The 57,671-nt window shown below is 61.3% G+C and carries 51 protein-coding genes (2 of these 51 cut by a window edge); 34 read left to right on the forward strand and 17 right to left on the reverse strand.

All coding sequences use genetic code 11. The annotated features are described in order from the left end of the window. Both JP75_RS19290 and JP75_RS19295 read right to left on the reverse strand, forming a co-directional pair. Positions 1 to 437, reverse strand: partial view of an ABC transporter permease gene (locus JP75_RS19290; protein WP_035086112.1) — the beginning only. Its footprint begins 556 nt before the window's first position; only the first 437 of its 993 coding nucleotides appear in the window; it begins with the start codon at positions 435 to 437; its stop codon lies off the left edge, out of view. Continuing rightward, positions 434 to 1,423, reverse strand: a complete 990-nt coding sequence (locus JP75_RS19295; protein ID WP_035086113.1) for an ABC transporter permease — start codon at positions 1,421 to 1,423, stop codon at positions 434 to 436. The genes JP75_RS19290 and JP75_RS19295 overlap by 4 nt, the downstream gene beginning before the upstream one ends. Before the next feature lie 299 nt (positions 1,424 to 1,722). Between JP75_RS19295 and JP75_RS19300 the strand changes: the two genes are divergently transcribed. From JP75_RS19300 to JP75_RS19330, 7 genes are read left to right on the forward strand one after another with little or no spacing between them, the layout of a single operon-like run. Continuing rightward, positions 1,723 to 2,763, forward strand: coding sequence for an ABC transporter substrate-binding protein (locus JP75_RS19300; protein ID WP_035086115.1), 1,041 nt, complete (start codon positions 1,723 to 1,725; stop codon positions 2,761 to 2,763). Between the two features lie 15 nt (positions 2,764 to 2,778). Next, complete coding sequence (locus tag JP75_RS19305) at positions 2,779 to 3,999, forward strand: acyl-CoA dehydrogenase family protein (protein ID WP_035086117.1); 1,221 nt, start codon at positions 2,779 to 2,781, stop codon at positions 3,997 to 3,999. A gap of 10 nt (positions 4,000 to 4,009) precedes the next feature. Continuing rightward, complete coding sequence (locus tag JP75_RS19310; RefSeq protein ID WP_035086119.1) at positions 4,010 to 5,044, forward strand: ABC transporter substrate-binding protein; 1,035 nt, start codon at positions 4,010 to 4,012, stop codon at positions 5,042 to 5,044. Then, complete coding sequence (locus tag JP75_RS19315; RefSeq protein ID WP_035086121.1) at positions 5,041 to 6,288, forward strand: FAD-dependent oxidoreductase; 1,248 nt, start codon at positions 5,041 to 5,043, stop codon at positions 6,286 to 6,288. The genes JP75_RS19310 and JP75_RS19315 overlap by 4 nt, the downstream gene beginning before the upstream one ends. Positions 6,289 to 6,309: 21 nt before the next feature. Next, entirely contained in the window at positions 6,310 to 6,960 is a 651-nt protein-coding gene (locus tag JP75_RS19320; RefSeq protein WP_035086123.1) for an NAD(P)-dependent oxidoreductase, read from the forward strand. A gap of 22 nt (positions 6,961 to 6,982) precedes the next feature. Beyond that, positions 6,983 to 8,290: an NtaA/DmoA family FMN-dependent monooxygenase gene (locus tag JP75_RS19325; RefSeq protein WP_035086124.1), complete on the forward strand. Its 1,308-nt coding sequence runs from the start codon at positions 6,983 to 6,985 to the stop codon at positions 8,288 to 8,290. A 23-nt stretch (positions 8,291 to 8,313) separates the two neighbouring features. Further along, positions 8,314 to 8,655, forward strand: a complete 342-nt coding sequence (locus JP75_RS19330; protein WP_035086126.1) for a DUF3088 domain-containing protein — start codon at positions 8,314 to 8,316, stop codon at positions 8,653 to 8,655. A gap of 12 nt (positions 8,656 to 8,667) precedes the next feature. On the opposite strand, the gene JP75_RS19335 is transcribed toward JP75_RS19330, so the two are convergent. From JP75_RS19335 to JP75_RS19385, 11 genes are all read right to left on the reverse strand, one after another. Continuing rightward, positions 8,668 to 9,114: an RrF2 family transcriptional regulator gene (locus JP75_RS19335; protein ID WP_035086128.1), complete on the reverse strand. Its 447-nt coding sequence runs from the start codon at positions 9,112 to 9,114 to the stop codon at positions 8,668 to 8,670. Between the two features lie 164 nt (positions 9,115 to 9,278). After that, positions 9,279 to 9,779, reverse strand: a complete 501-nt coding sequence (locus tag JP75_RS19340; RefSeq protein ID WP_244446361.1) for a flavin reductase family protein — start codon at positions 9,777 to 9,779, stop codon at positions 9,279 to 9,281. Positions 9,780 to 9,868: 89 nt separating this feature from the next. Further along, complete coding sequence (locus JP75_RS19345) at positions 9,869 to 10,774, reverse strand: siderophore-interacting protein (protein ID WP_035086133.1); 906 nt, start codon at positions 10,772 to 10,774, stop codon at positions 9,869 to 9,871. Positions 10,775 to 10,776: 2 nt separating this feature from the next. Next, positions 10,777 to 11,091, reverse strand: coding sequence for a hypothetical protein (locus JP75_RS19350; RefSeq protein WP_051960938.1), 315 nt, complete (start codon positions 11,089 to 11,091; stop codon positions 10,777 to 10,779). Between the two features lie 433 nt (positions 11,092 to 11,524). Beyond that, positions 11,525 to 12,583, reverse strand: coding sequence for an ABC transporter ATP-binding protein (locus JP75_RS19355; RefSeq protein ID WP_035086135.1), 1,059 nt, complete (start codon positions 12,581 to 12,583; stop codon positions 11,525 to 11,527). Positions 12,584 to 12,595: 12 nt separating this feature from the next. After that, complete coding sequence (locus JP75_RS19360) at positions 12,596 to 14,797, reverse strand: glycoside hydrolase family 2 protein (protein WP_035086136.1); 2,202 nt, start codon at positions 14,795 to 14,797, stop codon at positions 12,596 to 12,598. Between the two features lie 7 nt (positions 14,798 to 14,804). Beyond that, entirely contained in the window at positions 14,805 to 15,623 is an 819-nt protein-coding gene (locus JP75_RS19365) for a carbohydrate ABC transporter permease (protein WP_035086138.1), read from the reverse strand. Beyond that, positions 15,620 to 16,456, reverse strand: a complete 837-nt coding sequence (locus JP75_RS19370) for a carbohydrate ABC transporter permease (RefSeq protein WP_084587801.1) — start codon at positions 16,454 to 16,456, stop codon at positions 15,620 to 15,622. Before JP75_RS19370 ends, JP75_RS19365 begins: the two co-directional genes overlap by 4 nt. Before the next feature lie 204 nt (positions 16,457 to 16,660). Further along, a complete protein-coding gene (locus tag JP75_RS19375; protein ID WP_035086140.1) occupies positions 16,661 to 17,935 on the reverse strand; it encodes an ABC transporter substrate-binding protein in 1,275 nt (424 codons plus the stop codon). 98 nt (positions 17,936 to 18,033) lie between these two features. Continuing rightward, positions 18,034 to 19,017, reverse strand: coding sequence for a LacI family DNA-binding transcriptional regulator (locus JP75_RS19380; RefSeq protein ID WP_035086141.1), 984 nt, complete (start codon positions 19,015 to 19,017; stop codon positions 18,034 to 18,036). Positions 19,018 to 19,392: 375 nt separating this feature from the next. Continuing rightward, positions 19,393 to 20,385, reverse strand: a complete 993-nt coding sequence (locus tag JP75_RS19385; protein ID WP_035086142.1) for an MDR family oxidoreductase — start codon at positions 20,383 to 20,385, stop codon at positions 19,393 to 19,395. A gap of 530 nt (positions 20,386 to 20,915) precedes the next feature. Between JP75_RS19385 and JP75_RS19390 the strand changes: the two genes are divergently transcribed. From JP75_RS19390 to JP75_RS19455, 14 genes are all read left to right on the forward strand, one after another. Continuing rightward, complete coding sequence (locus JP75_RS19390; protein WP_051960939.1) at positions 20,916 to 22,586, forward strand: MGH1-like glycoside hydrolase domain-containing protein; 1,671 nt, start codon at positions 20,916 to 20,918, stop codon at positions 22,584 to 22,586. A 109-nt stretch (positions 22,587 to 22,695) separates the two neighbouring features. After that, positions 22,696 to 23,997, forward strand: a complete 1,302-nt coding sequence (locus tag JP75_RS19395; RefSeq protein ID WP_035086144.1) for an ABC transporter substrate-binding protein — start codon at positions 22,696 to 22,698, stop codon at positions 23,995 to 23,997. A 150-nt stretch (positions 23,998 to 24,147) separates the two neighbouring features. Beyond that, a complete protein-coding gene (locus JP75_RS19400) occupies positions 24,148 to 25,041 on the forward strand; it encodes a carbohydrate ABC transporter permease (protein WP_035086145.1) in 894 nt (297 codons plus the stop codon). 30 nt (positions 25,042 to 25,071) lie between these two features. After that, entirely contained in the window at positions 25,072 to 25,950 is an 879-nt protein-coding gene (locus JP75_RS19405) for a carbohydrate ABC transporter permease (protein WP_051960940.1), read from the forward strand. A 10-nt stretch (positions 25,951 to 25,960) separates the two neighbouring features. Further along, positions 25,961 to 27,016, forward strand: coding sequence for an ABC transporter ATP-binding protein (locus JP75_RS19410; RefSeq protein ID WP_035086147.1), 1,056 nt, complete (start codon positions 25,961 to 25,963; stop codon positions 27,014 to 27,016). Positions 27,017 to 27,265: 249 nt separating this feature from the next. After that, positions 27,266 to 28,195: an ArsR/SmtB family transcription factor gene (locus JP75_RS19415; protein ID WP_035086149.1), complete on the forward strand. Its 930-nt coding sequence runs from the start codon at positions 27,266 to 27,268 to the stop codon at positions 28,193 to 28,195. Positions 28,196 to 28,401: 206 nt separating this feature from the next. Then, a complete protein-coding gene (gene arfA / locus JP75_RS19420; RefSeq protein ID WP_035086150.1) occupies positions 28,402 to 29,913 on the forward strand; it encodes an arabinosylfuranosidase ArfA in 1,512 nt (503 codons plus the stop codon). A 396-nt stretch (positions 29,914 to 30,309) separates the two neighbouring features. Beyond that, positions 30,310 to 32,190, forward strand: coding sequence for an ABC transporter substrate-binding protein (locus JP75_RS19425; protein WP_035086178.1), 1,881 nt, complete (start codon positions 30,310 to 30,312; stop codon positions 32,188 to 32,190). 310 nt (positions 32,191 to 32,500) lie between these two features. Then, a complete protein-coding gene (locus tag JP75_RS19430; RefSeq protein WP_035086151.1) occupies positions 32,501 to 33,505 on the forward strand; it encodes an ABC transporter permease in 1,005 nt (334 codons plus the stop codon). Positions 33,506 to 33,509: 4 nt separating this feature from the next. Next, positions 33,510 to 34,367 (forward strand): ABC transporter permease, encoded by an 858-nt coding sequence (locus JP75_RS19435; protein ID WP_035086152.1) that lies wholly within the window; start codon positions 33,510 to 33,512, stop codon positions 34,365 to 34,367. Between the two features lie 4 nt (positions 34,368 to 34,371). Further along, positions 34,372 to 35,400 (forward strand): ABC transporter ATP-binding protein, encoded by a 1,029-nt coding sequence (locus tag JP75_RS19440; RefSeq protein WP_051960941.1) that lies wholly within the window; start codon positions 34,372 to 34,374, stop codon positions 35,398 to 35,400. Then, positions 35,397 to 36,311: an ABC transporter ATP-binding protein gene (locus JP75_RS19445; RefSeq protein ID WP_035086154.1), complete on the forward strand. Its 915-nt coding sequence runs from the start codon at positions 35,397 to 35,399 to the stop codon at positions 36,309 to 36,311. Before JP75_RS19440 ends, JP75_RS19445 begins: the two co-directional genes overlap by 4 nt. A 90-nt stretch (positions 36,312 to 36,401) precedes the next feature. Next, the gene (locus JP75_RS19450; RefSeq protein WP_035086155.1) at positions 36,402 to 37,343 is read left to right on the forward strand and encodes a family 43 glycosylhydrolase; all 942 of its coding nucleotides are present in this window, start codon (positions 36,402 to 36,404) and stop codon (positions 37,341 to 37,343) included. A 68-nt stretch (positions 37,344 to 37,411) separates the two neighbouring features. Beyond that, positions 37,412 to 38,218 carry an alpha/beta fold hydrolase gene (locus JP75_RS19455; protein WP_035086156.1) on the forward strand — a complete coding sequence of 269 codons (807 nt, stop codon included), beginning with the start codon at positions 37,412 to 37,414 and terminating at the stop codon, positions 38,216 to 38,218. A gap of 153 nt (positions 38,219 to 38,371) precedes the next feature. On the opposite strand, the gene JP75_RS19460 is transcribed toward JP75_RS19455, so the two are convergent. The 3 genes from JP75_RS19460 to JP75_RS19470 all read right to left on the reverse strand — a co-directional run bounded on the left by JP75_RS19460 (position 38,372) and on the right by JP75_RS19470 (position 39,896). Next, positions 38,372 to 38,593, reverse strand: coding sequence for a hypothetical protein (locus JP75_RS19460; protein ID WP_035086157.1), 222 nt, complete (start codon positions 38,591 to 38,593; stop codon positions 38,372 to 38,374). Between the two features lie 146 nt (positions 38,594 to 38,739). Continuing rightward, entirely contained in the window at positions 38,740 to 39,231 is a 492-nt protein-coding gene (locus JP75_RS19465; protein ID WP_035086158.1) for a group III truncated hemoglobin, read from the reverse strand. Then, entirely contained in the window at positions 39,228 to 39,896 is a 669-nt protein-coding gene (locus JP75_RS19470) for a helix-turn-helix transcriptional regulator (RefSeq protein ID WP_051960942.1), read from the reverse strand. The genes JP75_RS19465 and JP75_RS19470 overlap by 4 nt, the downstream gene beginning before the upstream one ends. Before the next feature lie 111 nt (positions 39,897 to 40,007). Here JP75_RS19470 and JP75_RS19475 point away from each other — a divergent pair, with 111 nt between their 5' ends. The 13 genes from JP75_RS19475 (at position 40,008) to JP75_RS19535 (ending at position 57,206) form a co-directional block, all read left to right on the forward strand. Beyond that, on the forward strand, positions 40,008 to 40,610 hold the full coding sequence (locus tag JP75_RS19475) for a superoxide dismutase (RefSeq protein ID WP_035086159.1): 603 nt from the start codon (positions 40,008 to 40,010) through the stop codon (positions 40,608 to 40,610). Positions 40,611 to 40,896: 286 nt separating this feature from the next. Then, positions 40,897 to 41,436 (forward strand): flavin reductase family protein, encoded by a 540-nt coding sequence (locus tag JP75_RS19480; protein WP_244446362.1) that lies wholly within the window; start codon positions 40,897 to 40,899, stop codon positions 41,434 to 41,436. Between the two features lie 155 nt (positions 41,437 to 41,591). Continuing rightward, entirely contained in the window at positions 41,592 to 41,870 is a 279-nt protein-coding gene (locus JP75_RS19485; protein WP_035086160.1) for a DUF6894 family protein, read from the forward strand. Positions 41,871 to 42,301: 431 nt separating this feature from the next. Beyond that, a complete protein-coding gene (locus JP75_RS19490) occupies positions 42,302 to 46,981 on the forward strand; it encodes an NAD-glutamate dehydrogenase (RefSeq protein ID WP_051960943.1) in 4,680 nt (1,559 codons plus the stop codon). 38 nt (positions 46,982 to 47,019) lie between these two features. Beyond that, on the forward strand, positions 47,020 to 47,256 hold the full coding sequence (locus JP75_RS19495) for a ribbon-helix-helix domain-containing protein (protein ID WP_035086161.1): 237 nt from the start codon (positions 47,020 to 47,022) through the stop codon (positions 47,254 to 47,256). After that, positions 47,256 to 47,543 carry a type II toxin-antitoxin system RelE/ParE family toxin gene (locus JP75_RS19500; protein WP_035086162.1) on the forward strand — a complete coding sequence of 96 codons (288 nt, stop codon included), beginning with the start codon at positions 47,256 to 47,258 and terminating at the stop codon, positions 47,541 to 47,543. The genes JP75_RS19495 and JP75_RS19500 overlap by 1 nt, the downstream gene beginning before the upstream one ends. A gap of 76 nt (positions 47,544 to 47,619) precedes the next feature. Then, positions 47,620 to 48,567 carry a class 1 fructose-bisphosphatase gene (locus JP75_RS19505; RefSeq protein WP_035086163.1) on the forward strand — a complete coding sequence of 316 codons (948 nt, stop codon included), beginning with the start codon at positions 47,620 to 47,622 and terminating at the stop codon, positions 48,565 to 48,567. Positions 48,568 to 48,762: 195 nt separating this feature from the next. Further along, on the forward strand, positions 48,763 to 50,022 hold the full coding sequence (locus JP75_RS19510; protein ID WP_051960944.1) for an AGE family epimerase/isomerase: 1,260 nt from the start codon (positions 48,763 to 48,765) through the stop codon (positions 50,020 to 50,022). An 84-nt stretch (positions 50,023 to 50,106) separates the two neighbouring features. Next, on the forward strand, positions 50,107 to 50,892 hold the full coding sequence (locus JP75_RS19515) for an SDR family oxidoreductase (protein WP_035086165.1): 786 nt from the start codon (positions 50,107 to 50,109) through the stop codon (positions 50,890 to 50,892). Between the two features lie 145 nt (positions 50,893 to 51,037). Next, the gene (gene cysQ / locus JP75_RS19520; RefSeq protein ID WP_051960945.1) at positions 51,038 to 51,868 is read left to right on the forward strand and encodes a 3'(2'),5'-bisphosphate nucleotidase CysQ; all 831 of its coding nucleotides are present in this window, start codon (positions 51,038 to 51,040) and stop codon (positions 51,866 to 51,868) included. A 175-nt stretch (positions 51,869 to 52,043) separates the two neighbouring features. Further along, the gene (locus tag JP75_RS19525) at positions 52,044 to 52,592 is read left to right on the forward strand and encodes a PadR family transcriptional regulator (RefSeq protein ID WP_035086166.1); all 549 of its coding nucleotides are present in this window, start codon (positions 52,044 to 52,046) and stop codon (positions 52,590 to 52,592) included. Positions 52,593 to 52,608: 16 nt separating this feature from the next. After that, a complete protein-coding gene (locus JP75_RS19530; protein WP_051960947.1) occupies positions 52,609 to 53,874 on the forward strand; it encodes an efflux RND transporter periplasmic adaptor subunit in 1,266 nt (421 codons plus the stop codon). 11 nt (positions 53,875 to 53,885) lie between these two features. Then, positions 53,886 to 57,206, forward strand: coding sequence for an efflux RND transporter permease subunit (locus tag JP75_RS19535; RefSeq protein ID WP_051960948.1), 3,321 nt, complete (start codon positions 53,886 to 53,888; stop codon positions 57,204 to 57,206). A 124-nt stretch (positions 57,207 to 57,330) separates the two neighbouring features. Here the strand turns inward: JP75_RS19535 and JP75_RS19540 are convergent, their stop codons facing one another. Continuing rightward, positions 57,331 to 57,671: the 3' portion of a GNAT family N-acetyltransferase gene (locus tag JP75_RS19540; RefSeq protein ID WP_051960949.1), read on the reverse strand. Its footprint extends 142 nt past the window's final position; 341 of the gene's 483 nt are visible here — the last part of the coding sequence; its start codon lies beyond the right edge, outside the window — the gene reads right to left on this strand; the stop codon is at positions 57,331 to 57,333.

The following is a 57,671-nucleotide window of genomic DNA, read 5'->3' on the forward strand; positions in this document are numbered from 1 at the left end:
GTGATGCCGACACCAAGCCCCAGGGCCGTTGCGGTCAACCCGACAAAAAGCGAGATGCGTGCGCCGTGGAAGAGACCGGCCAGCACATTGCGGCCCATGGAATCCGTACCAAGCGGAAAGGCCGCATCCTGGCCCGGCCAGAGGAAGGGTTTTCCGACCATGCCCAGCGGATCGCCGGGAAAGGCGATGGGCGCAATGAGTGCAACCAAGACCATCAGGGAGAGGAAAACCAGCCCGAAAAGCGCATTGGGATTGCGCAGGAAGGCTGCGAGTTCACGCCGGCCCGCCGGCACGGAGACTGATGCCGTGCGCGTCGTGCGGGCGTCGGGTGCCTTGATATTGTGCCATTGAGGCGTATCCGGCTTTTCGGCCTGAGTAGCGCTGGCGCGCGACTGAATTGGCGTAGCGGCATGCGTGACGGCGGTTTCGGTCGTCATTTCTGCTCTCCGATGCGGGGATCGAGCCAGGCCTGCGCGAGGTCGACCACCGTGTTGGCCAGAATGACCAGGATGGACGAGAGCAGCAGGATGCCCAGAAGAACGGTGTAGTCGCGGCCCATCACGGCCTCGAAAGCGAGGCGCCCGAGGCCGGGCCAGCTATAGACAGTCTCCACCACTACGGCGCCGCCGAGCATGCCGCCGACATGCATGCCAGCCATGGTGGTGATGGGAATGAGCGCATTGCGCAGCACGTGCTTGACTGTCACCACCACGGGCGAGAGGCCCTTGGCGTAAGCGGTGCGCACAAAATCCTGGTTCTTGACCTCAAGCATGGCGGCGCGTGTCAGGCGGGCATAGATCGCGACATAGAAGAGCGCGAGTGAGGTCGCCGGCAGGACCATGTAGCGCGCCTTGTCGACGATGGCAGCAAAGCCGGTATAGGACGAGCCGATGGTCCCTGCCCCGCCGCTCGGCAGCCAACCCAGCGTCACCGAGAACAGCACGATCAGCATCAGGCCAATCCAGAAGCCCGGCACGGAATAGAACAGCAGCGCGAGGATCGAGAGCAGGCGATCCGGCAAGCGACCGGAAAAGGCAGCCATCAGCGACCCCAGCGTCAAGCCGATGAGAATGGCAATGGCCAGAGCCATGGCCATCAGCGTGAGCGTGCCGGGCAGGCGCTGCCCGATGAGTTCGGTCACCGGCATGCCGTAGCGCGGCGAAAAGCCGAGGCTGAACTGGGCCAGATTGCCGAGATAATTGGCGAGCTGCACCAGCACGGGATTGTCGAGACCGAAGCGCTCGCGCAGCGCCTGCATGGTTTCGACGGTCGCCGAACCAGCCTCGCCCGCCATGACGTCCGCTGCGTCGCCGGGGGCAAGCTGCAGCAGGAAGAAATTGAGAATGATGATGCCGAGGATGGTGGGCACCGCTTGCAGAAGCGTGCGTCGCAACGTCCTCAATATGCGCAGCAGTGCTGACATGAGCGCTTTCTCTTTCACTCGATAGGAGCAATGGGGTCCTTGCGGCATCCGGAAAGAGCGACGCTCGGCTCCGGGGTTCAGCCTGCGAAATTTATGTTGACTAGTTTTATAGGCTTTGTCAAATCTGCTTTGGCAAATTCATCCTGACTTTGCGCCATTTCAGGAACTAGCTTCTTACACAACAGCCAATTCTGAACATTTGCGCAAATTCATTGCTCTTCACAGGGCACGACGGAAACAGACAAACGCATTGGGATGCTGGTTTGGAAAAACCTGCTCCCGCCAACAGGAGACGAGGCATGACGATCAAGAACACGATTTCCGAGATCTGGTACACGCGCTGCCCCGTGCCCACTCCGGTTGGTCTGGCGGTGCAACTGGGTTTTCTGGAAGAGGCTTTCGCCAAGGAGGGCGTGAAGCTCAACTCGATCATCGACAGCAAGGATCGGGCGATCAGGTCGAGCCATTTCGACCATCACCTCAACTATTCCTTCCGCCACGGCGGCAATGTTCCGCCGATCCGTGCGCGCTCGGAAGGTAATCCGACTCGTCTCGTTGGCATCACCTGGACCGATGAGTTCCAGGCCATCATCACCCTGCCCGGTAGCGGCATCAAAACCACCAAGGACCTGGTCGGTCGCCGCTTCGGCATCGCTCGCCGCCCGCCTGGTATCGTCGATTTCATGGCCGCAACCGCGCTTAAGGGCCTCGTCTCGGCCCTCTCGCTGGAAGGTCTCTCGCATAAGCAAGTCGAGATCGTCGACATTGCGCTGACCGATTCCGTGCTCGATGGCCGCGAAGGCCCGCAGCTCTACGGCCTCCGCAATCGTCAGGCTTACGGTGCCGAAATCGCTGCCCTGCTGCGCGGCGAGGTGGATGCCATCTACGTCAAGGGAACCGGCGGCATTGCCGTCGCCAATCTGATCGCGGCCCATACCGTGGTCGAGTTCGGCTTCCATCCCGATCCCAGGATTCGCATCAATTCCGGCTCACCGCGCGTGCTGACCGTCGACGAACGCCTTGCCGAAGACCGGCCGGACCTCGTCGCTCGTCTCATCGAGACGCTGCATCGTGCCAGCGACTGGGCAGAGGCCCATCCCGACGATGTCCGCCGTTTCGTCGCCCGCGAGGTCGGCGCCTCCGAAGAAGTCGTGGCATCAGCCAATGGGCCGGACCTGCACAAGCATCTGGGGCTCGGTCTTGAGCCGGAACTGGTCGCCGCCATCGGGCACTACAAGGACTTCCTCTACGAGTGGGGCTTCCTCGAACGCGATTTTGACATCAACGCCTGGGTCGACCGCCGGCCTTGGGACGGCATCGACGTCCGCGCCGTCGCCTGAATTCCGAGGACACTTATGACCACCGATTTCACCCCCTATATCGCCAAGGCCGAACATCTCGGCCGACGCTTCGCCCTCACCGCAGGGCACTATGACGAAACCGGCGAATTTCCCTTCGCCAATTTTGACGCGCTTTACGAGGCCGGCCTGCTTGGGCTCGTAACGTCAACCGAGCATGGCGGCCTTGGCGGCGGCCTCAACGAAGCGCTTGCCGTGGTTTCGGCCGTGGCGCAGGGCGAGCCGTCCACGGCGCTGGTGCTGGCGATGCACTACAGCCAGCACTATGGCATCCGCGCCTCGGGCAAGTGGCCGCAGCATCTGATCGAGCGTGTCACCAAGGCCAATCGCGAAGGCGTGGCCCTGCTCAATGCAGCGCAGGTCGAGCCGCGCGTCGGGTCGCCTTCGCATGGCAGCCTGCCGGAAACGGTGGCGCGCAAGGTCGGCAATCAGTGGCGCATCACCGGCCACAAGACCTATGCGACCGGCATTCCGCTGCTCAAATGGGTTTCAGTACTGGCTGTTACCGACGAACCGGAACCGCGCCTCGGCTCCTTCCTCGTGCCGACCGATGCCGACGGCATTCGCGTCGAAAAGACCTGGAACGCCACCGGCATGCGCGCCACCAACAGCCATGACCTGATCCTCGATGACGTCGCCATCGATATCGACGATGTGCTTGATATCGCGCCGGCCACCGAAGGCCTCAAGCGCGACGAGCGCCTTGGCGCCTGGTATTTTACTCTCGTCCCTTCGATCTATGACGGCGCCGCTCGCGCCGCACGCGACTGGCTGGTGGATTTCACCAGCACCCGCGCCCCGGCCAGCCTCGGCGCACCGCTTTCCACCGTTCCACGGATCCAGGATGGCATCGGCCAGATCGAAGTCTGGCTCGCGACCAATCGGCGTCTGCTGCGCACGATTGCCGAGGATTTTGACGCGGGTCGTCCCTTTGGCTCTGACTCGGCTGCAACCAAGCATGTGGTGATCGAGAACGCCATTCTGGCGACAACCCTAGCGCTCGATCTCGGTGGCAATCCCGGCATCAGCCGCGACCATCCGCTGGAGCGGCACCATCGCGACGCGATCTCGGGCAAGGCCCATGCGCCGCAGAACAACATGATCCGCACTATTTTGGCCAAGGGCGCCTTCGCTCGCTACGCCGCGCGCAAGGACGAGCCTGTCGAACCCGTCGCCGTGCGTACGCCGACGCGTCCGCGCCTTGTCGCCAGCGCCTGAGGAAACACAGATGAGCCAGGAACCCAAATCCGTCTGGTACACGCGCTGCCCTGCCCCAACACCGCTCTCCATCGCGGCCCAGCTTGGCTGGGTGGACGAGGCATTTGGCACCAGGAGCGTTGCAGTTGCCTCGATCCGCGATAGCAAAGACCCGGCGGTTCGCCAGAGCCATTTTACCCATGCACTTGACTGGTCTTTCCGCCAGGGCGGCAATATCCCGCCGATCTGGGCACGTTCTGGCGGTCGGGAAACCCGCATCGTCGGCATCACCACGACCGATGAATTCCAGGCGGTTATTTCCCTGCCTACGACTGGCATCAAGACCGCGAAAGACCTCAAGGGGCGCAAGGTTGGCGTGCCGCGGCAGGCTGGTGGCATCGTCGACTTCCAGCGCGCAACTGCGCTCAAGGGGATCGTCTCGGCGCTCTCGCTTGAGGGGTTGACGGCTGGGGATGTCGAGATTGTCTATCTCGACGCGCGCGAGCCCGCTTTGCTGGAAATAGGCAATGCGACCTTCCTCGGCCTCAAGCGCCGCTATCCCTATGGCGGTGAATTGCTGGCTCTCGCCCGCGGAGAAATCGACGCCTTCTTCGTCAAGGGCGCCGAAGGCCTGGTGCTCGCCAATCAGATCGGCGCGACTATCGTTTCCGAATTTGGCTTCCACCCAGATGCCCGCATCCGCATCAACAATGGTACGCCGCGCCCGCTGACGGTCGATGCAAAGTTTGCCGATGAGCGACCGGACCTCGTGGCTGAACTCGTGGCCACCGTCGACCGCGTCGGCGCGTGGGCCGAGGCGCATCCTGAGGACACGGTGCGTTTCATCGCCCGGGAAATCGGCGTTGCCGAGGAAGCGATCTGGGCCGCCAATGGCACGAATGTCCATCGCCACCTGAAATTGACACTGGAAGACGAGCAGATCGACGCCCTCTCCCATTTCAAGGATTTCCTTCTCGAGTGGGGCTTTATTCCCGCCGATTTCGACGTCGCCGCATGGGTCGATCCGCGCGCACTTGATGCCGCACGGCGCAGCGAGGCCGCATGACTACTCCCTTTGTCGATATCGCCATCATCGGCGGCGGCCCCGGCGGGCTGGCGCTCGCCCAAGGGCTCAAGAAGAACGGCATCGAAGCTGCCGTGTTCGAGCGCGATGCCGTGCGGGCCGATTATGTGCAGGGCTTTCGCCTGCGCCTCAGGCAGCGCGGCCTTGATGCGCTTGAGGCCAATCTGCCGCCGCACCTCTTCGAAGCATTCCTCGCCACGCTGGGCCGGGCGCCAACGGAAAACACGGCGCTCGACGAAAATTTCAACCCGGTGGATAGCAGCGCCTGGGGCCGCGGTGTCGAGGACACGCATGTCGAAAAGTCGGTAAGCCGCATCACCTTGCGACAGATTCTGCTGTCGGGCCTCGAAGATGTTGTACAGACCGGCAAGCAGTTCCTGCGCTACGAGATAGAGCCCGAAGGTACGGTGCTGTCGCACTTTGCCGATGGGTCGCAGGTACGTTCCAATATTCTCGTCGGCGCCGACGGCGCGGGCTCGGCTGTGCGGCGGCAATTGCTACCTGACTTAAAGAGCATCGACACAGGTGTGCGTCGGCTCGCCGGCAAGATGACCCTCGATGCGGCTGCGCTGCATGGCATCGAATCCGTCCTGCTCGACACCAATGCCAATATCCGCCCAAGCGAGGGCCACAACCTGATGATCACCAGTCATCGCGTTGATCCCTCGGCCTTCGACCAGCACGGCGTCATCGGCAGGAATGACGTGACCCATAAGGATATTGCCGGTTTCCACTTCAACAACACGACCAGCTATGTCTGGTGGAACACGGCCTATGAGGTCGGCGAGTTGGCGCCGGACGATGTGCTCGAAACCCTTTCCGGCGCTGAACTTCTAGAAGTGCTGCTGGCAAAGATCGAGCATTGGGACGAGCGCATTCTCAAGCTGATCCGCCATACCGATCCGTCGACCGTGGCTCTCCTGAAAGTGCGCTCGTCGCAGCCCGGTGCAGTCTGGGAAACGGGACCTGTGACCCTTCTGGGCGATTCCATTCACGCCATGACCTATTTCCGTGCGCTGGGCGGCAATACCGCCCTCTACGACACGGGCCTGCTCGTGCCGCAACTTGTGGCCGCCCGCCAACGCGGCAAGCCCATCCTCGCAGCGCTCAACGACTACGAAAACGCCATGCGCGAGCATGGCTACGAGGCCGTGCGCTCCTCGCTCACTGCCATGCAGAACAATGTCGCCGCCGGCCGCGCCCTAAAGGGCGTTGCCGCCGAGTAGAACCATAGAAAGCCCCATTCCATGTCCATCGTCGTCTTCGGCGCCTCCGGCAATATCGGCGGCAATATCCGCAAGGAAGCCCTGTCGCGCGGTCTTCGCGTGACGGCCGTCACCAATTCGAGCCCGCTCGACGCGGCGCCCAACTTGACTACGCTCACGGCAGATCTGGCCGATACGGAAGCCGTTGCACGGATTGTTTCCGGCCATGATGCAGTGATTTCGGCCTATAGCCCCGGTCTCCGAAAGTACTCGGCAGATGAGGCGGCCGAGCTCATTCGCCGCGCACATGAATCGCTCTTCGAGGGCGTAAAGCTTGGTGGCGTGAAGCGGCTGATCCTTGTCGGCGGCGTCGGCAGCCTTGAAGCCAGCCCCGGCGTCGATGTGGTCGATAGCGATTTTTATCCTGCCGATCACAAGGCCCATACGCTGCGCAATCGCGAGATTTTGCGCGCGCTCAAGCGCGGCGAATATGATCTCGACTGGACCTATGTCTCCCCGCCGCTTGAAATCAAGGCCGGCGAGCGCACCGGTAAGTTCCGCCTCGGAGAAGACCAGCTTTTACGAGATGCCGCAGGCAATAGCCGTATTTCCGAGGCCGATTTCGCCGTCGCCATTCTCGATGAGCTGGAACAGGGCCACTACGTCCGTCGTCGCTTCACGGCGGCCTATTGAGCCGATTGCTTGGGACTTTAGCATGACCACGTACAAGCGCCGGCTCAACCTCAATGTCGGCATCAACACGACCGGATATCTCGGCAACGCCTGGAAATATCGCACCGGTACGCGCGAGGAAATCACCGATCCCGCCTACTATTTAAGGCTGACGCAACTGGCTCATCGCGGGCGGTTCGACTCGGTCTTTTTCTCCGATCATCCGGCGCTGATGACGGACCCCAACAGCCGGCCGTTCCACACGATCGATCCGCTGATCCTGGTCACGGCGTTGGCGGCGCAGGTGCCCGATATCGGCTTTGTCGCCACCATGTCGTCGACCTATAATTCGCCCTATAATCTGGCGCGGCGGACGCAGTCGACCGATATTATTTCGGCCGGCCGACTGATCATCAATATCGTCTCTTCGTTCAATCCTGCGGTTGCGGCCAATTTCAGCAATGAGCCGCTGCCCCCGCGTGATGTGCGTTACGCCAAGGCGCGGGAATTTCTCGATGTGGCCAAGAAACTCTGGGCCAGTTGGGATCCGCGGCGGGCCGGCGAGGTGCCGCCCGAGCGGTTTTGGGATGCGAGCCAGGCGCAAGCCATTGAACATGAAGGCGAATATTTCTCGGTCAAAGGGGCGCTCAATGTGCCGCGTGGTCCGCAGGGACATCCGGTGATCGCGCAGGCCGGCGCTTCGGAAGGCGGAATCGATCTTGCGGCGCGGCATGGCGAGATCATTTATTGCAATATTCTCTCGCGTGAAGCGGGGCAGGCTTTCCGCAAGAAAGTCTTCGATCGCGCCAGGGAAGTTGGCCGCGACACCTCGGAAATCCGCATTGTGCCGGGGCTCGTCGCCATTGTCGGGGAGACGCGCGAGGAGGCCCTGCGCAAGCATGAACTCTTCAGTGGTGCGGGCTCGGAAGATGGGCTGCTTGCACGTTTCATCAGAGAAAACGGGCTCGATGCAGACACCTTCAATCCTGATGAAGTGCTTGATGCCCAACGTTTTATTCCCGACCCCAATCGCATCATGGCCGTTGGTATGGGGCTCGGGCTTTCCGACCTCCTGGCGCATGAAAAGCTAACGGCGCGTCAGGTGGTTCGGCGCTCTGAGGGGCACCACCGACTGGTGCTGGGGACGGCCGAAGAAGTGGCCGACCAGATCATCGATCTCTGGGCCGATGGGACGGTGGATGGCTATACCTATCAGCCGCCGCGGGCGCCGGATGATATCGAGGAATTCGTCGAAAAGGTCGTACCGATCCTAAGGGATCGCGGGGTCTATCCCACTGAATATGAAGGCAAAACGATCAGGGATCGTTATGGCCTGCCCTACCCCGCCTAAGCTGCGTTTTCGAAAGTAAGTACATGACGACCAAGGACAAGATCTTTCTCATCGCTCCGGGTTTTGACGATCCCAAGCGCGACAACGGGCCGTTCGTTTGCCCCTATTGCAATCAGGTCGAGGGGTTGCTGGCGAGTTTTCCGGCGCTAGCTGAGAAAGTGGAAGTGACTCGCCTACCTTTTCCGCGGCCCCGGCTGCCGGTGATCGCGCTGATTGGCGAGGAGAATCAAGGGCTTCCGGTGCTGGTGTTCGGCGAGAATCCGCCGGCGGATGCGCGGGAGGCGAATGGGAATTTCTTTATCAGCGACACGCCGCGCATCCTGGCGCTGCTCGCGGAGCGGCACGGATTTCCCAAGCTACATTAAGGGCTTAGCGGGTCAGGCGACGAGGTCGTTATTGATGCTCTCGACGCCGCCGGCCGCCTGCATGTCGGCGAGGCTGGTATTGTCCAGAACCTCGGCGATGGCGTTGCGGACGTTGAACATCAGCTTGCGGACGCGGCAGGTTTCGATGTCGCAATCGGCGCAGGGCTGGTAGCGGGTTTTGCTGGCGCAGGGGATCGGCGCGAGGGGGCCATCGAGCACGCGAACGACGTGGCCGATCATGATTTCTTCAGGCGGGCGAGCAAGATAGTAGCCACCGTACTTGCCTTTGCGCGAGTAGACGAAGCCCGCATTGCGCAGCTCGGAGAGGATGGCGTCGAGGAATTTTTTGGGGATGTTATTCGTCGCGGCGATGTCGCCGACCATGGCCAGATCGCCCGGTTTCACGCCGGAGAGGTGGCCCAAGGCCTTCAGACCATATTTGCCCTTGTTGGTGAGCATAGCGAACCGACCATCCTTCAAGCTGCGCGAAAATTTCGCGCAGTTGGTAGATAAAGTCGATCAATCTTCTTAACAAGGGGCTCTATGCCCGATCGGGCCTTTGGGGCGCCTATCGGCTAGCAGACTGTTAGCAATGAGTGTCGCTTTGGGCTGAATTGGTGACTCTAAAGCGTCTTGCCCTTGTACGAGACGAGTGGAGCGGTGTCCGGGGTCGAGGTGAAGTCCAAAACCCGGCCGATGACGATGGCCGTACCGAAGCGTTCGATGACTTCCTCGATGCGGCAATCGATGACGCCAGCCGCCCCTGCGAGAACCGGCGCGCCGGATGCCAACTTGGTCCAGGAGCCGAGGCTGAAGCGATCGGCGCCCTTGAGGTCGCCCTTGCCGCCGAAGGGACTGGCGAGATCGGCTTGCGCGGTCGAGAGATAATTGATGGCGAAGTGATTGCCGTCGAGCATGGTCTGCAGGGCCGAGGTCTTCTTGTCGACCGAGACCATCATCATGGGTGGTTCGGCGCAGAGATGGGTGGCGGAGAGGGCGAGGAAACCGCGGGGGCCATCCTTGCCTTCGGCGGTAACGATGGCGGTACCGACGGCGCGAAGCCCGACTGCCTGCCAGAAGGTGCGGATATCGATCACCCGCTCGGCATTTGCTGTTTCAGTCACGCGATTCTCCATTGCTGGGGCGCAGGATAGAGCGTCATCCAGATACTCGCGCGAAGAAAATTTAGCGCCAGCAGAAGATTGGCTTTCGCCTATTCGTAGACCTTGCCGAAGCGCCAGTAGCCCATGAGGTTGAGAAGGCTGCGGTCGATGCCGCGCTCCTTGATGAGGGTGCGGCGGATGGACATGATGGCTTCGGACTCGCCGGCGATCCATGCATAGAAAGCGCCTTCGGTGGCCTTGGCCAGTTCCCAGGGCACTGTGGTGTCGATGTCGATGGCTTCGAGCTCGGTGCCGGCCTGTTCGGCATTGGCAGCAGGGAGTTTTGCGCGCTCGACAGCGGCGACGAGGAGGTCGCCGGGGCGCGGGTCACCTTCTTCGTGGCGGATGAGCCAGTGGATATTGAGGCCGGGCCAGTTGGGAAGGGGCAGCGCGTCGGCGCGGTCGGCGACTTCGGCAAAAACTTCGCAGGGTGGCGGGTTTGGCCGGGCAGCGAGTTCTTCGAGGATGCCGGCAAGGGCGGGGATGGCGGTTTCGTCGGCCATGAGAAGGACGTGGCGCGGATCGGCGGGTGGCTTCCATTCAAAGCCGCCGCCGATCTTTTCGGCGCGGCGATTGGGGGCCGAGATTTGCACCTTGTCGCCCGGCTTGGCGTGGGTGGCCCAGCGGGAAGCGGGGCCGTTTTCGCCATGGAGGACGAATTCGACGTCGACTTCGGCCTGGTCGGCGCGGAGATTGCGGATCGTGTAGGTGCGCATGGGGACGCGCTCGGCGACCGGCACGGATTTGTAGATCGAGTACCAGTCTTCCCGGTCCGGCATGTCCGGGATGCGGCCATCATCGGTGGGGAAGAAGATCTTTATGCGCTGGTCGGGCGCCCAGGTGGCCATTTCGGCGATGTCGGGGCCGGAAAAGGTGATGCGGCGCAGATGCGGGGTGACGTCTTCGGAACGAGCATGGGCCGCGTTGAAGATGCGATAGGGACGTGTGTGGGACATATTCAGGCGTGGCCGATGACGGGAGAGAGGGCGAGCGAGGAGCGATCGCCCGACAGCGCGGCGCGGGCCAAGGCAAATTGCAATGAGTGCACGTCGGAATATTCGGCGGGCTCCCAGCCGCAGACGCAATTGCGTGGCGGCAGGTGGGAATCGGCGACTTCGCGATAGACCTTGCCGAGGGCGGTAGCGAGCGTTTCGAGGACGTCCATGGGTTGCGCCTGGTTCACTTCCAGCGCTTCGCAGAAGAGGGTCAGGACGCGCTGATGGAGAATATCCGCATTGTCGCGATCGGCGTCGGGGTCGGCATTTTGGTGCATGGCAACTCCGGGCACTGGCCGAAGCGGCGCCCGCTTTAATATGAATTGTTTGGTCATATTAAAGAGGTGTGGGGTGGGATGCAAGGGGCGTCGGAGGTTGGCGGTTTACCTCCCCCACCAAAGGGGAGTTTTGACTTCAGACTTCGTGGCTCCCCCTACCCCCACCCTTAATCCCTCCCCACAAGGGGGAGGGAGACGAAGGAGACGGAAGACCGAGGCAAGCGCTTTCCTCACCCTTGTGGGGAGGGAATGAGGGTGAGGGCGGCACACTATCAAGGGGAGTGTGGCGTCGGGTGAAGTGCTTCTCGGCCGTTCCGCGATCGTCACCACCGGCTTGTCCCGGCGGTCCCCAGCGGAGGCGAGATGGATTGCCGGGACAAGCCCGGCAATGACGATGGGAGGAGTATGAGCGTTAGTCCGAAGGCGGATTGGACTAGCGCAGCCGCTGGCCGTCTTTCGCAAAAATCAGCAGTGAGGCGGGGTTGAACCTGGCCTGGTAGCGGTCGCCGGTCTTCAATGTGCGGTTGTTGTCGGTGGCGATGGTCAAGAGGTTGGAGCCGGTGCCACGGGCATAGGCGTAGGTTTCCCCGCCCAGGTGCTCGATGATTTCGACTGATGTGTCGAGCGCGGCCGTGCCGGTGGGGTCGAAGTGTTCGGGGCGGATGCCGACGGTGACGGCGGTGCCGGCCGGGATGGCGATGGGGGACGGGATGAGGTCGTTGGGGAAATCGGCGAGGCGGATGCCGCCGGCTTCGACGGTGCCGTCGAGGAGGTTCATTTTCGGCGAGCCGATGAAGCCGGCGACGAAGAGATTGTCCGGGTCGTCATAGAGTTCGAGCGGCGAGCCGGCCTGTTCGATGATGCCATCGCGCAGGACCACGATCTTGTCGGCCAGGGTCATGGCTTCGACCTGGTCATGGGTGACGTAGATGATGGTGGTGTTCAGCTCCTTGTGGAGCCGGGCGATTTCGATGCGCATGTGAACGCGCAGTTCGGCATCGAGGTTGGAGAGCGGTTCGTCGAAGAGGAACACGTCCGGGTGGCGGACGATGGCGCGGCCGATGGCAACGCGCTGGCGCTGGCCGCCAGAGAGCTGGCCGGGGCGGCGATCGAGCAGCTTGCCAAGCTCGAGAATGCGGGCGGCCTCATCGACACGCCTCGCGATTTCGTCCTTGGGGCGGCCGGCGAATTTAAGGGCAAAGCCCATGTTTTCGCGGACCGTCATATGCGGATAGAGCGCATAGGACTGGAACACCATGGCGATGCCGCGCTGGGCGGGATCGACATCGTTCATGCGCTTGTCGCCGATGAAGAGATCTCCGGAGGAAATCTGCTCAAGCCCGGCGATCATGCGCAGGAGGGTGGACTTGCCGCAGCCCGAGGGACCGACAAAGACCACGAACTGCTTGTCTTCGATGTCGAGATCGACACCCTTGATCACATGCACCGCGCCGAAAGATTTCTTCACATTGCGTAGTTTCAAGCCGGACATGCTGACTGTTCCTCAGATGGCGGTGAGCGTTGAGACGGTGCGGCCAAGCCGCTCATTGGTGACGGTGACCGTGATCGGGCCCTTGCCGATGGTGCGCAGCCAGAAGCCGGTGGCGCCAGCGCGCAGCGGCACAAGGCCGGGGCCAAGACGCTCGGCGGCGCCCGATACTTCGATGGAGACAGGTTCCGGGAAGAAGGGGAGCTTCTTGCCCGACTGATCGAGCGCCCGGACCATGACGCGGACCGTATCGCCTTCGGCACCGAGTTCGGTGTGGTCGGGGATGACCTGAAGTTCGGTCGCGATCGGGTCGGAGATGAATTTTACCGTCTTGGCGACGGCGCCCTTCACATAGCCGGTGATGACGGCATCTTCCCAGGAGAGACCCCAGAGGCCGAATTCCTCGTCGGTCAGGTCCTCGCGCTTGATGATGACAGGAGCATGGGGGAGATGGGGATAGGCGGTGCGATCGGGACGGAAACGCTTGGGCGTGTTGCTGCCATAGGTCAGCTCGATCTCGTCGCAATTGGTGAGGATGATCAGCGGCAGGACGCCACCGATATTGCGCTCGCCGCGGGCCCAGAAGGTAACGGGCTTGAGGATGACTTCGTCCTCGGGCTCGCATTGGCTGGCATAGGCGTAGGCCGCAAATTTTGGCTCGCGAATCATATCCATGACGCCGTGGTGGCAGATGCGGTCGCCCGAGCCAAAATCCTTGTGGGTATTGTAGTCGAAGGCGCACCAGCCGATGCAGCCGGCGATCTGCGGATCGCCATAGGCGGCGTTCATCACGTCGAGGTGGCGGCGGACGTGTTCGGCCTGGCGCTGTTCCTGATCGTTAGACTTGGTGGGGTACATGTGCCCACCATATTCGGTGATCATATAGGGCACGACGCGGTCGAGGCCGGTGACTTCCTGCTGCGGGCGCAGGGGTGTGCGGGGGCGATTGCCGCCCAGTTCCTCGTTGCCGAGGATGAAGTCATTCATGGTGTAGACGTCTTCGAGCAGTTCGCTATCGGTGAGGTAGCGAACGCCGCCGGTCTGTCGGGTGGTGTCGAGTTCGTGCGCCAGCTTATTGGTGCGGACGTAGAAATCGTGGTCGTCCTGGCTTTCGTTGATGCGCACGCCCCAGATGACGATAGAAGGGTGGTTCCAATCACGGGTGATCATGCGGCGGACGTTTTCGACCGCTTCGTCCTTCCACTCAGCGGGGCCGATATGCTGCCAACCGGGGATTTCTTCGAACACCAGGAGGCCGAGTTCGTCGCAGCGATCGAGGAAATAGTGGCTCTGCGGATAGTGCGAGGTGCGCACCATATTGAGGTGCAACTGGTGCTTTAGGATTTCGGCATCCTGCACCTGGGCCGACTTGCCCATGGCATAGCCGGAATAGGGGAAGGACTGGTGGCGGTTGAGGCCCCGCAGTTTCAGCAATTTGCCGTTGAGCTTGAAGCCTTCGGTGGTGAATTCGGCGCTGCGGAAACCGAAGCGGAAGGCGGCGGTATCCTGGCCTGAGGCGGTGTCGATGGTGACTTCGAGCGTGTAGAGCGCCGGGGTCTTGAGGTCCCAGAGAGTGATGCCGGTGAGGTCGTCGAAGGCGAGGTTTACCGAGGTGCCCGTGATGGCGGCGTCGGTGGTCGCAATCTCGTTGCCGGAGGCATCCTTGAGAGTTGCGACCAGCGTGCCGGAGAGTGGCAGGTTTTGCGGATTGGCGAGATCGATGCGGGCGCGGACGGATTTTTTGTCGGCCAAGACATCAGGCGTTTCGATCTTGCCGTTGCCGACGAAGATGGGTGCGGTCACGCGCAGCCAGGCTTCGCGGTAGAGGCCGGCATAGGTGAGGTAGTCTATCCAGCCGCCGAAGGGCGGGATGGCGGGGTTTTCGCTGCCGTCGATGACGACTTTTACGACATTCTCGCCCGATTTCACGCGACCGGTGAGGCGGCCTTCGAAGGGAGTGTAGCCGTCCTTGTGGGCAGCGATTTCCTCGCCGTTGAGATAGACGCGGGAATTGGCCATGGCGCCGTCGAAGACGACGGAGACTTCCCGGCCCTGCCAGCTTTCCTCGGCATTGAAGCGCTTTTCGTAGGTGAATTCGCGCTGATAGGCCTTTTCGTCGAAATAGGAGAAAGGCAGATCCACCGCATTGTGCGGCAGACGGACGGTGTCCTTGCCTTCGAAGAGCCAGCCGGAATTGAAATCGATGAGAGGACGCATAGGGGTTCTACTTGACGGCGCCCAGCATGCCTTCGACGAAGCGGCGCTGGAGCAGGAAGAAAATGATGAGGGTGGGAAGGGTGGCGAAGATCGCTCCGACCATGACGACGCCGAAATCGGGCGTATAGGCGGAGGTGAGACCGGCGACAACGAGGGTGAGCGTCTTCATCTCATTGGTCTGGAGGACGATGAGCGGCCAGAGGTAATTGTTCCAGTTGGCCATGAAGACGATGATGGTGGCGGCCGCGTAAGTCGAGCGCATCACCGGCATATAGACATAGAGAAATATCTGCCACTCCTTGAGGCCATCGATGCGGGCGGCATCGCGCAGCTCGGAGGGGAAGGCCTTCGTCGCCTGGCGGAAGTAGAAGATGATGAAGATCGAGGCGACGGTGGGCAGGATGATCGCCTGATAGGTATTAATCATCTTGAAGTTGGCCATCATGATGAAGAGCGGGATCATCAGGGCGGCGAAGGGGATGGAGAGCATCAGCAGCAGCCCGCCGAAGATCTTTTCGCGGACCTTGCTGCGGAACATTTCGAAGCCATAGCCGGCGAGCGAGGAGACCAAGAGGGTCAGCGCCGTGCCGAGGCCGGCGATCAGGAACGAATTGAACAGGATGCGCGGCATATCGACGGAATTGAAGAACACCGAAATGTTCTGCAACAGGGCGCCGCCGGGGGTGACCTTGCCACGAATGATGTCGGCGGAAAGATTGGTCGCGCCGATCATCATCCAGAAGAAGGGAAAGACCGAAACGAAGGCGGCGACGATCAGCAGCAGATAGGTCGCAATGCGGCCGAGAAGGGCGAGAGGGTTGCTCATGTGCGGCGCTCTCTTGCGGCCAGGAACTGGATCAGGGTCAGGATGCCGACCATGACGACGATGACGTAGCTGACGGTCGCCGCATAGCCGAAGCTGGGCATGAACTTGAAGCTGAGGTTGTAGATGTAGAGCGACAGGGTGAGCGTCGAATCCGAGGGGGCGCCGGGGGTCGAGGGGATCAGGTTGGGCTCATCGAAGAGCTGCAGCGTGCCGATGGTGGAGATCACCGTCGTAAAGAGAATGACGGGCTTGAGCATGGGGACGGTGATGTACCAGAAGCGGGCCCAGGCGGGGACGCCATCGATCTTGGCCGCTTCGTAGATCGAGCGGTCGATATTCTGCATGGCGGCGAGATAGAAGATCATGTTGTAGCCGGTCCAGCGCCAGGTGATGGCGCTGATGATCACGACCTTCGACCAGAAGGGATCGGCCATCCAGGGGATGGGATCCGAGATGATGTGCGTGAAGAGCAGGAACTGATTGATCACGCCATCGGCGGCGAACATCGAGCGGAAGACGACGGAATAGGCGACGAGCGAGGTGACGCAGGGCAGGAAGATGGCGGTGCGGAAAAGACCCTTGCCCCAGAGCTTGCTGTCGTTGAGCGCATTGGCGAAGAGCATTGCCAGGACCAGCATGATCGGGACCTGGATGGCAAGGAAGGTCAGCGTATTGGTGAGCGCCCGGATGAAGACCGGATCCTGCGTCAGCCGCACGATATTGGCGAAGCCGCCGAAGCTGAAGGCCATGCCGCGGCCGACCTGAAAACTCATCCAGAGCGACCACAGGATCGGATAGATCATGAAGACGCCGAGCAGCACCAAGGCGGGCATGACAAAAAGCCAACCGCTTACCTGCTCGTTTCGCGCGAGACCCGATTGCGCCACGCTATTCTCCGTTGTTGTCACCACTGCCTGCCAAACCCGACGTCATTCCCGCGAAAGCGGGAACCTCCGTTGTGAAACGGGGTCCCCGCTTTCGCGGGGATGACACCGAGATAGGGTCCGCACCTCAGGCGCGGACCCGACATGACGGTTTTACTGGACCTGCTGGCGGACCTGGGAGTCGATGGCGGCGATGATCTCGTCGATATTGCCACCCGAGGTGATGTTCGGGATCTGGGCGGCGACGGCAGCGTCGGCTTCGTTGGTGAAGACGCCGTAGTTCACAGCCGGGATCTTGCCGAGCCAATCGGAGAAGTTCTGCCAGACGGGGGTGCCGCTGAAGAAATCGTCGCTGGCCTTGTAGGCTTCGCCTTCGCGGGCAGCGAGGAGCGAACCGAGAGCGCCCTGGTTGACGAGAATCTTCTGGTAGAAATCGACGTCCTTGCCCCAAATTTCGGCGAGGAAATCGACGGCTTCGGCCTTTTCGGCCGAGGAGGAGAGCACGTACCAGCTCGAGCCGCCGAGGTTGGAGGCGTTGGTCGCGCCTTCGACGCCATCGAGAGCCGGGATGGGGGCAATGGCCCACTTGCCGGACTGATCGGCGTTCGCCTTGATCGTGCCGACCATCCACACGCCGGTGAAGGTCGAGAGCGTGTCGCCCGAGGTGAACGAACCGGTATATTCGGTCCAGCCCGAGACGGGCTTGGAAATGCCGGCAGCCATCAGGCGCTGATAGGTCTCCATGGAGGCCTTGAGGACCGGGTTGTCAGCGATATGCACGCTGCCATCGGGATTGAAGTACCAGGAGCCTGCGGACTGCATCATGATGCGGAGCCAGCCGGCATCGTTGGGATCGATCGGCAGCAGGATGCCGCCGGTCTTTTCCTTCACGTCGGTGCCGATTTCGATCAGCTTGTCCCAGGTGATGTTTTCGAGATCGGCGGCGGTGTAGCCGGCCTCGCCCAGGAGATCGGAGCGGTAGAAATAGCCGGTGACGCCGGAGTCGAAGGGCAGCGAATAAGTCTGGCCGTTGACGGTGGCGAGTTCGACCTTGTAGGGCGCGAAGCCCGAGTAATCGACGGCGCTGTTGAGCGGCTCGAAGGCGCCCGGGAACGACTGCAGGTACTTCTGGGCGCCGTAGTCTTCGATCAGGACGATATCGGGCAGACCATCGGTGGTGCCCGAAGCGAGCTGGGCCTGGAGCTTGGTTTCAAGATCGGCCTTGGCGAAATCGACGATATTGACGGTCACATCCGGATGCAGCGCGGCATAGCGGTCGGCTGCTTCCTTCATGGTGGCGCCATTGAAGTTGGGGTCCCAGCACCAGACGGTGATTTCGACGGCCGAAGCGGCGGTGACGCTGAACATGCTGACGCTGGCCAGCGCGACGGCGGCCGCGCGCTTCCAGCCCGTGGACAAACGGGTCATTGCAATTCCTCCCTAGCGGGTGTTTCCTCTTCACCCGTAAGCAGAACCTTAACCGCATAAATCGCGGCGCGCAATAATTTCAGTAAATTTTTACTGCGTTATTTTTCAGGGGGTTGGCGGGTACTGCCACGCCAAACGAGTTTGGACGCCAGGGTGATCTGCTTGGCGAGTTCACGGCCGCCGACGCGTTCAAGCAGCAATTCCACCGCCCCTTCGCCGATTTCTTCCGCCGGAAGATGCACGGTGGTGAGGGGTGGATTGAGGAATTGGGCGACGGAAATGTCGTTGAAGCTGGCGACGCCGACATCGCCGGGAATGGTGAGGCCCATTTCGTGAATGGCGCGATAGGCGCCGATCGCCATGGAATCGTTGAAGGTGATGATGGCGTCGGGCGGGCGCTTTTCACTGAAAATTTCTTTGGTCAGGCGATAGCCGCCCTGCTCGGTATTGTCGCCGGAGCGGAACATGCGGTCGTCGAACCAGCCGGCCTTGGTCATCCACTGCACGAAAGCCTGGGCGCGGCGATCGCCCCAGCCGATATAGGCAATGCGCCGATAGCCCAGATTGGCGAGGGATTGCAGCAGCTTTTCCATGGCGAGGCGCAGGTCGGCCTGGACGGAATCGATCTGGTCGTCGGGGGGCGCGTGATCGGCAAAGACGAGCTGTTTGGCGTGGCGCTGGAGCCATTCGATCTCGTCCTCGTCGTGACGACCGATGGCGATGACCCCGGAGGCGCTTTGCAGCATGCCGGCATCGGGCTTGGCGTCGGTGTGGTAAACTTTTACCGTTTCGATCTTGAGCGCGGCGCAGCGACTTTCGATGCCGAGGCGCAGGGCGACGTAATAGGGATCGACCAGCTCCTGTTCGGGGCGCAGGAAATGCACCAGAGCGAGCTTGGTGAGCCCCTGAACATTGGCGCGATTGCGATTGCGCGGCGTCGCATAATTGAGCTTTTCGGCCGTCTCGATGATGGCCTGTCGCTTGCGGTTGGAGATCGACAGCGTCGTGTCGTAGTTGAGCACGCGCGATACCGTGGCGCTTGAAACGCCTACTGCCGCTGCGATTTCCTTGAGAGTGACCATGAGGGCGGAAGCTACAGCCGCAAAAGGCTGGCGGTCAACGGGATGTTCGCGACGACGAATGTGAGCATGGCCGCGTCGTCGGCGGGACTGTTCGCTTCGCCCGTTAGGTTCATCTGTGGAGATTTCATCTACGCGATGCTGCCCTCGGGTCAAGCCCGAGGGCCGGTGCAGGAGCCACGGCGGTTATGCCTGTGAAGCGTGGCCCTCGGGTCAAGCCCGAGGGCAGCACGGTGGTGGGTGGGAGGACATGCTCAACGCAAGCACTACATTTAGCTGGGGATTGCCGGCCCGTCCCGGCAATCCCGTCCGGGGCGGCATGGACCACCGGGACAGGCCCGGTGGTGACGATGGCGGGTGGATTTGGTTCGAGACGGGTTACTCCCGCGGGCGCACCAGCACCCTGCCCCGTACTTCGCCCTTGAGGATGCGGTTTGCCGCCTCTGGGAGGGCTTCGAGGCCGACTTCTTCCACCAGCGCGCCATAGGCGCTGATATCGAAAAGTTCGGCGACGCGCTGCCAGGCGGCGATGCGCTTTTCATAGGGCTGCATGACGCTGTCTATGCCGAGGAGGTTTACGCCGCGCAGCAGGAAAGGCAGCACATTGGTGTTGAGGGCAATGCCGGCGGTATTGCCGAGGGCGGCGACGGAGCCGCCATATTTGACCTGTTTCAGCACTTTGCCGAGCACATTGCCGCCAACGCAATCGATGACGCCGGCCCAGCGGGCCGGCTCGAGCGGTTTATCGGCATCGGCCAGAAATTCGGCGCGATCGAGGATGCGGGCGGCGCCGAGGGCGGTGAGCGCGGCCGAGTTTTCGGGGCGACCAGAGAGGGCCACACCAGAGTAGCCAAGGCGCGCGAGGAGCGCGATGGCGATGGAGCCGACGCCGCCCGAAGCGCCGGTGACGAGGACCTCGCCCGATGACGGGGTGAGGCCTTCAGATTCCAGGCGGATGATGGCGAGCATGGCGGTGAGACCGGCGGTGCCGACGACCATGGTATCGCGGGTGGTGAGGCCTTTTGGCAGGGGGACGAGCCAATCGCCATTGACGCGGGCGCGTTCGGAAAAGCCGCCCCAATGGGTTTCGCCGACGCGCCAGCCGGTGAGCACGACGGGATCGCCGGCGCGGTAGCGGCCATCGGAGCTATCGCGAACCGTGCCGGCAAAATCGATGCCGGCGACATGGGGAAAGGTGCGGACGAGACCGCCCTGCCCCGTCAGGCAGAGACCATCCTTGTAGTTGAGATCGGCCCAATCGATGTCGACGGTGACATTGCCTTCTGGCAGGCGGGAATCGTCGAGCGTCTCCACGGCATTGGCGACGCTGCCGTCCTCGGCCTTTTGCGTGACAAGGGCGCGAAAGCTCATGGGTCTGTCTCCTGAGGCCAATCCATCCCCAATGACACTGTGATGGAAGGGAGGGTTCTGTGTATCCCGGCAATATCCAGTTGGGCTCAATCTAGCGCGTTGCCGATCGAAGTCAAAAGGCTGCGCCGCCTCTTGTATGGAAGAGGTAACTACCTAGGCCATTGATATTAAATACCAAAATCGACAAACTGCGGGAGCCGAGCGAAATCGAGTTGACAGAATGCGCCCCTCGTCGGCACAGTATCGGCATCTAGGCGGGATCAATCCCCCAGGATCGGCCGGAGACGCGTCATGGGCCCATGGGCCCAGCCAGGGTATGTGGTCAAGCGCGCGCTACGCGGTACGTCTTCTGTCTGACCGAAACAAACACGGACAGATGCTCGTATCGGCCTTCTGGAGACCCCGTCAGGTACTCAACCGTGCGGTCGCGGTTGGCGGGCTTTCTTTCTCCCCCAGCTTCGACCCCGTTTCGATCCCGGCATACCGGGACGGGTTTTGCCGCCATTTTCGCGGCGGGGAGGATTTTGGCGATGGCCGAGGCGCTTGGCGTCAGCGGAGGAGTGTCGGTGGCGGAAGCGCTGCTTGCGCGGCTGCGCGCGGCCAGGGTTTCCGTGCCGGTCGACAGTGCATATGGCCAGGCGGCGCTCGATGAATTTGTTGCTTCCGGCGTGGCCTTTGTGGCGAGCTCGCCCGCGATGGAGCAGCGCTTTGGCGATGCGGTGCGGGAGCTGATTTCCTGCATCAAGCCGACGGCGGGGGACGCGGCTATCCTCAATGAGGGTGGTATCTACTATGGCTGCTGGCTGGAAAGCACGGGCACCATCAATGCCGAGCTGCTGTCGCGGTTTATTCCCAAAGTGGCTGGAGACACATTTGCCGGATTTGCGCGGCACCAGCGCGAGGATGGGCTGTTTCCCTATAAGCTGACGCAGACGGGGCCGGTCTTCTCGCAGATCCAGACGGTGACGCCGCTGGCGCGGTCGGTCTGGAACCATTTTTTGCTCAATGGGCGCGACCGGGATTATCTGCGGAAACTCTATGTCGCCATGGGGCGGAACGATGCCTGGCTGGCGCGCTGGCGCGACACGCGGGGGACCGGGGCCGTCGAGGCGTTTTGTGCCTTCGATACCGGGCACGATCTTTCGGCGCGGTTCTGGCATGTGCCGGATTCGCCGGAGGGGAATGATCCCAAGCGCTATCGGGCGGATAATCCGGTGCTGCCGTTCATTGCGCCCGACCTGACGGCGAATGTCGCCTGCCAGCGGGATTATCTGGCGCTGATGGCCGAGGAGCTGGGCGAGGATGGTGCAGCCTGGCGCGACAAGGCGGAGGCAAGCCGGACGGCGCTGTTCGAGCAGTGTTTCGATCCCGATGACGGGTTCTTCTACGACCTCGACCGCAATGGCCAGTTTGTCAGCGTGCAATCGGATGTGCTGCTGCGGGTGCTGGCCTGCGAGGTGGGGGACGAGGAGTTTTTCGCCGAGGCGCTGAGCCGGTATCTGCTCAATACGCGAAAGTTTTTTGCGAAATATCCGTTTACGTCGATCGCCTTGGACGATCCGCGGTTCGATCCGGCGTTTGACTATAATAGCTGGTGCGGGCCGACCAATTTCCTGACGCTGATCCGGGCGGCGCATGCTTTTGAGCATCATGGGCGACATGTGGAGCTGACCTGGATGATGCAGCCGATCTTGTCGGCGCTGTTCCGGGGCGAGCGCTTTGCGCAGACGATCAATCCGTTCAATGGGGCGATGGGTTTTACCGAGGTCTATTCGCCCAGCATCCTGTGCCTACTCGATTTCATCGAGCGGCTGACGGGGATTTTGCCGCGGCCGGACGGGACGCTGTGGTTTACCGGGCTCGTGCCCTATCAGATCGAACATCGCGATGCCTCTCATGCCACCGCCTATGCACGGCGGGTGGATGGGCGGCTGTTCGAGATGGTCAATGACGGGGTGACTCTTCGTGTTTTTCGCGATGGGGTGCCGCTGTTTTCGGCGCCCAGGGGTGTGCGGGTTGTCACCGACCGTGGCGGCAAGATCGAGGCGCTGATCGGGATGAGCGTGGCGACGATCAAAGGGACGCTCGAGATAGATGGCGCGGGGTTCGACTTCGCTATCGGCCCCAATGAGGTGCTCGCGCTGGAGCGCGGCGCCTTCGTGCAACAAAGCCCCTCGCGGCTAACCCATCCCACTTATTGATCGGAGGTTTTGCACCAAGAGCAGCAGCGCGAGATCACATCGGCCGGAATGCACAAGACAACTAAACGCATCCAGTTCTGACGTACGTAGCTCATATCGGGAGGAAACCATGAGCAAATTCAACCGCAGGCAGTTCCTGCACACCTCGGCCGGCTTTGCCGGCTCTGTCGCCGTCATGTCCGCCTTTGGCCGGCCGGCCTTTGCGCAGGACACCGCCGTGCGCCACTTCTGGTGGGGCAATCCGGAGCGCGACAAGCGCACCTTTGCCGTCATCGACATCTACAATGGCAAAACGCCGGGCGTGGTGGTTTCAGGGGAAACGCTCGGCTTTGCCGACTATTTCACCAAGCTGACGACGCAGATTGCCGGCGGCAATATGCCGGATGTGATCCAGCAGGGTTATGGCGTACTGTTCGAATATATCGCCAATGGCGCCGTGGTGCCGCTTGATGATTATGTCGGGAAAAGCCTCGATATTTCGAAGATGGACCAGAGCGCCATCGATGCCGGTACGGTGGGCGGGAAATTTTATGCGCTCTCGATCGGCGCGAATTCGCATATGGCGGTGTTCAATACGCGGCTCTTTGAAGAAGCGGGCGTGAAGCCGGGCGAGACGTTCGATCCCTTTGCCTATACCTATGACGAGCTGAAAGAGTTCGCGGCTGCGATCAAGGAAGCGACCGGGGTTGCCGGCACGGACGACAATACGGCGGACTACCAGAATTTTTCGGACTTCACCGTGCAGAAGGGCGCCAATCTCTACAATGAGGACGGCTCCTATGGTCCGACGCAGGAAATCGTCGAGGAATATTGGAGCACCTGGGCTGGGATTCGCGATGCGGGTGGCACGCCTCCGGGACCGGAATCGGCGGCGCTGGCCGGGGTTGCGGAACTGAGCCAGCTTGGTGTTGTGACCGGCAAATCGGCAATGTCCTATCTCTGGAGCAACCAGTTGGTTGGTGTGCAGGGGTTGATGCAGGATGTGCTGGGCGCGGCGGTCTATCCCAATACTCCGGCAATGATCCCGGGTTCGGTGATCCAGCCGAGCCAGTTCGTCTGCCTGACGCGCGACAGCGGCAATCCGGAAGCGGCGACGGCCTATATGAGCGCCTTCGTCAATGATCTCGATATGACAGCCGTGCTGGGGCTTGAGCGCGGCATTCCGTCCAACTCGGAAGTGCGTGCGGCGCTGGAGCCGAACCTGTCGCCGGCCGAAAAGGTGTCGGTGGAATTCTTCGACCGGATCCAGGGCAAGACGGCCCCGCTGACCGCGCCGCCGCCGAGCGGTTCGGCAGAAGTGGAGCAGACGTTCGAGCGTCTTGCTGTGTCGGTGCTGCTTGGGGAACGTTCGATCCCAGAGGTTGCGACTGACTTCCTCAATCAGGCCAAGGCGATCCTGGCTCGCGCCTAAAAGCCTGACCCTGCCCGCCGCCCTTTCCCTGGAGGGCGGCGGGTGTTTTTTAGTCCTCGGTGTCATTCCCGCGAAAGCGGGAACCCCTGTTTGAAACGGAGGTCCCCGCTTTCGCGGGGATGACACAGTGGGGGAGGAGACTTGGAGCGAATGCTTAGGTTTTTCAGACGCAATTTCGCCGGCTATGCCTTCTTATCGCCCTGGCTGATCGGGTTTTTCCTGCTCGCTATCGGGCCGATCCTGGCTTCGCTCTATCTCAGCTTCACCAAATACAATGTGGTCCGGCCGCCGCAGTGGATCGGCTTGGACAACTATTTTTATATGTTCCAGATGGATCAGCGTTTTTGGAAAGCGCTGCAGGTGACGTTCAGTTTCGTCGTCATTTCGGTGCCGCTGAAACTGATCTTCGCGCTGGGTGTGGCCATGGCGCTGGACAAGGGTATTCGGGCGATTGGGTGGTATCGGGCGCTGTTTTATCTGCCGTCGATCCTCGGCGGGTCGATTGCGGTCGCGATCCTTTGGCGGCAGCTCTTCAACTATGACGGGGTGATCAATTCGATCCTGCGGCTCTTTGGCGGGGATGGGCCCTATTGGCTGAGCGACCCAAAATATTCGCTGTGGACGCTGATCGTGCTAGCGATCTGGCAATTTGGTTCGCCCATGCTGATCTTTTTGGCGGGGCTTCGGGCCATTCCGCAGGAGCTATATGAGGCGGCGGAGATCGATGCGGCGGGGCCGGTGCGGAAGTTTTTCGCCATTACCGTGCCGCTCCTGGCGCCAGTGATTTTCTTCAATCTCGTGTTGCAGATGATCGAGGCGTTCAAGAGCTTTTCGGGGGCTTTTATTATCTCCGGCGGAACCGGGGCGCCGCTCGATAGCCTGCTGTTCTTTACCGTCTATCTCTATAACGAGGCCTTCAGCTTCCTCCGCATGGGTTACGCCTCGGCGCTGGCCTGGGTGCTGCTGCTCATCATCGCCCTCTTCACCGCGATCGCCTTCTGGACCTCGAAATATTGGGTCCACTACGAGAACGAGAGGGGCTGAGCCATGACTGAGGCGACCATTACCCCTGCTATGCTCAGCACTGCCGAAGTGGCCCGCGCCTATCGTGAGGCGAAGGCCAAGCGGGCGAAGCGCGCGGCGCTACTGAAACATGTGTTTTTGATCGTGACCTCGCTGATCATGATCTATCCGCTGCTCTGGATGCTCGCGAGTTCGCTCAAACCCGATAACCAGATCTTTGGCGATCTCGGGCTGTGGCCGCGGGAGTTCCAGTGGCAGAATTATTGGGCCGGGTGGAACGCCCTGCCCGTGAGTTTTACGACGTTTTTCTGGAATTCGACCGTTGTCACCGTCCTGTCGGTGATCGGCAATGTCATCTCGTGTTCGTTTGCCGCCTATGCCTTTGCGCGGCTGGAGTTTTCGGGGAAAACCATCTGGTTTGCGCTGATGATGATGACGCTGATGATCCCTTATCACGTCGTGCTCATTCCCCAATATCTGCTGTTTTTGAACCTTGGCTGGGTAGACACCTATCTGCCGCTAATCGTGCCGCGGTTTTTGGCGGGGGATGCGTTTTTCATCTTCCTGATGATCCAGTTTTTCCGGCAATTGCCGCGCGAGCTGGATGAGGCGGCGATGATCGATGGGTGTTCGCCGTTCAAGATCTATTGGGCTATCATCATGCCGTTGAGCCTGCCGGCCATGGCGACGGCGGCGATCTTCTCGTTCATCTGGACATGGGAAGATTTTCTGGGGCCGCTCGTCTATCTCAACGACATGGAGGACTACACGGTGCCGCTGGCGCTGCGCAGTTTCATCAGTTCGGACGGGGTCAGCCAATATGGCCCGATGTTCGCGATGTCGATCCTCTCGATCCTGCCGATCATCCTGTTTTTCGTTATTTTCCAGAGACTTATCATCCGCGGCATTGCCATGAGCGGGCTAAAGTAGGAGTTTTGCCATGGCTGCAGTTACCCTTTCAGAAGTTCGCAAGGCCTATGGCAATGTGGCGGTGATCCATGGGATCGACCTGGCCGTCAATTCGGGGGAATTCCTCGTGCTGGTCGGGCCTTCGGGCTGCGGAAAATCGACGCTGCTGCGGATGATTGCCGGGCTCGAGGAGATCACGGACGGGACAATCGCCATTGGCGACCGGATCGTCAACGACCTGCCGGCGAGCCAGCGCAACCTCTCCATGGTCTTTCAATCCTATGCGCTCTATCCGCATATGAGCGTGCGGAAGAACCTGGCCTTTGGGCTCGTGAACCTGCGCATGCCACGCGACGAGATTGATCGGCGGGTGGCCGAGGCGGCGCGGATTCTTCGTATTGAAGAATTGCTGGAGCGCAAGCCGCGGCAGCTTTCGGGCGGGCAGAAGCAGCGTGTGGCCATTGGTCGAGCGATCGTGCGGGAGCCGCAACTATTCCTGTTCGACGAGCCGCTGTCGAACCTCGATGCGGAATTGCGGGTGCAGATGCGGGTCGAATTGGCCAGCCTTTACAATCGCTTGGGCACGACGATGATTTATGTGACGCATGATCAGGTCGAGGCCATGACGATGGCGACGCGGATCGTGGTGCTCAACAAGGGGCGGATCGAGCAGGTCGGGACGCCGTATGAGCTCTATAATGCGCCGGCGAACCTGTTTGTCGCGACGTTCATCGGCTCGCCGAAGATGAATGTGCTGGCAGGGACGGCGGCGGGTGGCAGGGCCGAGATTGCGGGGCTCGGGATGCTGGACCTGCCCGGCGGCATTTCGGCTGATGGCCAGATCAGCATTGGGGTGCGGCCGGAACAGGTAGTGATTGGCGCGGGCGATCTCACTGTTTCGGGGACGATTACGCTGGTCGAATATCTCGGGAGCGAAGTGTTCCTCTATGTTCGGCTCAATTCGGGCGACACGCTGCTGGTGCAGGCACCGGGGCAATCGCAATACAAGATACACGACTCCATCACACTGGGGATAAATTCCAAAGAGGCGCATTATTTCAATGGGATGGGGCTGAGGTTGGGGTGAAGAACACCAGCAACCTCCGTGTCATTCCCGCGAAAGCGGGAATCTCCGTTTCGGCGCCTAAACAGGGGTTCCCGCTTTCGCGGGAATGACACCGTGGTTTTTGGGAATTGCAGCGTTGTGTTTCGTAGTTTCTGATGGCCAGAGATCCCCTGTTTTCAGGCCTTTGTGACGAAACTGTTGCATCTCGCTTGATTGGTTCAGGTTTTTTGATAGACAATTGTTGTCCATCATCTGAAAGCCTAATTCCCTATGAGCCGCAATTTTCTGGTCGTCGATCCCGAAGAGGATATCGAGGTTCTGAAGGGGTTGGCGTCGCCGATCCGGGTGCGCATCCTGAAACTGCTGCATGTGGAGGGGCCGCTGAATGGCAATGATATTGCCGACAGGCTGGACCTGCCGCAGTCGACCGTTTCGACCAATATCCAGATTCTTGAGACTGCGGGGCTGATCCGGACGGAGACGCAGAAGGCGCGGAAGGGCAATCAGAAGATTTGCCACTCGACGTTCGACGAAGTGCTGGTCATGTTCAAGGAGGACATGACCCCGCTCAAGTCGAACTCGATCGAGGTGGCGATGCCGCTGGGGCTCTATACGAGCTGCGAGGTTTCGGCGCCGTGTGGGCTGTGTTCGACCGAGGGGATTATCGGGCTCTTGGACGTGCCGGAGACCTATTTGGAGCCCGACCGCATGAAGGCGGGGCTCATCTGGTTCACGCGCGGCTTTATCGAATATCAGTTTCCCAACAATGCCAAATTGGCGCAGAACACTATTGAAGTGCTTGAATTTGCGCTGGAATTGAGTTCGGAAGTGCCGGGGACATCGGCAGACTGGCCGAGCGATATTACGCTATCGGTCAATGGTACCGAGATCGGGACCTGGACATCGCCGGGAGATTTTGGCGACAAGCGCGGGGTCTATACGCCGGACTGGTGGAAGCTCAAGGGCAGCCAATATGGCAAGCTCAAGAGCTGGCGGGTGACCGGGGAAGGCACTTATGTCGATGGGGTGAAGATTTCGCCGGTGTCGCTGGTGGATCTGGATCTCAGCAATCATCACTCGATCCGGTTGCGGATTGCGGTGAAGCCGGATGCCAAGCATCCAGGCGGGATCAATATTTTTGGGCGTGGTTTTGGGAACTATGACCAGGATATTATTATGCGGCTGCAGACGGCGCGGTAGGACCAGGAGTGCCCGACCTCGTGGTTCGAGGCTGCGCTACGCTCCGCACCTCACCATGAGGTCTTCGGGAAGCGCTTTTACGCTTCCCAGCGCCAAAGCCAAAAATCATACAAAAGTGCGCGGGGCAGCTTCACAGGGCGTGTTTCGTCCTGTACAACCGATTTACTGATACAAATCAGAAAAACAGATTGTATGGGAGGACGAGGGTGAAGGCGTCTGTCGTAGCGAATAAGGATTACACGATCTCCAAAATTGATGATCGTGTCTATGGGGCATTTCTCGAGCACCTCGGCCGCGCCATTTATGAAGGCATTTATGAGCCCGACCACCCGACGGCCGACAAGGATGGCATGCGTGGCGACGTCGCCAAGCTCGTAAAGGACCTCAATGTACCCGTGGTGCGCTATCCCGGGGGTAACTTTGTTTCCGCCTATAACTGGGAAGATGGCGTCGGACCGCGTGAAGAGCGCCCGGTTCGTCTCGATCTCGCCTGGCATACGTCCGAGAGCAATGCCGTTGGCGTGCACGAATTTGCCGACTGGTGCGCCACTGTCGGTACCGAGATGATGCTGGCTGTGAACCTTGGTTCGCGCGGCGTCGACGAGGCGCGCAACTTCCTCGAATATGTCAATCATCCCGGCGGTTCCTACTGGTCCGACCTGCGCATCAAGAATGGTCGCAAGGAACCGTGGAACGTCAAAATGTGGTGTCTCGGCAACGAGATGGACGGCCCCTGGCAGGTCGGCCACAAGGATGCGCATGAATATGGCAAGCTGGCAGCCAACACCGCGCGCGCCATGCGCATGTTCGACAAGAACCTCGAACTGATCGTCTGCGGTTCGTCGAACTCGGATATGCAGAGCTATCCCGATTGGGAACGCATCGTCTTGGAGCACACCTATGATCATGTCGATCATATCTCGCTCCACATGTATTTCGCCAATCGCGATAACAATACGCCGAACTATCTGGGCTTAAGCGAAAAGCTCGACACCTATATCGAGACCGTCGCCTCGACGATCAAGCAGGTGAAGGCCAAGCGCAAGTCGAAGAAGGATGTCTATATTTCCTTCGACGAATGGAACGTCTGGTACCATTCGAACAAGAAGGATCGCGAGATCCTCGATGGCAATGGCGGCTGGCCGCACGCGCCGGGTCTGCTCGAAGATATTTATAACTTTGAAGACGTGCTGATGGTGGGGTTGATCCTCAACACCTTCATCCGTCGCTCGGATGTGGTGAAGATCGCCTGTATCGCCCAGCTCGTGAATGTCATTGCGCCGATCATGACCGAGAAGGGTGGCCCGGCCTGGGCACAGACGATCTACTACCCGTATTTCTTCGCTTCGGTGTTTGGTCGCGGCACGGCGTTGCAGCTCGTTACCAATTCGCCGGGCTATGAAACGACCCATGCTAAGGACACGGCTTATGTCGACGTTTCGGGCGTGCACAATGAAGAAGAGGGCACGCTGAGCTTCTTCCTCGTCAACCGTCACACCAGCGAAAGCATCGAGACGGAAGTGAGCCTGCAGGGCTTTGCCGGCGGCACTGTGATCGATCATCAGGTGATGACGCATCCGGATTTGAAGGCCGTCAACACGGCTAGGAATCAGGATGAAGTGAAGCCGAAGAAGGGCGAAGACGCCAAGGTCGAGGGCGGGAAGCTCTCGGTGAAGCTGCCGCCGTATTCGTATCAGATGGTGCGGGTGAAGCTGTAGGGCTGAACTGCGAACTTCGCGTTCGTGGCCACCCCCACCCTTGATCCCTCCCCACAAGGGGGAGGGAGACGAAGGAGCCGCGACATTGAGGGTGGGTGGACGAGAGCCACCGAGCGCCTAGTTGCGTCCTGACTTGGTTAGCAGACTGTTAGCATTCACCGGCTCCCAACGGTGAAAATGGAGGCACATCGGCGACGGTGTGCCTCTTTCCTTTTTATATCATGTTATCCGATTTGTATCATACAAGCGATTGACATCCCCTACCCCCTGGTTAAGTATGACTTATGACGGCGCTGGAGGGCGCCGATGCGGAATGCGGGAGGCATTTCGCCCATGGGAGGATACAGAATGGATAGACGTAGTTTCCTGATCGGAACGACGGCGCTCGGCGCCCTTATGGCTGCCGGCAAGGGCCTGGCCTTTGCCCAGGAAGCCGAGGGGACGGCTCCCGACCTGGCGCAGTTCCCGCGTAGCGAAACGGTGATCGTGCACAATCCCGAAGGGATCATCCGCAATCCGGCATGGTTCAACCTGTGGGCCGTGGGCGCGGGCAATGGTACGTCCAACGGGTTGCACCAGTTGACCACGGATACGCTCTGGTTCATCGATCCCGATGCCGGCGTCGAAGGCGCCAGCGAGAACGCGGTCTACAATTCGCTCGCCGACGACCTCTGGCAGTATAATGAAGACTTCTCGGAAATGACCGTGAAGCTCAAGCAGGGCATTTTCTGGAGCGACGGCGTCGAATTTACGGCCGACGACGTGGTGTTCACGGTGCAGAAGCAGGCGGCGACGCCCGGCACGCCTTATAATGGCGCCTTCTCGAACCAGGTCGCCGAAGTCACCGCACCGGACAAGTACACGGTGCACTTCAAGCTCAACAAACCCAATTCCCGCTTCCATGCGCTGTTCTCGGTGCGCTGGACCGCCGCCTGGATCATGCCCAAGCATGTCTATGAAGGCGTGGAAGATATTCTCAGCTACGACGCGAACCCGCCTGTCAGCATCGGGCCGTATACCCTGCACTCGTTCGATCCGAACGGCACCTGGTACATCTGGCAGAAGCGCGAAGACTGGCAGCGCACGGCTATGGGCATGATTGCCGAGCCGAAGCCGAAATATGTCATCTATCGCAACAATATTTCGACCGATAACCGCCTGATCGAGATCCGCAACGGCAATCTCGACATGGTGCACGACCTGACGCCGGAAGGCACATTCTCGGTGGTGCAGCAGGATCCGCAGATCCAGGGCTGGTTCCCCGGCTTCCCCTATGCCCATCCCGATCCGACGCTGGTGATGGCGATCTTCAACCACCAGAACCCGAAATTCCAGGACAAGCGGGTCCGCTGGGCTCTGGCGCTGATGCTCGATGCGCGCGCCATGTCGATGGCTTCGTATCGCGGTGCGGCAACGCTTTCGGCCATTTCGGTGCCGCCGACGGGTACGCATCCGCGCGACTACCATGCGCCGCTGCAGGAATTTCTTGCCAATTACGAGATCGACACCGGCACCAGCAAGGTGAAGCCCTACGATCCGCAGATCGGCGTGCAGATTGCCGACATGGTTCGCGGGCAGTTTGGCGACGCCGTGCCGACGGACGAAACCGCGATCCGCAACGCCTTTGGCTATGGCTGGTGGAAGCAGAATATTCCGGCAGCGGAAGAACTGCTGACGGCGGCCGGCTTCACCAAGAACGGCAACCAGTGGATGCAGCCTGACGGCACGCCATTCACCTTCTCGGTGATGGTGCCGCAGGAAGGCGTGGTCAACCGTCTCGGCGTGATCATTGCCCAGACCTGGGCCCAGAACGGTATCGGCGCGCAGGCCGAAGTCGACGCCGACACCTGGGGACGCCAGCGCGTGGGCAATTACGAGTGCAATATCGCCTGGGCCGTGGAAACCTGGGGCGGTCACCCCGACCTGTCGTTCTTCATGGACAGTTATCACTCGGCCTATGTCGCCGAGCCGGGCGCTTCGCAGCCGGACCGCAACTGGATGCGCTGGAAGGATCCGCGTCTCGACGAGATCATCGAGAAGATCCGCGGTATCGACTTCAACGATCCCAAGGGCGTGGAATACGGCCATGACTTCGTGAAGCTGCATCTCGAAGAAATGCCGAATATTCCGATCATGGCCTACAACGTGTTCTCCATCCAGTCGAACAAGTTCTGGACCGGCTGGCCGAACGCGGAAAACAACTATGCGAACCCTGTGACCAACTGGTCGAACGGTCGGTACATCTTCACGCAGATCTCGCCGGTCGCAGGGGCATAGTCAGCGTCCTCCCGGACGGTCCGGCGCAAGCCGGGCTGTTCTGGGCAGCGCAGGTGACTGCGCTGCCCACGTTTTGCTTCCTGCGGGGAACACCGGAAGGAAGGGCGGCACGATGCTCCCTTCTCCCCTTGCGGGAGAAGGTGCCCCTCCGGGGCGGATGAGGGGTATTCGGCGCTGTCACTAATTCCTCTGCGGAGGAGAGAACCCCTCACCCTGGATTTTCGCTGAACGCGAAAATCCGGTCCCTCTCCCGCAAGGGGCGAGGGGAGGCCCGGTGATGGGACGACTAGCACGGACGTTGAGGAGTTCCATGCAAGGGTATCTTTATTTCGTGGCGAAGCGCGCGCTGCTGATGTTGGCGGTGATATTCTTCGGCGTTTCGGCCATGTTTCTCGTGACGTATCTTTCGCCCATCGACCCTGTGGAACAGGTGCTGGGACGGCTTTCGGCTAGATCGAACCTGTCGCCTGAAGCCATTGCATCGACGCGCGAGGCGCTGACGGCGATGTTCGGGACCGGGCAGCCGATGCTGACCCAGTATTTCAACTTCTGGACGCGATTGCTGCAGGGTGACCTTGGCGCGTCGCTGATGGCTTTCCCGACGCCGGCAATGGAGCTGGTGATGCGCGGCATGCCCTGGACGCTGGGGCTGTTGCTCAGCTCGACCATCCTCACCTTCATCATCGGCAACCTGATGGGCGGGCTTGCCGGCTACTTTCAGAACAACCGGTTCTTCAAGGCCTTTGGCATCGTGACCATGGGCCTGCAGCCGATCCCCTACTATATCGTCGCCTTCATCATCCTGATCATCTTCGGCTTCCTCTGGCCGGTGCTGCCGATTTCGGGCGGGTTCAGCATGGATGTGCGGCCGGGCTGGTCATGGACCTTCGTGTTCTCGGTGCTGCAGCACTCGCTGCTGCCGGCGTTCTCGCTGGTGCTCGTCGGGCTCGGTGGCTGGTTCATCGGCATGCGGGCGTTGGTGTCGAACATCGTGACCGAGGACTATGTGACCTATGCCGAACTGGCCGGGGTCAAGCGCGACACTATCGTGGGCGCCTATGTGATGCGCAATGCGCTGGTGCCGCAGGTGACGGCGCTCGCCATGACCATTGGCGGCGTCTTCTCGGGCACGATCATCACCGAGCAGGTGTTCAACTATCCGGGCATGGGCTCGCTGCTGGTCGATGCGGTGAATGCCGGCGACTATTCGACCGTTCTCGCCGTCTGCACGGTTTCGATCACCGCCGTCGCCTTTGCAATCTTTGTCGTGGACCTGCTGCACCCGCTGCTCGATCCGCGCGTTCGGGCGGAGTAGAGCCATGTTCGCCGTTTTTCGCGATCTCATCCGCTACAATGCCGAGTTTACCATCGGGCTGATCCTTGTCGGGATCATGGTGATCTTCGCGTCGCTCTCGTTCTTCGCGCCGATGGATCCGACGCTGATCTACATGGCCATCCCCGACCAACCGCCTTCGGCGCAGTATTGGTTCGGCACCAATTCGCGTGGCCAGGACCTGTTCTGGCAGCTTTCGGCGGCGTTCAAGAACAGCCTGATCTTTGGCGTTACCGTTGCCGTCTTGAGCCGCATCATCTCGATCACGGTGGGGCTGGCGGCCGGCTATCTCGGCGGCTGGGTCGACCGGGTGCTGATGTTCATCAACGACATTTTCGTGTCCGTGCCGATCTTCCCGATCCTGGTGCTGTTCTACTTCGTGCTGCGCAACAGCATGGACAGTTTCACCATGGCGCTGATCCTGGCGTGTTTCGGCTGGCCGTTTGACGCGCGCCTGATCCGCTCGGTGGCGCTGGGGCTAAAACATCGCGAGTTTACGCGGCATGCCGTGTTTGCCGGGATGTCGACGCGAAAAGTGCTGCTTGAGGAGCACCTGCCCTATGTGATGCCGATCGTGTTTTCGACCTTCATGAACAACATGCTCTGGTCGATCGGCATGGAGGTGACGCTGGCCGTGCTGGGGTTCACCAATATCAACAACCCCACTATCGGCACCGTTCTCTACTGGGCCAATTCGCACTCGGCCATGGTCGTCGGGGTGTGGTGGTGGATCGTCATTCCGGTGATCCTGATCGTCATGACCTTCCTGGGGCTGTTCCTGCTGGCTGTCAGCATGAACGAATATATCGACCCGCGCAGCCGCCTGCGCCGCATGGGGGCTTGAGGCCATGGCTGAAGATATCGTTCGGGTCGAGAACCTGAAGGCCTATTACCAGATGAACTATTTTGGCGTGCGCCGGGAAGTTCGGGCGGTCGACGGGATCACCATGACCGTGCGCAAGGGCGAGGTCTATGGCATTGCCGGGGAAAGCTCTTCGGGCAAGACCTCGTTCATCAAGGTGTTGGCTGCGGCCATTCGCCCGCCGCTGCGGGTGGTGGAAGGGTCGGTGAAGTTCGACTTCAAGAATGGGCCGATCGATGTCGCCACCGCGACGCCGAAGCAGATCGAGGCGGTGCGCTGGAAGCACCTCTCGTATATCATGCAGGGGTCGATGAGCGTGCTCAATCCGGTGCGACGCATCGGCAAGACGTTTCACGATTTTGCCTCGCGGCCCATGGGGCTGACGGGCAAGGCGTTTGAGGACCGGGTGATTGCGCATCTGGCGCGGCTCAAATTGCCGGCGGATGTGCTCAAGGCCTATCCGCATGAGCTTTCGGGCGGCATGCGGCAGCGCGTGACCATAGGGCTCGCGACGGTGTGCCACCCCGAATTCATCATTGCCGACGAGCCGACGACGGCGCTCGACGTGGTGGTGCAGAAGGAGGTGTTGAGCCTGATCCGCGATATCCAGAAGGAGATGAACGCGGCCGTGGTGTTCGTGACGCATGACATGAGCGTGCATGCGAACGTCGCTGACCGGGTGGGCATCATCTATGCCGGGCGCCTTGTCGAAGAGGGGCCGACGCGGGACATGTTCTTTGCGCCCAAGCATCCCTATACGGCGCATCTGGTGGCGAGCCTGCCGCGTATCGGCGACGTGAAGCAGCGGCCGGCGCTCGAAGGGCGACCACCGAACCTGGCTGATCCGCCGCAGGGTTGCCGCTTCCATCCGCGCTGTCCGCTGGCCGTGGACAAGTGCCGTCAGGAAGTGCCGCCGATGGAACAGGTGGGGCCTGACCATCGGACTGCCTGCTGGCGCTGGCAGGATGTGAAGCCGCTGGTTGGGGCCAGTGCACCATCGGGAGTGATGGCATGACGACGCTTCTCGATGTGCGCGATGTATCTAAGCGCTTTACCATGGGCGGGATTTTTGGGCGGAAGACCGTTGATGCGGTGATGGACGCCAATTTCTCGCTTTCGGCTGAAAACCCCGAGATATTCACGATTATCGGCGAGAGCGGGTCGGGAAAGACGACGCTGGCGCGGATGATTTTGGGGCTCGAAGACCCGAGCGAGGGAGAAATTCTCTTTCGCGGGAAGAGGGTTTCGCGGCATGGCGGGCGGGCGGAAAAGCTCGCTTTCATGAGCCAGGTGCAGCCGGTGTTCCAGAACCCGTTTGAAGCGTTCAACCCGCTAAAGAAAATCGAGCGGTATCTCGAAAGCACGGCGCGACGGTTTTTGCAGACGCGCGACAAGGCTGTGATCGACCGGGCGATGGACGAGGCGCTGCAGAAGGTGGGGTTGAGCCTCAAGGAAGTGCGCGGGCGCTTTCCGCATGAGATGAGCGGCGGGCAATTGCAGCGCTGTGCCATTGCGCGGGCGCTGATCCCCAATCCACCGCTGCTGATTGCCGACGAGCCGGTGTCGATGGTCGACGCGTCGCTGCGGATGAGCATCGTCAATCTGCTGAAGAGCCTGCGGGATGACCTGAAGGTTTCGGTCATCTACATCACGCATGACCTCGCCACGGCCTATTACATTTCCAACCGGCTGATCATCATGCAGCGCGGGCGGATTGTGGAAATGGGCGATGCGCGGACTGTGCTGGATAATCCGCAGCATCCCTATTCGAAGCTGCTGAAGGCTTCGGTGTTGTCTACGGATGATGCCGGGGATGGGAAGCTGGCAACGGATCCGGGGATGGTGAAGGCGGCGGGCGATCTGGTGGGTCAGGCAGGGAAGCTTGTGGCCAGGCCGGATGGGCGGGAGGTGAGGGTCTATGGGTAATTCTGTAAGGCCCCCTCACCCCAACCGAATTCGCAAACGCGAATTCGGTGAGCTGCGCGCCGACCTCTCCCCCAGAGGGAGAGGTGAAGAATGAGCGCGCCGATATTTCGGGATCCGATTGAGGATGGGGCGGCTGATCCGACGGTGATCCGGCGGGAAGGCACCAATGAGTGGTGGATGTTTTATACCAATCGCCGGGCTGCGGCCGGGGGCGAGGGGTTTTCCTGGATCCATGGGTCGCCGATTGGCGTGGCGGTGTCCACGGATGATGGGGCGAGCTGGCACTATCGGAATACGGTGAAGGGGCTCGATGCGCCGGGGGATGAGGGGCTCAACACGCATTGGGCGCCGGAGGTGATCTTTGCCGAGGGGCGGTATCACATGTTCCTCAGCTATATCACCGGAGTACCGACGCATTGGAAGGTGCCGCGGACGATCACGCATTTCGTCAGCGATGATCTCGAAAACTGGACGCGGGTGGGGCCGTTGAAGCTGTCGAGCACGAATTGCATTGATGCCTGCGTGTATAGGAGTCCGGATGGGCTCTGGCGCATGTGGTACAAGGACGAGGGCCAGGGTTCGAGCACCTGGAGCGCGATTAGTACCGACATGTTCGACTGGACGCTTGAGGGGCTGGTGTTGCCGGGATCGCCGGATGCGCCGCCGCATGAGGGGCCGAATGTGTTTCGGCTCGGCGGGTTTTACTGGCTGATCGTCGATGAATGGCGGGGCCAGGCGGTTTATCGCTCGGACGATACGAAGAACTGGGTGCGGCAGGGGATCGTTGGCGGGGAGCCGGGCTTGGATGCGCTGGACCGCAAGTTCATGCGCCATGCCCAGGTGGTCGTGGTGGGCGATCACGGAGCGCTTTACTATTTTACGCATCCCGAATGGGACGAGCTGGGGCACAAGGAAGGGCCGCCGGATGCGCGGTCGCGCGCTACGGTGATCCACCATGGAAGGCTGACGGTGCGGGACGGCGTGCTGGTGCTTGAGCGCGATATCCCAGTGGACCTGCCGATTTTGCGATAAAATCTGTCCCGGTAGTCGAAGGCTGTCGCGAAGACTCGTCGCGGCGGTGTCACAGATGGAGGGACATGATGGAAAACACTTTCCAGGACGACGGCCTCGACCTTTTTGCGGAGGATGGCCCCCCTGCCCTGCCGGCAGGGGGAGAGTTTTTGGAGCGCGACGGGGCGCGGGTCTGGTTCGCCAGTTTTGGCGCCGGGCCGGCGGTGCTGCTGCTGCATGGCGGCATGGGGAATGCCAACAATTTTGGGCATCAGGTGCCGGCGCTGATTGAGGCCGGGTATCGCGTCGTGGTGATCGATAGTCGAGGGCATGGGCGCAGCTCTTGGGATGGCGGGGCTTTTGCCTATACCCAGTTTGCCGGGGATGCCTTTGCAATTCTGGATCGGCTCGGGATCGACAATGTCGCCGTGGTCGGCTGGAGCGATGGGGCCTGTACGGGGCTTGCCATGGCCAAGGCGGCGCCGGAGCGCGTGGCGGGGGTGTTTTTCTTTGCTTGCAATGTCGATCCGAGTGGGACGTTGCCGTTTGAATTTACCGACGTGATCGGGAATTGCCTGACGCGGCATCAGAAGGATTATGCCGCGCTATCGCCGCATCCGGAGCGGTTCGACGAGATGAGTTCAAAACTGCAGGTGATGCAGGGGAGCCAGCCGGATTATTCGGCGGATGATCTGCGGGCGATTGGCGTGCCGGTGACGGTGGCGCAGTCGGAGCGGGATGAGTTCATTCGGGTGGAGCATGCGCGGTATATCGCGGAGACAGTGCCGGGGGCGCGATATGTCGAGATGGCTGGGGTGAGCCACTTTGCGCCGGTGCAGCGGCCGGGGCTGTTCAATGGGGTGGTGCTGGAGTTTTTGGATGGGCTGGATGATTAGGTAGATAGGCCGGTGTTTGCCGCACCCCCCACCCTTAATCCCTCCCCACAAGGGGGAGGGAGACGAAAGAACCGTGGGGTCGAGGCAAGCGCCTCCCTCCCCCTTGTGGGGAGGGATCGAGGGTGGGGGTAATTCCCGCGCTCGGGGAGACGGCTAGCTCACCGGCGGCTCAGAGCCGAGTTCGCGTTGGCGGCGGAGGAAGCTGATCCAGCCGCTGAAGCGGTCGTGGAGTTTGCTGAAGCGGGTGGCGGTGTCGTTGGGGACGCCGAGGGTGATCAGTTCCTCGTGCATGTCCTTGAGGGCGCGTTCCATGTCGTCGGCGTCGTCGAGCAGTTGCTCGATCTGCTCCTGGGTTAGTCTGACCAATGTCGCCATGACAGATACTCCTTCCCAATGAGGGAAAGGATACGCTCAAACTTGGGTGTCGTCAGGGGGGCCAATCACCGAGCGCCGGTAAGTGCAGAGCCCTCGGGTCAAGCCCGAGGGTGACGATCTGGGGTTTGGGCGGCGGTCCTGAGGGATCAGTTGCTATCCGGCTTCCAGACTGCCGGCGGTTCGCGTTTTAGCGGGCCCATGGTGGTGATGTCGTTGCCTCTCCGCATGGCGATGTTCATGCGGAAGGAGTTGCCGATGCGTTCGGAGCGCTCGATGAAGACTTCGGCGATTTCGGGCGAGCAGAGGCGCGTCACTGTCTCGCGGAAGAGGCGGAGCCAGCGCATGAAATGGGCGTCTTCAAGCTCGGGGATGGCCATGTGTTTGGGCATGGGGCGACCACCATATTTGCCAGTGCCCAAAAGCATGGAGCTCCAGAAATCGGCGATGGTGGCGAGGTGGGCGGGCCAATCGGCTTCGGGGATGACGCGATTGAAGACCGGGCCGATGACGGCATCCTGACGGGCGGCGGCGTAGAATTCGTTGACGACCTGCTGGATCAGGGCCTCGTCGAGGCCTTCGGGGGTTTCCCAGCCGATGCGGGTGAGGCGCGTGCCGACGGGGGGGCGTGGATCGGTCATGAGGTGGACTCAGGGGTAATGCGATAGGAGCAGCGGCGGCCGCCACTGACGATATGGTCTTCGCGCTCGACATTTACATCGGGGCCGAGGACGGCGCGGAAGACTTCCAGCTCTGCGCGGCAAAAGCCCTGGCAGGCCGTGGCGGCGGCGCAGATGGGGCAGTGGTTTTCGACGAGGAGGAGCGAGCCGTCGGGCTGTTCGTTCCAATCGGCCATATAGCCCTCGCGACTGCGCAGGTCGACGAGCGCGGCGACGCGACCTTTCAGGTCCGGCTTGTCCGAAACGGCGCCTTCATAGGCTTCGCGGGTGAGGGTTTCGCGGGCGGTGATGATGGTATCGAGCGCCGCGTCGCCGAGGGTCGAGCCGATGAGATCGAGAAGCTGGACCGTCAGGGCCGCATGGGTATCGGGGAAGCGCGACTGGGCGGCGGGGGTGAGCGACCAGGACTGGGTGGGGCGGCCGACGCCGGAGGAGATGTTTTCGGAGGCAACGAGGCCCTCCTGGGCCAGCCGCAAAAGTTGCTGGCGCGCGGCTTCGCCGGTGATCCCGAGTTGTTCGCCGATGGCGGACGAGGAGAGGCCGGTGCGCATTTTGAGGGCCATGAGCACGCGCTCGCCGGGGCTGCGCGGCGACCAGGTGTGATTTTCCAAGTCCGAACTTGACATATTCGTGGAATGGGTTTTCAAAGTCATTGCTTGGAAAATACTCCGGATGGCCAACAATGGCAAGCCGGTCGCGTTTTTGGCAACCGAAGACGCTTTTGAAGGAGCCCCGAAATGGCCTTTGAACTCCCTACCCTCTCCTATTCCGCCAATGCACTGGCCAATGCCGGCATGAGCCAGGAAACGCTGGAGCTGCACCACGGCAAGCACCACCAGGCCTATGTGACGGCGCTCAATGGTTTTGTTGAGAAGAATGGGGATCTGCAGGGCAAGAGCCTTGAAGAGATCGTGCTGTTTGCCAAGGACAAGGCGGATCTGGCACCGGTGTTCAACAATGCGGGGCAGCACTGGAACCACATTCATTTCTGGAACGCGCTGACGCCGACCGGCGGCAAGCTGCCGGGGAAACTGGAAGCCAAGATCGTTGAGGATTTTGGTTCGGTTGATGCGTTCAAGGACGCGTTCAAGACCGCCGCGACGACGCAGTTTGGTTCGGGTTGGGCTTGGTTGGTGCTGGGCACGGACGGGAAGCTGAAGGCGACGAAGACGCCGAATGGCTCGAACCCGATCGCTACGGGCGAAGGCAAGGTGCTGCTGGGGCTCGATGTGTGGGAGCACTCCTACTATGTCGACTTCCGCAATCGTCGTCCGGACTATGTGACGAACTTCCTCGACAAGCTGGCGAACTATGAGTTTGCTGAGGCGAATTTGGGCTGAGGCTTTCGCCTGCGCGCGTGGCTACCCCCACCCTCGTTCCCTCCCCACAAGGGGGAGGGAGGCGCCGGCCTCGATATCGCGGCTCCTTCGTTTCCCTCCCCCTTGTGGGGAGGGATTAAGGGTGGGGGTGCGATGTTTGGGTGGTAGCGTACCCATGTTTCTCCAATTTCTGAATGCGATGCGGTGGATGGATTGCGCCTTGCGACCGGATTGCGTGATTATTGACTTTCAGCAGTTCGCCCGGCGCGCAGCGCGTGCGAAGGTGGATGCGTCCTTGAGTAGCGTAATGGCTGATTTTGAAATGCCGGACAGCATGGCGCTGCGCCCGACCCGGAACCCGGTGGTGAATACCTCGGAGTTTCGTGCCGCCATGTCGTCTGTGGCATCGAGCGTTTCCGTGGTGACGGCGCGGCGGGGCGACGAGATGGTGGGGCGGACGGTGACGGCGGTGCTGTCGCTTTCGGCCAACCCGCCTTCCGTCTTGGTTTCGATCGACATTGTCAGCCGGTTGGCGGATTTCATCGCCAAGACGGGTGGATTTTCCATGGCGGTGCTGGCGGAAGACCAGAGCGAGATTGCCGATGCCTTTGCCGGCAAGGTGCCGCATGACGCGCGGTTCGACCTTGGCAAATGGTCGCGCTGGCCTTCGGGGCAGCCGCTGCTTACCGGGGCGGTGACGGCGATTGATTGCGAAGTGATCGGCTCGATTGAAACGGGCACGCATGTGCTGTTTGCGGGAGCGATCATCGAGGCGGATTCTTACGAGGAGCGCCGGCCGCTGCTGTGGCAGCGACATGCCTATCACGCGCTTTCAAATATCGACTGAAGCGGCTCATTATTGAGCGTATCTTTGTTCCGAAACCGGCGACCACTTTCGGGAGACACGCTTTAGTGCCACACTGCAATCGATTTCCTGATTCACTCTGGATGGGGCAACCGCGCGCTTGAGGGTAGCGTTTGCCAAGCGTCCAGGAGGCAGATGTGCCGCGTTATTTCTTTCACTATCGTACCGATGAAGAGCTGGTTCGCGACGAGGCGGGCAGCGAATTGGCAGACCTCGAAGCTGCCGAGCAGCAGGCGGCGGAGATCGGCAAGGCGATCATCGACAAGCTGGCCGGCGAAGGCGGCGAGACGCGGGCGCCGCGGACCATCGAAATCACCGACGCGCGCGGCGAAGAGCTGCTTTATGTGGTGTTTTGGGAAGGGCCGAAAATCGGCGAAGGGCCGGCGAGCCCGGTCACGCCCGTAAGCGTGCACTAGGACCGATCGGCCTATTGGAAGCCAGGCTTTGCGCCCGGACTATTTTAGAGAAATAGCGGCATCCCGTGGGCGGTGACCACGAAGCCCAGGATCAGGGCTGCGGCCAATGCCGCGTAGGAAACCATCAGATAGACGTTGGGCATGGGGGCCTCATCGCAGCACCCTCAAAGACTACCAGATCAATCGAGATTAACAAGAGGTAAACGCTGCGCGGACCGGCACGAGTCGGAAATGCTTTGCCCGAATGTGGCAGTTTTGTGAAATTTTTCGGTCGTCACACTGCTGTTCGGTCATTGGGGCATGAAACTTAGGAAGGGCAGACAGGCCGAGCAGGCCTGATAGAGTGCAGGGCAAATCACTTCGGCAACCGGCGCGGCTTCGGCACGAAGCGGCGCGTGGACCGACCGAAAGCGCTCTAAGGGGGGCGGTATATGACGGACGAACGGAGCTGGGCTTTTATCGAGGCAGCATCGGCTTTGGCGAAGGGCAATGCCAGCCTGGAGCGCTTCCTGATCGAGGCGATCAAGGCGACCGATCCCGATGATCTGGCGCGGCAGAAGCCCGACGTTCTGCTTGCCGCGCTCGAAGCCAGCCACAAGGCACTGTTTGCCGGCTCCCTCAGCGATACGCGCATTCTGCTTACCCCGCCGGCGCAGGCGGGTGGCGCGCTGGTGATCGATGTGATTTCGCCCGACATGCCGTTTATCGTCGACTCGACACTGGCGGCGCTGCGGGCCATGGGCGGGGCTATCCGCCTTTTCTGTCATCCGGTCGTTCGGGTGAACCAGGGGCAGGTCACCGACAACGGTGGCGCGGCGATCAGCGTGCTGCATATCCATAGTGAGCCGGTGGCCGATCCCGAGGCGCTGCGGACGGAAATCGCGGAAACGCTCGCCGAAGTGGCGAATGCCGTGAACGACTGGCGGGCCATGCTCGACCGGTTGCGGGGGGCGATGGCTGGGCTTGATGGGCTGAAGCCGGCTTTGCGCGACGAGCCCGTGCGCTTTCTCGACTGGCTGACCGAGCACAATTTTACGTTCCTCGGCATGCGCGAATATCGACTGGAGGACGAGACGCTGGTGCCGGAGGGCGAAACCGGGCTCGGCATTTTGCGCGATCCCGCGTTGAAGGTTTTGCGGACTGGCCAGGCCTATGTGGACAGCACGCCGGAACTGGTGGCTTTCCTCAAGACGGCTGAACCGCTGCTGGTGACCAAGGCCAATGTGAGGGCGCGCGTGCATCGGCGCGTCCATCTCGATTATGTCGGGGTGAAGCTTTATGACGCCGCGGGCCATGTGCGGGGCGAACTGCGCGTTGTGGGGCTCTTTACGGCCCAGGCGCTGGCGACTGCGCATACGGATGTGCCGATCATCCGGCGCAAGGTGGCAGAGGTGATGCGCAAGAGCGGGCTCGATCCCCTGGGGCATGCCGGGCGGGCGCTGCTCAGTGCGCTTGATTCTTATCCGCGCGACGAGATGTTCCAGATCGATACGGGGCTGCTTGCCGAGTTTTCCGAGGCGATTGCGGCGCTTTATGATCGGCCGCGCGTGCGGGTACTTCCCCGTATCGATCGGTTCGACAATTTTGTCTCGATCCTCGTTTTCGTGCCGCGCGACCGGTATGACGGCGATGTGCGGGCGCGGATCACCCGCTATCTCGCCGAGGTCTATGATGGACGCGTTTCGGCTTATTATCCGAATTTCCCCGAAGGCGATCTCGTGCGGCTGCATGTGATCATCGGGCGACTGGGGGGCGTTACGCCCAATCCGAGCCGCACGGAGCTTGAGGGTCGTGTCGAGGCGCTGACGCAGGATTTCTCGGACCTGCTGCAGAAGGCGGCGCCCGATCCGGCCGAGATCAGTGACTATCGTTCGGCCTTTTCGCAGGCCTATCAGTCGCGCAATTCGGCTGAGGATGCGCTGGGCGATATCGCCGTATTGCGGGGCGTGAGCGAGGGCGGCATTGCGCTGAAACTGCGGGCGCGGCAGGGCGCCGAGGGGGCGCTGGGCCTGAAGGTCTATGCCAAGGGCGGGGCAATTCCGCTCAGCGACCGCGTGCCCATGCTCGAGCATTTTGGGTTCAAGGTGATCGACGAGCGGACCTATACGCTGGTGCCGCGCGATGGGATTGAGCGGTTTATCCACGACATGGTGCTGGCGCCGAGCAACGGGGCCGAACTCGATGTGGCGGCGCGAGGCGCGGCGATCGAGGCCGGTTTGCTGGCCGTGTGGGCCGGGGCGGCGGAGAGCGACCAGCTCAACACGCTGGTCACGCAGGCCGGGCTCGACTGGACCGATGCGGCGCTGCTGCGTTCGTTCTCGCGCTATCTCAGGCAGATCGGGATTTCCTATTCGCAGCGCTATATTGCGCAGGTGCTGGTGACGCAGGCCGAGGCGGCCAAGGCGCTGGTGACGCTGTTTGGCGCGCTGCATGACCCTAAGCTCGAAAGCCGTGGCATGGCCGAGGCGGCGGCGCGCGACATTATCGCGGCGCAGCTCGAAGCGACGGCGTCGCTCGATGAGGATACGATTATCCGGCGGTTCCTTAATCTCGTCGATGCGTCGCTGCGGACCAATTCGTTCCAGCGAGATGCGGATGGGCAGCGGCGGCCGGCGCTGGCGATCAAATATGACAGCGCCAAAGTTGAAGGCATGGTTGCTCCCCGGCCCTATCGCGAGATTTCGGTCTATTCGCCGCGGGTTGAGGGTATTCACCTGCGCTTTGGCGCCATTGCGCGTGGGGGTCTGCGCTGGTCGGACCGGCCGGAAGATTTCCGCACGGAAGTGCTGGGGCTGGTGAAGGCGCAGCAGGTGAAGAACGCGGTGATCGTGCCGGTGGGGGCCAAGGGCGGGTTTGTGCCGAAGCGCCTCGTGGCTGGCATGCCGCGCGATGCGTTCATGGCGGAAGGCACCGAGAGCTACAAGATTTTCATCGGCTCGCTACTCGATATCACCGACAATCTCGTCGATGGCGCGGTGGTGCCGCCGGCCGATACGATGCGGCGGGATGGGGACGATCCCTATCTCGTGGTGGCAGCAGACAAGGGCACGGCGAGCTTTTCGGACACGGCCAATGCCATTGCCATTTCGCGTGGCTTCTGGCTCGGGGATGCTTTCGCCTCGGGCGGCTCGGTTGGTTATGACCACAAGAAGATGGCCATTACGGCGCGCGGCGGCTGGGAAGCGGTGAAGCGGCATTTCCGCGAGATGGACCGCAATATCCAGGCGGAACCATTTACCGTTGTCGGCGTGGGCGACATGAGCGGCGACGTGTTCGGCAATGGCATGTTGCTCTCGCCGGAAATCCGGCTCGTGGCGGCGTTCGACCACCGCGATATTTTCATCGATCCGGCGCCGGATGCGGCGGTGAGCCTGGCGGAAAGGCGCCGGCTTTTTGCCCTGCCCCGTTCGAGCTGGCAGGACTATGACAAGAGCCTGATTTCGGCCGGCGGCGGCGTGTTCTCGCGCAGTTTGAAGGTCATTCCGCTCAGCGAGGAGATGCAGGCGGCGCTTGGGCTGAAGAAGGTCAGCGCGACACCGAACGAGGTGATGCGCGCCATCTTGTCGGCGCAGGTGGACCTGCTGTGGTTTGGCGGTATCGGCACCTATATCAAGGCGCCGGAAGAGGACGATGCCTCGGTGGGTGATCGCGCCAATGATGCGATCCGCCTGACGGCAGATCAGGTGCGGGCCAAGGTGGTTGGCGAGGGCGCCAACCTCGGTGTTACGCAGCGCGGGCGCATCGCCTATGCGCTGAAGGGTGGGCGGATCAATACCGACGCCATCGACAATTCGGCGGGCGTCAATTCGTCGGACCTCGAGGTCAATATCAAGATCGCCCTGGCGCCTGTGGTGGCGGCGGGGGCGCTGGATGGGGAGGCGCGCATCGCCTTCCTTGCCAGCATGACCGACGAAGTGGCGGCGCTGTGCCTCCGGAACAATTATCTGCAGGGGCTGGCTTTGTCGCTGGCCGAGCGGGCCGGGACTTCGGAACTGCCGGACCACCGCGTTCTTATCGAAGGGCTCGAAGAGCGCGGGCGGCTTGATCGTGCCGTGGAATTCCTTCCAAGCGATGCGGTGATCGATGCGCGGGCGGCGCAGGGCAAGGGACTGACGCGGCCCGAACTGGCTGTCATCCTTGCCTATGCGAAGTTGGCGCTGTTCGATGATCTCGTCGATGGGCGGGCGATCGATACGCCTTATCTGGCCAACGAACTCTTCCGCTATTTCCCGCAGAAACTTCATGAGGCCTTTCCCGCGGCCGTGGAAGGGCACCGGCTGAAGCGCGAGGTGATTGCGACTGTGCTGGCCAATGCGATGATCAATCGCGGCGGGCCGGCTTTCGTTTCCGAACTGATGGCGGCGACCAGCGCCAGTGCCGGGGAAGTGGCGCTCGCCTATGCGGCGGTGCGCGATATCTATGGGCTGACCGGACTTTATGCCGAGATCGACGCGCTCGACAACAAGGTGCCGGGCGCGGTGCAACTGGCGCTTTATGCGCAGGTGGAGGCCCTGCTCTATCGCGAAGCCCTGTGGTTCCTGCGCAATGGCAATGTCGGGGCGAGCGATGTGGCGGCGCTCGTGGAGCGGCACAAGGCCGGCGTCGAAACGCTGCGCAGCGCAGGCGTGAGCCTCCTGTCGGATGGCGAACGCGAGGCGCTTTCGGGTCGGATTGCCGAACTGGTGACGCATGGCGTTGATGCGGAACTGGCGCAGCGGATCGGGGAATTGCCTGTCATCGGCAATGCCAGCGATATCGTGCTGGTGGCGGAACGCGCCGGGGTGTCAATCGAAGCGGCGGCGGGGGCTTTCTTTGGCGTGGCAGGACAGTTCGATCTCTTCCGTATTGTCGAGGAAGGGCGGAATATTGCGCTAGCTGATCGGTTCGACCGCATGGCGCTCGATCGGGCGCTGGCCAACCTGATGCGCGCGCTGCGCGATCTCACGGCGGACGTGCTGAAGGCCGGCGATATCGGCGCTTGGCGCGGCCAGCATGAGGCGGGGATTGCTCGGACTGTGAAGGCGGTGACGGAACTGACGGGCGGAGCGGCGACGGTGTCACGGCTCAGCGTGGCGGCGGGGCTGCTGGCGGATTTGGCAAGGGAGGGGTAGGCCTTTATTTTTGACGTCGGAAGGCGCATATTTTTGCCATGAGTCTGACCATCGATATTCCAGAAGCATTGCGCGATCGCGTCCAGGCCATTGCGGCGCGATCAAACCTGACACCCTCGCAGGTTGTTGCAGATGCTCTGGAGCACGGGCTGTCACTTGAGTGGCAGGAGCATTTTATTGCTCAGGTCGAGGCGGGATTGAAGGATGCGGACAACGGTGACTTCGCTTCCGACGCGGACCTTTCGGCGCTCGTCAACAAATACCGCCCCATGTAATGCGCGTTGCCTGGACGCGTCGGGCCTTTCGACATCTGGATGAAATCCAGGAATACATCGCGCAAGATCGCCCTGCTGCGGCATTCGAGGTTGTCAAAAACCTGACCGAAAGGACTGCGGCGACGCTTGGGACCTCCCCCATGGCCGGGCGGCTGGGACGCGTGAAACATACGCGGGAACTGGTCTTTGCAGACCTGCCGTATGTCGTTGTCTATCGCGTTGCCGAGCATGTGGAAATCGTTGGCGTGCTGCATGTGGCGCGAAAATGGCCGCGCCGCTTCGAATAGCTGCCACTCACCCAAAAGTCTGTCTTGTGCCACTCGGCTCGATCGCCATGGTGACGGGGTTCAATTGGAGATGACCATGACCTCACTTGCTCAATGGCTTGTTGCACAGACTGACGATGCTGCGCTGGCCAGCGTGGTTACCTCGATGGCGGCGGCGGGGGCAGAGCTGGCGACTGTCTTGCGCGTGGCGCCGATTGCCGGGCAGACGGGGCTGGCGGGGCATACCAATGTGCAGGGCGAGGCGCAGAAGGCGCTGGATGTCATTTCCAATGATGTGGTGCTGAAGCATCTGCAGACGAATGACGCTGTCTCCGTGCTGATCTCGGAAGAGCTGGATGAGGCGGTTCATTTTGAGAACCAGGGGGCGTTCATCGTGGCGACCGATCCTCTGGATGGGTCTTCCAATCTCGATGTGAATGTCACGGTGGGCACGATTTTTTCGGTGCTGAAGAGTGCCGGCGGGCTCTTGCAGAAGGGCCGGGCGCAGGTGGCGGCGGGCTATGTGGCCTATGGGCCGGCGACGAGCCTGGTCGTGCGGATTGCCGGGGCGGTTTCGGTGTTCACGCTCGATGACAGGGGCGAATGGGTGCAGGTGGTTGCGGAAGCAAAGGTGCCGGAGACCTCGGGCGAGTTCGCGATCAATACGGCGCGGGAGCGGTTCTGGGATGCGGCGACGCTGGGCTATGTGAAGGAAAGCGTGGCCGGGGAAACCGGGCCGGCGCGAAAACGCTACAATATGCGCTGGGTGGGGTCGATGGTGGGCGATATTCACCGCATCCTGATGCGCGGCGGGATTTTTCTTTATCCGCTCGATAGCGAGACCACAGGCAAGGGTGGGCGGCTGCGGCTGCTTTATGAGGCGAACCCGATGGCCTGGTTGATCGAGGGGGCTGGGGGGCTCTCGACGACCGGGCGGCAGGGAATCTTGGATGTCGAGCCGACGGGGATTCATCAGCGGGTGCCGGTGATTTTGGGCTCGGCGGAGGAAGTGCGGCGGGTGGAGGCCTGGTACGCGAAGGGGTGATCCCAGCCGTGTCGAACTCCTCTGCGGAGGAGAGAATACCCCTCACCCTGACTTTTCGCTGAACGCGAAAAGTCTGTCCCTCTCCCTCAAGGGGCGAGGGGAAGGCTGGTGGTTGGGACTCGCATTTGCAACGTTGCGATCTTGACGCTAGAAGCTTCTTGATGCCCGGCGTTTCTTTGCCGGACGGGAGCCAAGATGAGCGATAATTCTCTGCCCAAGACCAATGCCAGCCCCTGGCAGAAGCGCCCTTTTCACCGCCAGTATCTGATGCGGCAGGCCAATGATCTCTTCGACTTTTTCGAAGCGGCCTCGATCAATCCCAAGGGCGGATTTTTCGAGCTCGACGATGAGGGTTTGCCGCTCGGGGAGGACAATGCGGTCCGGCAGATCCATGTGACGACGCGCATGATCCATTGCGCCGTGGTGGGGAGCCTGATCGGGCGTCCGGGGTCGGACGAGATCATCGACCATGGCATGAACTATCTCTGGAACAAGCATCGCGACGAGAAGCGTGGTGGCTATGTCTGGTCGCTCGATGACAATGGCATCACGGATGGCGCCAAGCAGGCCTATGGGCATGCCTTCGTGCTGCTCGCGGGGTCGAGCGCCAAGCTTGTCGGGCATCCTCTGGCCGACAAGGTGATCGCCGACGCGACCGAGGTGATCGAGAAGCGGTTTTGGGACGACAGTGTCGGGGCGGTGCGGGAAGAATTCAGCGAGGATTGGACCGAGGTTCGCGGTTATCGCGGGCAGAATTCCAATATGCACCTGACCGAGGCGCTGATGGCCGCCTATGAGGCGACGGGGAACCAAGCCTATCTCAAGAAGGCCGAGCGCATTGCCGAGCTGATCATTCGCAAGAATGCGGTGAAGCTCAATCATCGCGTTGCCGAGCATTTTGATGAGTATTGGGTGGTCGACAAGAACTATCGGCACCCCAATGAAATGTTCCGCCCCTCGGGCACGACGCCGGGGCATTGGCTGGAATGGTCGCGCCTCCTCTATCAGCTCTGGGTTTTGGGCCAGAAACAGCACTCGTGGATGACCGATGCGGCGCGGAACCTGTTCCAGCGCTCGATCGAGTTGGGCTGGGACAAGGTGCATGGGGGCTTTTTCTATACGCTCGACTGGAACGACGAGCCGGCCATGCGCGAAAAGCTGTGGTGGCCGGTGGCCGAGGCGATTGGTGCTGCGAGCTATATTTCAGCGCATGACAATGATGCCTATTTCCAGGTCTGGTACCGCAAGCTCTGGGACTATGCGGAAAACCATGTGATCGACCATGCGCGGGGCGGCTGGCTCAGCGAGCTTGAGGAAGACCTGACGCCGGCGTCCAAGCTGTTTGTCGGCAAACCCGATATTTATCACGCGCTGCAGGCGTGTCTGATCCCGCTTTATCCGGCGACCGGAAGCCTGACGCATGCGATTATCGAGCAGGACCACAAGGTCCGGTAAATCGTGGGCTGAACGCGAAAATTGGGCGGCGTGGGACAACCCTGCGCCGCCTTTTTGCGTTTGGTCTTCAGCAAGGAGGCGTGGATGCAGACCCTTTTGAACAGAACCGCATTGGTGACCGGGGCCGGATCGGGGATCGGCAAGGCGACGGCGCTGCTCTTGGCGCGGGAGGGCGCCAATGTTGCGGTGTTGAGCCGGACCAAGGCGGAGGTCGAGGCCGTGGCGGCGGAGATCGAGGACCAGGGCGGCACGGCGATCAGCATTACGGCGGATATTTCGGATGATCGGGATATGGCGCGGGCTATTGCGCTGGTGGTCGAGCGGTTTGGGAAACTCGATATTGTCGTTGCCAATGCCGGGATCAACGGGGTCTGGGCGCCGATCGAGGAGATCACGCCCGAGGAGTGGGACAAGACGATCAGCGTCAACCTGCGGGGGACCTATCTGACGCTGCATCATGCGGTGCCGCGGCTGGAGGCGGTGGGTGGTGGGGCCGTGGTGATCATTTCGTCGATCAATGGGACGCGGACATTTACGACGCCGGGGGCATCGGCCTATTCGGCGACCAAGGCGGCGCAGGTGGCGATGGCGCAGCAATTGGCGCTGGAGCTGGGGCCGCGGGGGATCAGGGTCAATGCGGTTTGTCCGGGGTCGATCGAGAGCCAAATTGGCGAGAACACCGAAAAGCGCGGGATGGAGAAGACCGAGATACCGGTGAGTTTTCCGAAGGGCGATATTCCCATTACCGGGGGCAAGCCGGGCAAGGCGTCGGATGTGGCGGAGGTCGTGCTGTTTCTGGTTTCGGATGCGTCGCGGCATATTACCGGGACGCCAGTCTGGATCGATGGGGGACAGGGGTTGTTGCGGTAGGGCAATAATCCGGCGATTGCCGAACCCCCACCCTTGATCCCTCCCCACAAGGGGGAGGGAGACGATGGAGCCGACAATTCGATTGATTGTCAGAAGAGGGATACAGGCGTAAAGACGCGCTACTTTCTCCCTAAAAGCCGGCCAAATGACCGATAGTTCTGTTCTCGTTGCTCCGCGTGATATTACCGATCTTGCAGTTGAAGCTGCGATCGCGGCGGCGGCGGTGATCCTTGATGTCTATTCGCGGCCGATCCATGCCGTGGCGAAATCGGACGGGTCGCCCGTGACCGAGGCGGATGCTGCGGCCGAAGAGGTGATTATCGCGCATCTCAAGGAAACCGGGCTGCCGGTGCTGGGCGAAGAGAGCGTGGCGGCGGGGATCGTGCCGGTGCTGGGCGAGCGCTATTTCGTGGTCGATCCGCTCGATGGCACCAAGGAATTCATCAAGCGCAATGGCGAATTCACCGTCAATATAGGGCTCGTGGAGCATGGCAGGCCAACCATGGGGGTGGTGCTGGCGCCGGTGACGGGCGAGATTTTCGTGGGTGACGCCAATGGCGCCTGGACCGGGCGCGTGGTCGATGGAGTCGTGACGGAGAAGCGCGAAACCCGAGTGGGTTGGCTCGCGCGCCTGCGTATCGTCGCCAGCCGCTCGCATGGGCATGAGGCGCTCGAAAAGCTCTGCCAGACGCTCGATGTCGAAAGCGATGTGTCGGTGGGATCGTCGCTGAAATTCTGTCTTCTGGCGCGCGGGGACGCGCAGCTTTACCCGCGCTTTACCCCAACTTGCGAATGGGACACCGCCGCAGGCCAGGCGGTACTGGAAGCGGCGGGGGGAGCCGTGGTAACACTGGACGGCGCCCCGATGCGCTACGGAAAGCATGAGCTGAGCTTCCTAAATCCCTATTTCGTGGCTGCCGCGAGCCTTGAATTGGCGCAACGAGCGGCAAGGGAAATGCGAGAACTTCTCGCGTAATGCTGTCGCAACGTGACGTTCCTATAGGCTTGGTGCAGGGAACGTGGTGCGGCATGCAACAGACGCTTAACTGATCTGCACGATCACAACCCTCGTAAATCTTGTGCTGAAGGGGTTGTAGATATATAGCCCCGGCATATATCGAACCGGCATAGTGCTGGGAGGATTATGCTCGATGAACGTGCGGACGCTGTGTCTATCGGTGCTCTATGAGGGTGAGGCGACGGGTTATGACATCCGTCGCATGTGCACCGAGGGCGAGTTCGCCTATTTCGTCGAAGCCAGTTTCGGCTCGATCTATCCCGCGCTCGCCAAGCTTGAAGACGATGGCCTCGTGACGAGCCGCACGGTGCCGCAGGACGGCAAGCCGGCGCGGAAAGTCTATGCCATCACCGATGCGGGTCGCCAGGCCTTTGCCGAGGAACTGTCGGCCCCGCTGGGCGAAGACGTTTATCGCAGCCCGTTTCTCCTGCTGGCACGATTTGTCAGCATCTTGCCGCATGATCTGGTCGCTGGACGGGTGAAGGAACACCTCGACCGGCTGACCGCAGAGCGGCAGCAATTGGACCAGGTGCGGTCCGAACACGAATGCAGCCCGGCAGATTGTTGGGTTCTCAATTACGGTCGTGAAGTTTTGGGCGTTGCAGAGAAGTATCTGCGTACCCATATGCACGAACTGATCAACTTATCGCGAGCCGACGAGCGCAAGGACGCTGCGGAATAAAAGGGGCTGATATTCTATGCGTGCATTGTTTTCCTATGGCCTGGCGCTACTGATCCTGCTTGGAGCAGGTGCCTGGCTTGCTACCGGTACCCTCGTGCAGGGGGGTAACGGTCCCGGCAATGGCGAAAAGCCAATTATCTCCGTCATCGAAGGCGAAGAGCATGGTCCTATCCACAATGCCATGGCGGATGCCGGCGTGCTGGCGGAACACCACGCGCCCGAGACTGACCCAGCCCTGACCATTGCACAACGCAATGAAGCCACGACCGGTTCCAATGCCCCGCTGCCGGATGTGCGGACCCAGACTTTTACCGCCCAGCCCATGCCGGTGGAAGTGCCGCTGCGCGGCCGCACCCAGGCCAAGGCCATGGTGACCGCCGTTGCCGAAACCGCCGGCACTGTGGACACCGTGCATGTGACCAAGGGCCAGCGCGTGGAAGTGGGTGACCTCCTCTGCACGCTCGACCAGGGTACGCGCGTTGCCGCCGTCGCCCAGGCTCAGGCCGGCGTCGACCAGGCCAATGCGGCCCTCGCCCAGGCCCAGCTCAACTTCGACACCAATGCGGGCCTGCGTGAAAAGGGCCTTGCTGCTGCCAATACCGCTAACGCTGCCGACGTGGCCCTTGCCCAGGCCAAGGCCGGCGTGAGCCAGGCTGCAGCCGGTCTCGACAATGCCAAGGCCGAACTCGACCGCACCGAAATCACCGCCAAGGTGGCCGGCCTCGTGCAGGACCCGGTGGCCCTGGCCGGTTCGATGCTGAATGCCGGCGGCGCCTGCGCCACCATCGTGCAGCTCGACCCGATGATCTTCGCCGGCATGGTTCCGGAAAAGCATATCGGCCTTGCCAAGCTCGGCCTCGTTGCCTCGATCAAGACCGTTACCGGCCAGGCTGTTGAAGGCAAGGTGACCTATATCGCCTCGCAGGCCGACAATGCGACCCGCGCCTTCCCGGTCGAAATCGAAATCCCGAATGCCGATTTTGCCATCAAGGACGGCGTGACCGCCGAAGCTATCGTCAATCTCGGCGCGGCGCCGGGCCATCTGCTGCCGCAGTCGGTGCTGACGCTCGATGACGAAGGCACGCTTGGCGTGCGGACGGTCGAAAACGGCGTCGTGGCGTTCCACGAAGTGACCATCGTCAGCGACACCCGCCAGGGCGTCTGGGTGACGGGCCTGCCCGCGGTGACCGAAGTGATCACCGTCGGCCAGGAAGGTGTGACTGCCGGACAGGCCGTGAAGGCCAGCCCCGCGACTGCTTCCACTGAAACCGCAGCCAGCTAAGGACGAGTTTGATGCTCGACTTCATCGAAAAAATCCTGAGGATGCCGAGGGTCGTCCTCACCGTCATGGTGATCGTCCTGACGGCTGGTACGGCGGCCTATCTCTCCATGCCCAAGGAGAGTTTCCCGGCCATCGACGTTCCCTATCTCTACGTCTCGATCAGCCAAACGGGCGTGTCGCCGCGCGACGCGGAAAACCTGCTCGCCAAGCCGGCGGAAGAAGAACTCGCCAACCTGCCGGGCTTGCAGAATATTTCGTCGACCTCGACCACCGGCCATGCGTCGGTGATCCTCGAATTCGACATCAATACCGACAAGGACCAGGCCCTTCAGGATACGCGCGCCAAGATGGACGCGATCAAGGCCAAGCTGCCGGACGATGCCGATGACCCGACGGTCAGCGAAATCGACTTTATCGGCCCGATCATGTCGGTGGCCATCTATGGTACGGCGCCTGAAAAGGAACTGACCCGCCGCGCCGAAGAGCTGCAGGACGCGCTCGAAGCCCTGGGCGACGTGCGTGAAGTGAAGCTCTCGGGTTCGCGCAAGGAACAGCTCGAAGTCCGCATCGACCTGCTGCGTCTTGAAGCCTATGGCCTGACCGCCAGCCAGTTGCTCGATGCGCTTTCGCGCAACAACATGGTTGTGCCCGGCGGTACGCTCAATACCGGACAGGGCTCGTTCAATATCGAAGTGCCGGGCCTGATCAGCAATGCGCAGGACGTCTATGACCTGCCGATCAAGACCGACGGCAATACCGTCGTCACCTTCGGCGATGTCGCAACGATCACCCGCAACCTGGCCGATGCCACCGAATATACCCAGGTGAACGGCTCTCCGGCCCAGATCCTCGGCGTTTCCAAGAAGCTCGGCACCAATATCATCGACGTGTCGAACCAGGTTCGCGCGACGACGGAAGAACTTGCCAAATCCTGGCCGAGCGGGGTGAGCTACTCCGTCTTCCTCGACCAGGCCGACACCACGACCAGCCTTTTCCGCTCGCTTGAAGCGGCGGTGCTGACTGCCGTGGCGCTGGTGCTGATCACCTGTATCGCAACGCTGGGCCTCAGGCCCGCGCTGATGATCGGCCTTTCCATCCCGCTCTCGTTCATGATGGCGTTCCTCGTCGCGGAAATGCTGGGCATGACCATCAACATGATGGTGATGTTCGGGCTCGTTATCGCGGTGGGCGTGCTCGTCGACGACCCGGTTGTGGTCGTCGAATATGCCGAGCGAAAGCTGCAGGAAGGCGTGCCCAAGCGCGAAGCCTTCATCATGGCCATGCGCAAGATGTTCGTGCCGGTGGTGGGCGCTACGGCGACCACGCTCGGCGCCTTCATTCCGCTGCTGTTCTGGCCGGGCATTATCGGCAAGTTCATGAGCTACCTGCCGATGATCGTGATCATCGTCATGATCGCCTCGTTCATTTCCGCTTTGATCTTCATGCCGGTTATCGGCTCGGTGATCGCCTCGACCCATGTGGACGAGAAGGAAAAGGCCAAGGCCGATATCGTCATGTATCCGGACAAGTTCGACCCCAAGAAGGTGACGGGCCTGACCGGTTTCTACGTGCGGACCATGGAGAGGCTGATCTCCTGGCCCTTGCCGACGCTTGCCGTGGGCTTTGGTATCATCGTGGCGATCTTCGTCACCTATGCGACCAACCCCACCGGCTCGGAAGCCTTCCCCGCTTCGGAACCGGAATATGCGACGGTGGCCGTCGTGGGCCAGGGCAATTACTCGCCCGAGGAAATCCGCGACATGCTGATCGAGGTCGAAGACCAGATCCTGCAGGTCAACGGCATCCAGGACGTGATCATGCAGTTCGGCACGACCGGCGCCTTCGGCACCATGCCGCCTGACACGATCGGCAATTTCCAGCTGCAGCTCGTCAACTGGAACCACCGCGTGCCGGCCGAGAAAATCTTTGCCGATATCCGCAACCGCGTCGACAACATTGCCGGCCTCGATATCCAGGTGCTGGCGGCGGAGAATGGTCCGCCGGCGGGCAAGGACCTGAACATGCGCGTCGAGAGCAAGAACTACGACGAGCTCGTGCCCGTCGTGGCCGCTATCCGCGATCACCTCTCGACCTGGCCGGAAGTTGTGGACGCCGAAGACGGCCGCCCCTCCCCCGGTATCGACTGGCAGATCACTGTCGATCGGGCCGAGGCGGGCAAGTATGGCATCGGCGTGCGTGAACTCGTGCCCTATGTGCAGCTCATCACCAATGGCGTGAAGCTCGGCACCTATCGCGACGGGGAAACCGGCGACGAACTCGACATTCGGGTTCGCCTGCCCAAGGACGAGCGCACCTTCGACGCGCTCGACTCCATGCGCATCGCCACCCAGAATGGCATGATCCCGGTTTCGAACTTCATCGATCGCCAGGCCGTTCCGAAGGTTGCCAATATCGAGCGCCGCAACCAGGTCTATGTGATGAACGTGGCTGCCGGTCTTACGAACCTGCCGGAAGGCGTCTATGCCGCCGACAAGGTGGCGGAACTGCAGAAGTGGATCGGCGAGCAGAACTTCCCCGAAAGCGTCAATGTCGCTTTCGGTGGTGCCGAAGAGCAGATGGGCGACGCCAATGCCTTCATCGTCCAGGCGATGGGCATGGCCATGGCCCTGATCTTCTTCATCCTGCTGCTTGAATATAACAGCTTCTACCAGGTGATAGTGACGCTCTCGACGGTGATCATGTCGGTGGCGGGCGTGCTTCTGGGCATGCTGGTCACGGGGATGAGTTTCTCGGCGATCATGACCGGCCTCGGCATCGTGGCGCTGGCGGGTATTGTGGTGAAGAACGGCATCGTGCTGATCGATACCTACAATGACTATAACCGCCACCAGCATGTGGAACCGGTGAAGGCCATGCTGCTGACGGTCAGCCAGCGTGTTCGTCCGGTTCTGCTGACGGCGTTCCTGACGGCGCTCGGCGTTATCCCCATGTGGGCCAATGTCGAGTTCGACTTCATCCGTCGTGAGATCGTCGTCGGTGGCCTTGCCGGTTCGTGGTTCATCCACCTGTCGGCAGCGCTGGTTTCGGGCCTGTTCTTCTCGACCCTGCTGACGCTGGTGATGGTGCCGGTGATGATCACCGCGCCGAGCGTGATGTGGAAGCAGATCAAGTGGCTGGGCGCGAACTTTGCGAGCCTCGGCCAGTGGATCGCGAGCCCATTCCGCGGCAAGGCCACTGCGGCCCCGGCCGGCTTTGACGGCGTGGCCGTGGAAGTGCCCGACGACGCCGATGGCGAAAGGCGCTATGTGGTGAGCAAGGATGCCGGGCTCGGCGACAAGGACAAGGACGACCGTCGCGACGCGGCGGAGTGATCCGGACCCTGATGTGAATGAGAAAGGCCCGCAGTGATGCGGGCCTTTTTGTTTTAGGGGGACACTTTGGGCAAAACAGGGGTTCCCGCTTTCGCGGGAATGACATCGGGGGTGGGGAGAGAGCCTAGCTCGCCACGAACTGGTGCAGCAGCCAGTCGTCGCCGTCGAAGTAGATGTCGCGGCTGATCGGGCCCTGGAGCGATAAGACCTTGGACCAGAAGGCCTGTGCAGCCTTGTTGGCGTGGGGGACGGCGATGTGCCATTGGCCGGGGTGGGTTTTGAGGGCCTGCCGGACGGCGGAGCGGGCGAGGCCCCTGCCCCGGTAGGCTTTCAGCACGAAGAACTCAGCCATGAACCAGCAGGGCGCCCGGCCGGTGAGCGGGCAGTCGTCGATGACGAGGGCGAAGCCGGCGATCTCTTCGCCGGACATGATGAGATAGGGAAAGCGCCAGAAGCGGTCGAGGA

Origin of the sequence: Devosia riboflavina (assembly GCF_000743575.1) — a bacterium.
Classification (GTDB): domain Bacteria; phylum Pseudomonadota; class Alphaproteobacteria; order Rhizobiales; family Devosiaceae; genus Devosia; species Devosia riboflavina.

Excerpts from the sequence above, each read along its gene's own strand:
- JP75_RS19295 (WP_035086113.1), bottom strand. The coding sequence starts at position 1,423 with ATGTCAGCACTGCTGCGCATATTGAGGACGTTGCGACGCACGCTTCTG.
- JP75_RS19300 (WP_035086115.1), top strand. The coding sequence starts at position 1,723 with ATGACGATCAAGAACACGATTTCCGAGATCTGGTACACGCGCTGCCCC.
- JP75_RS19305 (WP_035086117.1), top strand. The coding sequence starts at position 2,779 with ATGACCACCGATTTCACCCCCTATATCGCCAAGGCCGAACATCTCGGC.
- JP75_RS19310 (WP_035086119.1), top strand. The coding sequence starts at position 4,010 with ATGAGCCAGGAACCCAAATCCGTCTGGTACACGCGCTGCCCTGCCCCA.
- JP75_RS19315 (WP_035086121.1), top strand. The coding sequence starts at position 5,041 with ATGACTACTCCCTTTGTCGATATCGCCATCATCGGCGGCGGCCCCGGC.
- JP75_RS19320 (WP_035086123.1), top strand. The coding sequence starts at position 6,310 with ATGTCCATCGTCGTCTTCGGCGCCTCCGGCAATATCGGCGGCAATATC.
- JP75_RS19325 (WP_035086124.1), top strand. The coding sequence starts at position 6,983 with ATGACCACGTACAAGCGCCGGCTCAACCTCAATGTCGGCATCAACACG.
- JP75_RS19330 (WP_035086126.1), top strand. The coding sequence starts at position 8,314 with ATGACGACCAAGGACAAGATCTTTCTCATCGCTCCGGGTTTTGACGAT.
- JP75_RS19335 (WP_035086128.1), bottom strand. The coding sequence starts at position 9,114 with ATGCTCACCAACAAGGGCAAATATGGTCTGAAGGCCTTGGGCCACCTC.
- JP75_RS19345 (WP_035086133.1), bottom strand. The coding sequence starts at position 10,774 with ATGTCCCACACACGTCCCTATCGCATCTTCAACGCGGCCCATGCTCGT.
- JP75_RS19350 (WP_051960938.1), bottom strand. The coding sequence starts at position 11,091 with ATGCACCAAAATGCCGACCCCGACGCCGATCGCGACAATGCGGATATT.
- JP75_RS19355 (WP_035086135.1), bottom strand. The coding sequence starts at position 12,583 with ATGTCCGGCTTGAAACTACGCAATGTGAAGAAATCTTTCGGCGCGGTG.
- JP75_RS19360 (WP_035086136.1), bottom strand. The coding sequence starts at position 14,797 with ATGCGTCCTCTCATCGATTTCAATTCCGGCTGGCTCTTCGAAGGCAAG.
- JP75_RS19365 (WP_035086138.1), bottom strand. The coding sequence starts at position 15,623 with ATGAGCAACCCTCTCGCCCTTCTCGGCCGCATTGCGACCTATCTGCTG.
- JP75_RS19370 (WP_084587801.1), bottom strand. The coding sequence starts at position 16,456 with ATGCCCGCCTTGGTGCTGCTCGGCGTCTTCATGATCTATCCGATCCTG.
- JP75_RS19375 (WP_035086140.1), bottom strand. The coding sequence starts at position 17,935 with ATGACCCGTTTGTCCACGGGCTGGAAGCGCGCGGCCGCCGTCGCGCTG.
- JP75_RS19380 (WP_035086141.1), bottom strand. The coding sequence starts at position 19,017 with ATGGTCACTCTCAAGGAAATCGCAGCGGCAGTAGGCGTTTCAAGCGCC.
- JP75_RS19385 (WP_035086142.1), bottom strand. The coding sequence starts at position 20,385 with ATGAGCTTTCGCGCCCTTGTCACGCAAAAGGCCGAGGACGGCAGCGTC.
- JP75_RS19390 (WP_051960939.1), top strand. The coding sequence starts at position 20,916 with ATGGCCGAGGCGCTTGGCGTCAGCGGAGGAGTGTCGGTGGCGGAAGCG.
- JP75_RS19395 (WP_035086144.1), top strand. The coding sequence starts at position 22,696 with ATGAGCAAATTCAACCGCAGGCAGTTCCTGCACACCTCGGCCGGCTTT.
- JP75_RS19400 (WP_035086145.1), top strand. The coding sequence starts at position 24,148 with ATGCTTAGGTTTTTCAGACGCAATTTCGCCGGCTATGCCTTCTTATCG.
- JP75_RS19405 (WP_051960940.1), top strand. The coding sequence starts at position 25,072 with ATGCTCAGCACTGCCGAAGTGGCCCGCGCCTATCGTGAGGCGAAGGCC.
- JP75_RS19410 (WP_035086147.1), top strand. The coding sequence starts at position 25,961 with ATGGCTGCAGTTACCCTTTCAGAAGTTCGCAAGGCCTATGGCAATGTG.
- JP75_RS19415 (WP_035086149.1), top strand. The coding sequence starts at position 27,266 with ATGAGCCGCAATTTTCTGGTCGTCGATCCCGAAGAGGATATCGAGGTT.
- JP75_RS19425 (WP_035086178.1), top strand. The coding sequence starts at position 30,310 with ATGGCTGCCGGCAAGGGCCTGGCCTTTGCCCAGGAAGCCGAGGGGACG.
- JP75_RS19430 (WP_035086151.1), top strand. The coding sequence starts at position 32,501 with ATGCAAGGGTATCTTTATTTCGTGGCGAAGCGCGCGCTGCTGATGTTG.
- JP75_RS19435 (WP_035086152.1), top strand. The coding sequence starts at position 33,510 with ATGTTCGCCGTTTTTCGCGATCTCATCCGCTACAATGCCGAGTTTACC.
- JP75_RS19440 (WP_051960941.1), top strand. The coding sequence starts at position 34,372 with ATGGCTGAAGATATCGTTCGGGTCGAGAACCTGAAGGCCTATTACCAG.
- JP75_RS19445 (WP_035086154.1), top strand. The coding sequence starts at position 35,397 with ATGACGACGCTTCTCGATGTGCGCGATGTATCTAAGCGCTTTACCATG.
- JP75_RS19450 (WP_035086155.1), top strand. The coding sequence starts at position 36,402 with ATGAGCGCGCCGATATTTCGGGATCCGATTGAGGATGGGGCGGCTGAT.
- JP75_RS19455 (WP_035086156.1), top strand. The coding sequence starts at position 37,412 with ATGGAAAACACTTTCCAGGACGACGGCCTCGACCTTTTTGCGGAGGAT.
- JP75_RS19460 (WP_035086157.1), bottom strand. The coding sequence starts at position 38,593 with ATGGCGACATTGGTCAGACTAACCCAGGAGCAGATCGAGCAACTGCTC.
- JP75_RS19465 (WP_035086158.1), bottom strand. The coding sequence starts at position 39,231 with ATGACCGATCCACGCCCCCCCGTCGGCACGCGCCTCACCCGCATCGGC.
- JP75_RS19470 (WP_051960942.1), bottom strand. The coding sequence starts at position 39,896 with ATGTCAAGTTCGGACTTGGAAAATCACACCTGGTCGCCGCGCAGCCCC.
- JP75_RS19475 (WP_035086159.1), top strand. The coding sequence starts at position 40,008 with ATGGCCTTTGAACTCCCTACCCTCTCCTATTCCGCCAATGCACTGGCC.
- JP75_RS19480 (WP_244446362.1), top strand. The coding sequence starts at position 40,897 with ATGGCTGATTTTGAAATGCCGGACAGCATGGCGCTGCGCCCGACCCGG.
- JP75_RS19490 (WP_051960943.1), top strand. The coding sequence starts at position 42,302 with ATGACGGACGAACGGAGCTGGGCTTTTATCGAGGCAGCATCGGCTTTG.
- JP75_RS19495 (WP_035086161.1), top strand. The coding sequence starts at position 47,020 with ATGAGTCTGACCATCGATATTCCAGAAGCATTGCGCGATCGCGTCCAG.
- JP75_RS19500 (WP_035086162.1), top strand. The coding sequence starts at position 47,256 with ATGCGCGTTGCCTGGACGCGTCGGGCCTTTCGACATCTGGATGAAATC.
- JP75_RS19505 (WP_035086163.1), top strand. The coding sequence starts at position 47,620 with ATGACCTCACTTGCTCAATGGCTTGTTGCACAGACTGACGATGCTGCG.
- JP75_RS19510 (WP_051960944.1), top strand. The coding sequence starts at position 48,763 with ATGAGCGATAATTCTCTGCCCAAGACCAATGCCAGCCCCTGGCAGAAG.
- JP75_RS19515 (WP_035086165.1), top strand. The coding sequence starts at position 50,107 with ATGCAGACCCTTTTGAACAGAACCGCATTGGTGACCGGGGCCGGATCG.
- cysQ (WP_051960945.1), top strand. The coding sequence starts at position 51,038 with ATGACCGATAGTTCTGTTCTCGTTGCTCCGCGTGATATTACCGATCTT.
- JP75_RS19525 (WP_035086166.1), top strand. The coding sequence starts at position 52,044 with ATGAACGTGCGGACGCTGTGTCTATCGGTGCTCTATGAGGGTGAGGCG.
- JP75_RS19530 (WP_051960947.1), top strand. The coding sequence starts at position 52,609 with ATGCGTGCATTGTTTTCCTATGGCCTGGCGCTACTGATCCTGCTTGGA.
- JP75_RS19535 (WP_051960948.1), top strand. The coding sequence starts at position 53,886 with ATGCTCGACTTCATCGAAAAAATCCTGAGGATGCCGAGGGTCGTCCTC.